Genomic DNA, 57,671 nt, shown 5'->3' with positions numbered 1-57,671 from the left:
GGCAATGTTTGAAAAACACTCGTAATGGCTAATACGATTTTTGCTAAACGTGTCGTTTTGGAGAGTACTACACCAAGTGGAATCGCAACAATCGCTCCTAAAAATAAGGCGATAATTGAAATATAAAAATGCTCCCATGTTTTTAGTACAATGTCACCCGTATTTTGTGTGAAGAAATCAATCATATAGATTCCTCCTCAGTCGTTATCTTATTTACTAGTAGCGCGTTCTCTTCCTTCTCATCACCCCAAATTGTGTCATATATTGTATCAACTATATTGGCACGAGTAATAAGACCAATTAATCGCTTGTCCTCGTCTACTACAGGGATATTTTGGAGATTCCGCTTCAAAATACGGCGTACTGAATCCTGCAGTTTTGTGCCAGTTTTTACATAAGCGACTTCCCGTTGCATTACTTCATCAATGCTTTGGCGATTACGCTGCGGGCTCGTAAAGCTTTCCACATTCAAGTAACCGATGAGGTGCTTATTAGCATCTGTTACAAATAAAGTATCCACCCGCTTTGATACCATTAAACGTAGTGCTTCATCTAAGCTTTTTTCAATTGTAATAGAAATGGGATTAATCATTACCTCATCTACAGTTTTTACACTTGGTTTACTTTGAATGAGACGATGCGAACCTATAAAGTCACGCACAAAATCATTTGCAGGATTAGCTAAAATATTATCTGGGGTATCAAATTGCACAACTTTCCCATCGTGCATAATACAAATACGGTCTGCTAATTTGATTGCTTCATCCATATCATGCGTAACAAAAATCACGGTTTTGCCGAGGCGAATTTGTAGGTCCTTCATTAAATCCTGCAATGTGTCGCGCGTTATTGGGTCGAGTGCACCAAATGGCTCGTCCATTAGAATAATATCTTGATTAGCCGCTAGTGCACGTACAACACCTATTCGTTGCTGCTGCCCACCCGATAACTGCGCAGGATACATGTCTAAATAAGAGGTAGGTAAATTAACAAGCTCAATTAAACGCTCTGCTACATTATCTTTCTTTTCCTTGTCCCATTTCAAAAGTCTTGGAACAAGTGTTATATTATCGCGTATCGTCATGTGGGGCATTAACCCAATTTGTTGAATAACATAACCGATTTGTCTGCGGAGCTGAACAGGATTTATTTTCGATAAGTCCGTCCCATCCAATAAAATTTTTCCGCTTGTCGGCTCCACCATACGATTAATCATTCGTAATGCGGTTGTTTTTCCACTCCCACTTGTTCCGATAAATGCGATAAATTCGCCTTTTTCGATATTGATTGTTAAATTATCAACGGCTTTTTTCCCGCCACGGTACGTTTTGGTCAGATTTTGAATAGAAAGCATCCAATCACACTCCTTCATAAAATAGCTAATTGCATTTATTTATACCCACATTTCATCATAAAAACGCAATCATTTACCGAATTAACTCTATAAAAGTAACAACTTATCTTTTTAAACGAGTTGTTTGTTTAAATATTATAGAGGAAATGCTTTTAATGAGCAAATATCCGTCCCCTAAAAGATGTGGTTTTTAGTTAAATTATTAATATCTTCTCTGATTTAGTGGAAGGAAATCAATAAAGAGGCTGGAGCTTTTCATCAAGACTTAGGTATCTTCGATGCATTAAAAAAATAGTACATATTTCCTGAATATTGATTATTTCAAAAAAAATTGTCTGAAAAGCAGTGCTTCCGCACACTTTTCAGACAATCCTATAGCCCTTTATTTTAATGGAACATTCCCTTATTTTCTTTTCCTGTTAGCTTTTCAATAGAAATTTCAAAAAGTTCAATTTTCGGTAAAATTGGATAACCTTCACGTTCAAATGTCCATTGTGGCTTACCGTATTTCGCCATTAATCGGTCAAAGAACAATGCTTTTTCAGCCTCTTCCTCAATGCGAGTAGCAGTACCAAATAGGACAACACTTGTGTACACTAAAGCAGACTGGCATGCGTACTTTTTACCAGGCTGTAATTCGCCCATTTCACTCACTTCGATGCTCACTTTATTATTGCTCTTTAAATTATTCCAGAAATGGCTTTCATGAATATTGCCAATATGCAAATAGAGCTTACCGCCACCTTCATATACATAAACAAAAGGAATGACATACGGATAGCCTTCCTCATCTACAGTTGCAACGTGAGCAACCTTTCCTTTTTTCAAGAGCTCTTGTGTTTCTTCTGTTGAAATTTCTACGCGCTTGTTTTCAATTGAACCTCGCAATTACTCCACCCCCTAAAAGATATATAAATTATACATCTTTCAACTCCTTTCGTATAGATTTCCTTAATGCGCCTTTATACAAAAGGGAAGGCTTCAAGCGCCGGACATAAGGAGTTGTCCGAAAAGTCCATTTTGTTTTGACATCGTATTGAAATAAATGTTTTCATCGCTTCCCTTTTACTGAAGCATAACGCTGCTAATGCCAATGTTCATCCCATTTTTAAAAGAGGCGTTCTCTGTTTATAGCAATCAACATTTTGCGAAACATCATCGCTACTATCCAAAATGCCGGCTATGCACGGCTTTCTGGACGGCCCCCTTCTACAATTTTGGGCGACACTTAATATAGCAATGAGGGCTGTCCGAAAAAATATATCTTTTCGAGCAGCCCTCTTTAATTATTCATTATTCATTTTTTGTTTGTGTAAATACATTTGACGATCAGCTATGTTTAATAACTGCTTTACTGTCACACCGTCTTGTGGGAAACATGCATAGCCAATACTTGTTGTGATGGAAATAGACTGGTCCTCAATAATAAAGGGCTCTAGTAATAGCTCGTGGATTTTTTCGATTTGCTTATCATGTTGCTCGGCGGATGAAAGGTTTTCGACTAATAGTACGAATTCATCGCCACCAAGGCGCGCAAAAACAGATTGTTCATCCGTTAATTGTTGACATCGCTCTGCCACCATTTGTAATAGTTGGTCCCCTTGCGTATGCCCAAAGCTATCATTGACCGATTTAAAGCCATTCAAATCTAAGAAAAATAATGTGAACCTTGCATCTTCTTGCTTAGTTAAACTTTCGATTCGATCAACAATAAATTTTCGATTTGGCAAATTCGTTAAGCTATCGTAAAAAGCAAAACGTTCCAAGCTCTTTGTAAAGCCAATTGAATTTTGTAATGATTTATTTAGCTTACGAATGCGCTCATAATGATTTGTCACATCATGAATTTCTAGCATTACATATACTTGATTGTCCAATTCAATATGCCTTACTAACATATTTTGACGCAGCTTTTTTGTATTTTCATGCTCACAATCAACAAAATACTCATGCATTGCGGCTGAGCAAAAGTTTTTTTGCTTATTCAGAAGCGCTTTTTCGAACATTGAAATATATAAACTTTTATTTAATCGTGGAATAACCTGTGTCACCTTTAATCCTTTGACATCTCGCTCATCTTGACCTGTAAACTTTTCTAACCAGTTATTCCATAGTTGAATATTCAATTGCTCATCTAGCAAAATTATCCCGTTGTCCAACTGATTAATAATAGTCAAATATAAATTATTCATCTACGTCCCTACTAATCTCATCCACTTTTTGTATTAAAAACTCTATAGACTCTAATGAGAATTTAATTAAAATGAGGCCGATTACTTCGGATTCGTCTACGCTGAAATTAACATATAGTAATAATATGTTACTTTCCTGTGTGTTGAAGAATGTTTTGCTAAATTCCCCTTGTTCATGCAAAACAACTTGTGGCACATCGTAATCTAACTTCATTTCAAGAAGGCTTCCCATGCCTCCCATTATTGCATTCAATATAATATTGCCAATTTCCTTAACTACATCAAAATCCTCATCGCTAAAAGAGGATTCTTCAGTTTCCATTATATATTCCTCACCTAAACAAAGTGCAGTCACATATTTAATTTGCTCCGTCGGAAAAATAAATTCAGCTCTACCAGAGAAAACGTTACCAAATTTCAATGAAGTAGACAAAATTGTACCATTTAAAATGGGGATTAAATTTTCTCTATCTTCGTCATTTAAGTCGTTAATTACTATCAATTCCACTTCTGGAACAGATAGGTAAATTCTTTTTTGGAGAATTTCTGATAATAAGCTAGCTGCTTCACCGACAAACACATTGTACATTTCTTTTAATACATCTTCTTGTGTAGTTGTAAGCATGGATCTCACCCTTCTATCAATGGCTTGATGTCCACAAGCTTGTCAGCATTTATCGGTTTATTAATAAACGCTAACGCTCCAGCAGCTATCGCTTCTTCACGAACTGTTAATTGCACATCAGCTGAAAGTACAATAATTCTAGCATCTGGGAATTTTCCAATAAGCTGTACAATTGCTTCCTGTCCAGTCATATTCGGCATTAATAAATCCATAAATACCAAATTAGGTAAAAAGGTCCCATATTTTTCTATACATTCAACACCATCATCTGCAGTCTCGTAAACAGCCTCTGGATATATTGATTTTAATGTTTTTATAGTTACTTTTTGAGAAAATGCAGAATCATCAACAACAAGTATTTTCATAAAATTCCCCTTCTCCTCTATACTTATTGTTTAATGATAACACATCTATTAGTCATTTTAAATCATACTAATACAACATTAACAAAAACGCCACCATTTAGTAGGAAAATAACACTACTATGAAAATATTACCAAAGGCCTTATTACTTACTATCGACATTACTCATCGTTTTCAAATCATAAAAAATAAGCTGATAGAAATGCAAATGTCTACTTGCATTTCTATCAGCTTTAATAACCTATGCGTTCGCCTTACTTAATCGACCACTATTCACTACGATAGCTTCTGCCTCTTCTGTTCCTTCAAACTCATTTTCAGATTTTGAAACAGCGACACATGCTACACCATTTCCAATTAAATTTGTTACAGCACGCGCCTCTGACATAAAACGATCGACACCAATTAATAAAGCAATTCCTTCTACTGGAATCATTGGGAATGCCGCTAATGTTGCAGCTAGTGTAATAAAGCCTGAGCCCGTTACGCCTGCCGCCCCTTTAGATGTAATCATTAAAATTCCTAATAAAGTAACCACTTGTACCCAAGTTAAATCAACACCGTAGGCTTGCGCAATAAATAATGCCGCCATTGATAAGTAAATGGATGTACCATCTAAATTGAAAGAATAACCTGTTGGCACAACTAATCCAACTACTTGCTTCGAACAGCCTAAACGCTCTAATTTATTCATCATAGATGGAAGTGCTGATTCGGAAGATGATGTACCGATTACTAAAAAAATCTCTTCTTTTAAATACGCAATAAACTTAAATATGCTAAAGCGGTAATAGTATGCAATTGACCCTAAAACAAATACAACGAATAAGAACATCGTTAAGTACACAGCTACCATTAGTAAACCTAACGATTTTAATGAGCTAATACCGAATGCCCCGATTGTATAAGCCATCGCACCGAACGCACCGACTGGAGAAATACGCATAACGATGCCAACAATTTTGAAAAATATTTCTGACACCTGCTCAAAAAATGTGATAACAGGACGTGATTTTTCACCGAGCGCTGCAGCCGCAACCCCGAATAATATTGCCGCAAATAACGTTGGCAGTAATTGCCCATTGGCAATTGCGCCAATTACGTTCTCAGGAATTATATTATATAAAAACATCATAATCCCTTGGTCCGATTCCTGTGCCGCAGATGTATACTTTGAAATATCTGCATTTGCCGCCTTTGACGTATCGATACCTGCACCCGCATTAATAAAGTAAGCAACAGCAATACCGATTGCAAGGGCAATTGTTGAGACGATTTCGAAGTAAATCAATGCCTTTCCGCCAATGCGTCCCACCTTTTTCATATCTCCCATGCCGCCAATACCAATGACAACAGTCAAGAAAATAATTGGCGCAATTAACATTTTAATTAGCTTGATAAACATGTCTGCTAAAATCTTTAAGCTTGCACCGAACTCTGGCCAAATTGCCCCAACAATAATTCCTAAAATAATTGCAAGAATTACTTGTACCGTTAAATTTTTAAGCCATTTCATTTTATTTCTCCGCTCCCCTTCGCTAAGTAATCGCTTTCTTTTTTCATAATGTTATAGGCAAAGGTTGCGAAAAAAAAGATTTTGAATTTAAAAAACTTAACGTTTATTATGTTCAAATATTCTAAAAATAAGGAAGATTACCGATATATCAGCGTTTTTTCTGTTATATAAACATCCTTGGTAATTCTTTTTTGTTATAATACAAAACAAAAAACTATACTTTTGGTCAAAAAGTACAGTTTTGGTCATTTCGTTCAATTGTTTTCTATGTGCTCAAGCAGTAATTTATAATAGGTTACATCTATTTCTTTCTCGTAATAATAATAAATAGGAGCGAGCCTCTCCTTCCACTCTGTCTTCTCCTCAGCTGTTAAAGAATAGATATTTACTTCTGGAAGGGATTCTAGCTCCCGCAAGCTATCATTATTAATTTCGACACTCACATCAAACTGCCAATTGCGCATCTCGTTTAACGCATCCATAATATGCTGCTGAATTTCCCCGTCTAAGCTATCCCAAAAGGATTCATTCATTAATACAGCATAACCTAAAATACCATGATTAGAGAGCGTAATATTTTTCTCATACGTATGAAAACCTTTCGAATAAATGTTGGAAATCGTATTTTCCTGAGCTTCTACACCCTTTCTTTCAATTTCATAATAAACATTTCCAAAGCTTGTCGTAATTGGTACAGCATCTAGCAATTGAAATTGATGACGCAGTAAATCACTTGCCATTATGCGTATACGTAAACTAGTAAAATCACCCGTCTCACGAATTAATTGCTCATTGGCTGCAATTTGCTTAAAGCCATTATGCCAAAAGTCTAAACCTTTAATTTTCTTCTGCTCTAATTCATCTAGCAACATAGTTTTTAACTCACTTTTTTCATACAAAGACTTAATTTGCTGCTCATCTTCAAAAACAAATGGTAAATCCAGCACTTGCCATCTAGGTAATAAATCTGTCATTTTAGAGAAGGTTGGTGCAATCATTTGCACCTCGTTTTTTTGGAGTGCCTGCAGCTCTGTTTCATCATTGTATAAAATGCCATTGGGATACACTTGTACTAAAACACGCCCATTTGTCTTTTCCTTTACAAGCTCAGCAAATTTAGCCGCAGCAAGCCCTTTCGGTGTATTTTCAGCTACAACATGGCTAAAATGAATAATTATTTGCTCCTGCAAGCCAATCTGCTCATCATCATAAGGAAGCGTTACAATATTAAATATATTTTGTCGATATCCGATAATACTTGCTAGTATAATTAATAGAGCAAGTGCTATTGTAATAAAATATTTCATTCGAACGAATCTCCAATAAGATTTTTTACATAGTATACCTTGTCGCAATGAAGAAAAAAAGGAGGAGAGGCTATGCGCAATTTAACTATGCATCAAAAAATTGTTTTAATGACCTTTTTTATTATTTCCTTCTCCTTTTTAATTGCAGGTATTTTTGTGATTAGCAATTTATTGAATGAGCAAGAAAAGGATTATAATCAGCGTGCGATGCTCATTGCCCGTACAGTTTCAAATATGCCTGATATTGTACAGCAGCTTGAAAAAGGGGGCCCAGATGCAATTAAGCTAATTAATCATACAGTTGAAGAAGTGCGCGTTATTAATATGGCGGAATATATCGTGGTCATGGATATGAATCGTATCAAATACTCCCACCCTGCTTCAAGCGAGCTCGGGAAAAAGAGTGAATCTGAGGACTTAAATCCTGCCTTTAGCGAGCATTACTATATTTCGAAAGCAAAGGGCGACATTGGTATTATGATTCGCGCCTTCGTGCCCATTTTAAATGAGCATAAAAAGCAAGTAGGGGTAGTCATTGTCGCTTATGCAATGCCTACACTATATAAAATTTTCTCGGACAACGCTACGGAAATCATCATTACTATTTTATTGTCGATGTTATTTAGCATGTGGGGCGCGTCTATTTTAGCAGGTCATATTAAAAAGCGTATGTTTAATCTCGAGCCCGAGGAAATTGCTAAATTATATGTTGAACGCCAAGAAACATTTAATGCCATACAAGATGGTATTATCGCGGTTGATAACGAGATGACGATTACAATATTTAACGCCAAAGCAGGCAGTATTCTAGGTAAATACGACGACCCTAATGAATATATCGGAAAAAAAATATATGATGTATTACCAGATACTCGCCTACCGGAAATCGTTCAAATGGGGCAGCCTATTTATAATCAGGAGCTTTATATTAATAAGCATAGTATTTTAAGCAACCGTATTCCTATCCAAGTGGAGGGGAAAATTGTTGGTGCTGTTGCTATTTTCAAGGATTTAACAGAGGTACGGAAGCTTGCTGAGGAGCTAACAGGTGTTAAAGCATTTGTACAAGCCTTGCGTGTTCAAACACATGAGCATAAAAATAAACTACATACAATTGCTGGTCTGTTACAGCTCGGTAATACGAGCCAAGCGCTTGAATATTTAAAGGTCACACAGGAAAATGAAACTTCGATGACGCAATTTTTACAGGAACGCTTTTTACACGAGCATATTTCTGGTCTGCTTTTAAGTAAAATTAGCCGTGGTAAAGAACTAGATATCGTTGTCGAAATTGATGAGGAAAGTAGTTTAACACGTTTCCCACCATTTTTAGACCATCATGATTTTGTTGTATTAATTGGAAACTTAATCGAAAATGCCTTCGACGCTTTACAGCAAGTAGAGCGCGCAGAAAAGCATATTTTGCTATCAATTGCTGAGCATGATGGTTTATTAGCTATTATGGTAAGTGACAATGGCATTGGAATGTCAGAAGAGGTGCGGCAGCGCATATTTGAAAATGGTTTTTCTACAAAAAAGACCGATAATCATGGCATCGGGCTGCACCTTATTGCAGAAATTATTAAAAAGGGGCATGGTTCTATTGAGGTGACGAGTACACCTAATATAGCAACAAGCTTTATTATTTCGTTTGAAATGGAAGGTGAACAATAAATGGATATAATCAATGTTTTACTTATAGAGGATGACCCAATGGTACGAGAGGTAAATCGGCAATTTATCGAGCGAGTCGAGAATTTCCAAGTTATCGGCATGGCTGCAAATGGTATCGAAGGGTTAGAAAAAATAAGGGAACTAAAGCCCGCGCTCGTCTTTATGGATATTTTTATGCCAAGCTTAGATGGCATCGAAACATTGCGACAAATACGACAGCAAAATATTAAAGTCGATGTCATATCCGTCACAGCAGCAAATGATGTACCGACTATTCAGTCAATATTACATCTCGGTGTGTTCGATTATATTATGAAGCCGTTTACCTTTGAACGCATGGAACAAACATTAAAAAACTACCGCCAATTCAAACGTGCTGCCAACTCCTCTGAAGGGCTGACACAGCAGCAACTAGATTCCTTCATGCGCAATGAGTCAGCTACGGTGGCAGAGCCTGCTAGCAAGCTAGACAATTTAGAAAGTTTACCTAAGGGCTTAAACAAGGCAACATTGTTTAAGGTGTTGCAATATTTAAAAACAGAGCCAGAAGGAGCTTCTGCTGATAAAGTCGCCTCCGCTATCGGCGTTGCTCGCGTAACCGCCAGACGCTATCTCGATTTTATGGAGAAGCAGCAGCTTATCCAAGTCGAAATCCGTTATGGCAGCGTCGGTCGACCGACAAATCATTACTATATTGATTAACAAATAATCCACGCCTATTAAAGAAGCGGTTTTTTACAACCTCTATAGGCGTGGATTTTTATTATACATTCGATGATTTTCAATCAAATGAGACACGCAGCCCCATGAATCAGCTTTTTACAGACTATTATTTCTTCATTCGTTTCAAGTATTGAAGTAAAGGTCTAGCAGTTAATTAAGACGTAATAAAATCATTGAAATCCGGCTGTGCCCCTTCTCTAGTTACGACATATGCCGCTACCTTTGTTGCAAACTCAATAGCCTCTCTTAAAGCATACTTTCTGTGAAGCGCTACTGTGATTGCTCCTACAAATGAATCACCAGCTCCCGTTGTATCAACGGCTTGCACTTTATCTGCATAGACAAAGCCCTTTTCATCGTCACTACAGTAATAGCAACCTTCTTCACCTAGTGTAACAATCACACATTTAGCTCCCCTTGCTTTAAGCTTTTCTACTGCTTTTTCAACCGCATCTAAACTATCTATATCCATATCAGCCAAAGTCGCTAGTTCATTTTCATTCGGTATTAATATATCTATATTTGCAATTAGATTATCACTTAATTGCTGTGCTGGAGCAGGATTCAAAATAATTCTTTTCCCTAAGCTTCGACCGATTTCCGCAACATGCTCAATGACCTCTAGAGGGATTTCTAACTGCATTACAATCATTTCACAATCATTAAAAATATCCTTAGTCATTTGCTCAGGAATTAAATGATAATTAGCTCCGGCATATAGTACAATGCTATTTTCACTACTGGCAGCCACTTGTATTAATGCTTGGCCTGTTACACCATTTTGAGTAATGTATTGTGTATTTACTTTAGCAGTCTCTAAGTTTTGAATCGCTTGTTTACCATAATCATCTTGCCCGACATTTCCTATCATTAGCACTTCTTCACCAAGCTTGCTTATTGTTGTAGCTTGATTAGCTCCTTTTCCTCCAAAATACACTGCCACATCTGTACTATGAATCGTTTGTCCCGGCTTTACGATATGAGGTACTTTGTATACTAAATCAATATTAATGCTACCTACTACTGCTATACTCATATTATCACCGCTCATTCTGTAAATTCCACACGCTTCTGCATTTCATTCAATATTTTCGTTTGTTCATAAACCATTTTATAGCATTCAAAATACTTCATATATAATTCATGATTTTCTATATTGGGATTATACACTTTTGTCTTTTTCACATAGTTAGAAGCCGCCTCATTATACGAGGCTACCCACTTTATCCCCACTGAGGCTAGCATAGCCGCACCCAATGCTGGCCCTTGCTCCTTAGCTAAAGTATAGATAGGCATACCAAATATATCAGCTATTATTTGTAGCCAAAGCTCGTTTTTTGCTGCACCACCAATACATACAATATGCTGGATTTCCGTCCTATGCTGCATGACTAAATCAAAACATTGCTTTAATGAAAAAGTAACCCCTTCCACCACCGCTCGGGTGAAATGTGCTTTCATATGCGTATTTTTCATTCCGATAAAGCTTGCTCTTACTGTAGAATCTCCATAGGGTGTACGCTCACCAAATAAATAGGGTGTAAATAATAAACCACTAGACCCTATAGGTACTTGCTTCATTTCATCAAGCAATTCATCGAAACTTTGCTGTGCAGCAAAGTTTTCACGATACCATCTTAAACTTTCCCCCGCAGCAAGCGTTACACCCATCATATAATGCGCATCTTTTTTCACATGTGCAAACGAGTGTATAAAATTCCCTGCATAACTCAATTTAGTCCCCAATGTTAACACAACACCTGATGTACCGATACTAATTAATGCCGCTGACGAATCTACAATTCCAGCACCTAAAGCACCACACGCATTATCCGCACCTCCTGCATAAACAGGAATCTCCTTATCCTGTCTAAATATTTCTCGATATTGTGGTAATAAGAATCCTGCTAAGGCATTGGATTCTATTAATGGTGGACAAATCGTTATAGAAAGCCCTATACGCTCACATATTTCCTTACTCCACTCCAGTGTATCCATATTAAGCAAAAGTGTCCCTGCCGCATCGGAGTATTCCATATGTAAGCTCCCAGTTAATTGTAAGCGCAAGTAATCTTTTGGTAATACAAATACATGTAGTTGTTCATAATTTAGAGGCTCATGCTCTTTAATCCATAATAATTTTGGGAGAGTAAACCCTTCTAGTGCGTCATTTTTAGTAATACTATATAAGCTTTCTCCTAACAATTCTTCTAACTCTCTACATTGCTTTGTCGTGCGCGTATCATTCCATAAAATCGCATTTCGAATAGGCTTTAAGCGCTTATCAAGCATGACTAGCCCATGCATTTGACCTGAAAATGAAATACCCTCTACTTTTATGTTTTCATCTTTCTGTAAAAGCTCATGCAAGCCCTCTATCGTCTGCTTTACCCAATCATCAGGATTTTGCTCTACATAGCCATCCTGCAATTCTATAAGTTCATATGCTTTTATTGTTTGCCCAACAATATCTCCATTCTTATTCATCATGATGATTTTTACAGCACTTGTACCTAAATCAATTCCGATTACTACCTCTTTCATGAAAAGTCACCTCTAGGATAAAAAAGTGCCAGCTAGTTTACTAAAAACTTTACTGACACTTTGATGAATTATTTTGAATCTGACATATAAACATCTACTAGTATTTCTGGTTCAGGCTTTGTTCCATCCTTTAAGAAAGCATCTACATAATTAACAGCTTCTTTACCGATAAATGTAAAGTCTTGTACGGCTGTTACAGACATTTTTCCTTCCTCGATTAAATCATATGCTTCTTGTGCGCCATCAAACCCGATAACGATAATGCCATCCTTATCTCGACCAGCCGTTTCAATTGCACGCACTACACCTACAGCCATCGTATCATTTTGGGCAAATACCGCATCAATATCATCATGCTTTGCTAATAAATCTGACATTGCCGCTTCTGCTGGAGCCATTGAAAAATCACCAACTACCGTATCTAAAATAGTAAACTTACTATCTGAGTTTTGAGCTGGATCAATAACGCTTAAAAAACCACCGCCACGTTCGCGTTGAGGAGCTGTTCCCATCACCCCTTCAATATGCACTACATTTCCACCTTCAGGTAGTTTATTAGCTAACCATTCACCCGTTAATTCGCCGCCCTTCGTATTATCCGTTACTAAATACGATAAAATTCCATCTATATTTACTTTACGATCAACTGTAACAACTGGAATCCCTTGTGCAATGGCTTCTTTTAAAGCATTTGCCGTAGAGTCCTCATCACCAGGATTAATGACAATCGCTGAGACACCTTTTTGTAAAGCATCCTCTACTTGAGATGGTTGCTTCGATGCATCATTTTGACCATCATAGACAATTACTTCATAGCCTAATGACTCAGCCTGTTCTTTTACGGCATCACGTAAAACATGGAAAAATGGATTCCCTAAATCAGCCATTAACAAAGCAAGCTTTTTATCTCCTTCTCCAGAAGAGCCTTCACTGTTACACGCTACTAAAAAGACCATTAATACTGCTACCATGAATAAAGAGTACAATTTTTTCATAAACATTTCCCCCTAAAGTTTAATTTATCTAGAACTTTTGCGGTCTAAAATAACCGCAATAAGTATAACTAGCCCCTTTATAACTTGCTGATAGAATGATGAAACGCCAATAATATTTAAACCATTATTTAGCACACCAATAATGAGTACCCCAATTAATGTTCCAAAAATTCTACCTCTACCACCTGCTAAGCTTGTGCCACCAATTACAACAGCTGCAATTGCATCTAATTCATACCCAGCACCCGCAGTTGGTTGTGCAGAGCTTAAGCGCGATGTTAAAATAACCCCTGCTAAAGCTGCCATCGCACCGCTAATCACATATACTAGCGTTTTTGTCTTAATTGTGGAAATCGAGGATAGCCTCGCTACCTCCTCATTCCCCCCAACTGCATAAACACCGCGTCCATATACTGTTTTTTCAATTAAAATATATAAAACGATAAATGCAACTAGAAAAATAATCATCGGCAAGGGTAGCCCAAGAAGCTTTCCTTGACTAATAAAGTCTAAAAATTTTGCATTTGTCGTTACACCCATTGCTGGAATTCCATCTGAAATAATAAGAGTAATCCCTTGGAACATCGTCATCGTAGCTAACGTAACAATGAAGGCTTGAAGCTTTATTTTTGCTACAAGAAAACCATTGAATAGCCCCAATCCCGCACCTAAAAGGATAACAATGATAATCGCTATAACATCAGGTGTTCCACCTAAAATTAATAAACCTAATACCATGCCAGATAAACCTAAAATAGCACCGACTGATAAATCAATTCCCCCTGTCAAAATAACAAAGGTCATACCTAATGCAATCAAACCATTGATTGAAACTTGTCTAAATATATTCAAAATGTTATATGTAGTTAAAAATTTAGGATTCATTACTGAAATAATTATTACTAGCAGTAGTAAAACAATTACCGTCCCGTATTTATCATAAATCGCTCTAGCTTTAGCCATTCTTCCTCACCCTCTCGTTGCAAAATCCATAATATTTTCTTGATTTGCTTCATCCCGTTCAAAAATTTTTACTAATCTCTTTTCTCTCATTACAGCAATACGGTCACACATACCTAAAACCTCGGGTAGCTCACTTGACACTAAAATAATGGCAACACCAGCGGCTTTTAAATCGTTGATAATTTCATAAATCTCCTTTTTAGCACCAATATCTACACCTCGTGTCGGCTCATCTAAAATAAGAATGGAAGGATTCGTATGCAACCACTTTGCAATAACTACCTTTTGTTGATTTCCTCCTGATAAATTAGCAATTTTACTATTCGAAGAAGCCATTTTTATATTGAGCTTCTTTTTGTACTTCTCCATTTCGGATAACCTTTTCTTATCGCTAATAAAATTTGATGTCGTAAAATCCTTTAATGCAGATAACATTAAATTTTCACTCACGCTGAAATCCAATATAATTCCTTCATTTTTTCGATCCTCAGTAATAAAGCCTATCCCCAAGCTTTTTGCTGTTTTGGGTGAATTAATTTTTTCCTCTTTACCCCTAATATAAATTTTCCCTTTGGCAGCAGGGCAGCTTCCAAAAATGGCGTGCATTACATCTGTACGTCCAGCACCCATTAGCCCAGAAAAACCTAATATTTCACCTGCCCGCACTTGGAAGCTAACATTTTCAAATCTCCCCTCCAACGTTAAATCTTTTGTTTCTAACAAAACTTCTCCCGGCTCGCGCTCAAGTCGTGGGAAACGTTCGCTTAAGTCATAGCCGACCATCATTTTAACGATTTCATCAAAGCTTGTATCCGCTTTCTTTTTTTCCCCTATAAATGTGCCATCTCGCATTACTGTGATGGCATCACATATTTCAAAAATCTCTTCCATGCGATGCGATATATAAATAAAGGACTTCCCTTGTGATTTAAGCTGTCTGATTACTTGGAAAAGCAATCGAATTTCTTTCTCTGTTAAAGCTGCTGTCGGCTCGTCCATAATAATCAGCTCTGCATCTAATAATAATGCTTTAGCAATTTCTACTAACTGACGTTTGCCGACAGAGATAGATTTGATACTTATACTCGGGTTTACTTCTAACCCAAGCATTTGCAATTTTTCAGTTGCAAGCTTCTCCATTTTTTTCTTATCAACAAAGCCCCAACGATTGGTAATTTCTCTACCTAAAAACATATTGTCCACAATGCTCATTTCATTCAGCACATTTAATTCTTGATGTATAAAGGCAATTTTAGATTTCTCGCTGTCTTTAATCGAATGAATTTGAGCCACCTCGCCATTAATTCGAATTTCTCCTTCATCCTTTGTATAGACACCTGTTAAAATTTTCATTAATGTCGATTTTCCAGCCCCATTTTCCCCCATAAGCGCATGTACCTCTGACGGTCTTACATGAATTTGAGCATGTTTTAATACTTTCACTTCATCAAAAGATTTTTTAATATTCGACATGACTAATTCCAATACTGCCACCCCCAAAATATCGCTATTTGCAATAAATCATTCCATTCCTATTGTTGATTTTCTAAAAATTAATTTTGTATCAACCATTACTTTTATACTCATTTCTTCTTCACGAATTAAAGAGTTGAGCCTTCTTACAGCCATCGCTGCCATTTGTTGCTTATCCACATGAATAGTTGTCAGTTCTGGCGTAATAACAACAGATTCATTGATATTATCGAAGCCAATCACCGAAACTTGCTCCGGTACACGTATACCCATATCTATCAATGACTTTATAGTACTAATAGCTAAATAATCATTTTCACAAAGCAAAGCAGTTGGTGCATTACCTTCTTGTTGAATTTCCTCTATCCACTTTTGAAAGGAGCGGTTTATACCGATATGATTTGAAGTCAATTGATATTTGACAAAGCTATTATCCAAACCATAACGTTCAACTGCTTGTTTGAAGCTTTCTTGTCGTTCATCTAAATTTGGAATGCGCTCCTCAGATTTGATATAACCCACGTTTTTATGCCCTAAATCAACTAAATGTTGCACTGCTTGGAAAATCCCCATGCGATTATTCATAACAACAAAATCAACCTCTAATTCAGGTACCAATGTATCTAACACTACTAATTTACTAAACTGATTTTTAATTAATAAAATCTGCTCTTTTGTAAGATTTGTACCTAGTAAAATAACTCCATCTTGGTCTGCTGCTGTGTATTCAAATTTATTTTCTAATAAACTTTTCAAATCCATTGTTGAAAGAGTAAGTTCACACCCAAATTGAGCACATTGCTCCTGCACACTTTGAATTAATTCACTAAAAAAAGGTTTTTTCTCATACTGTTCTTGCATAAATGATGTATCTGTTACAACTAAAAATCGTACTGTTAGTTTACTAAATTTCATCTTTTCACTAGTACTACTTTTATGCATATAACCATTTTCATCTGCAATTCGTAAAATTTTATCTCTCGTCTTTTCACTAATACCTTTTTTACCATTCAAAGCTAAAGAAACAGCTGATTTTGATACATTCGCTAATTTTGCAATATCTTCTATTTTCATCATTTTATCACCCAATTATTTATTCTCTTTAATAAATTAACATAATAATCTGAATTTTAAAAGTGTTTTTTACTAATTATTTTAGTTTTATTTTAGTTATTTTTTAGTTAATAGCTAAACTATTTTTATTGTCTAATTATTCCGATAATGATAGAATCAAAATTAACTTGGTTCAACACACCCAATTTCACAGTGTTGAACCATTAAATTATGTCGAGGGGGTTGACATGTATGGAGAAAGTAGTTCTAGGTTATGCACCTACACGTAGAAATGTCTTTAGTGCTGAAGACGCTCAAAGGTATAAGGAGTTAATTTTAAATAAAATTCATTCCTTTAATTTAAACATTGAAATAGTTGATTTAGAAGGAATAAATAAAGAGGGGCTTTTATATGGCGATTTAGATTGCGAAGAAAAGATTGTTGAACGCTTTACAGAGAAGAAGGTTGATGCACTATTTTTCCCTCATTGTAATTTTGGAACAGAGGATAGCGTTGCACGGGTTGCAAAAAAGCTGAATAAACCTGTATTACTCTGGGGACCGCGCGACGAAGCACCATTAGAAAACGGCATGCGCCTACGCGATACACAATGCGGACTTTTTGCAACAGGTAAAATACTTCGTCGCTTCAATGTCCCATTCTCTTATATTGTCAATAGCTCTGTCGAGGATATTGTTTTTGAACGTGGCTTCCGTACTTTTATCGGTGCGGCTAATGTGGTGAAGCAATTCCGTTCGTTACGCATTTTACAAATTGGACCACGTCCTACAGATTTCTGGTCTGTTATTTGTAATGAAGGTGAATTATTAGAAAAATTCGGCGTTGAATTACATCCTATTACCCTAGAAGAAATCAAACGCCAAACAAATAAAGTTGAAGCTCAAAATCCTCCAGAATTATTAGACGCTATCGCCTATGTTCAGAAGCACCTTACTGCTATCGATGTCGAGGAGGAGCATATCCGAAAAATTGGCGCTTTAAAAGTAGCTATGAAAAATTTAGCGGAGAAAAATAAATGTTCTGCAATCGCTATACAATGCTGGTCATCTTTACAAGATGCAATCGGTATTATGCCTTGCTTGGCAAATGCCATTTTGACAGATGAACAAATTCCTGTAACTTGTGAAACGGATATTCATGGCGCAATTTCTTCAGTTATGCTTCAAGCAGCAGCGCTTAATGAACGTCCTACCTTCTTTGCAGATTTAACAATACGCCATCCTGAAAATGATAATGGTGAATTACTATTCCACTGTGGAAACTTCCCCGTTTCTTTAAGTGTAGAGGAAGAACCTAGATTGCAAAAACATTTCTTATTTGATTCACATGCACCGGGCACACATGAAGGTGAAATTAAAGGTGGCGAAATGACATTAGCTCGTTTTGATGGCGATCACGGGGAATACTCTTTATTCTTTGGTAATGCCCGTGGCATTTCAGGTCCTTATACGCGAGGCTCTTGGGTATGGGTTGAAGTTGATAATTGGCCATTATGGGAGGAAAAACTTGTAACCGGACCATATATTCATCATATCGTTGGTATACATGCAAGCGTTGGGGCAGCTCTTTATGAAGCGTGTAAATATATTGATGGATTAACTCCAGATCCAGCAACACCTAGTGAAGATTATATTAAAGCATGGTTGAGAGGAGAATTTTAAGCATGGATATTATTAATTTAAAAATAAAAGCTGCTCAAATTCGAATAGACCTTATGCAAATGATTACGAGAGCGCAAGCAGGTCATACTGGGGGCTCTTTAAGCAATACGGATATTTTAACTGCACTCTATTATAAAATAATGAAGCATTCACCAGAAAATAGTAAGCTAGAAAACCGTGACCGTTTTATTGCAAGTAAAGGGCATTCTGTCGAATCACTTTGGTGCATTTTAGCTGATTTGGGTTATTTTCCGAAAGAAGAATTGGAAACATTTTCCCAATTTGGTTCTAGATTAATAGGTCATCCAAACAATAAAGTACCAGGAATCGAAATGAACACAGGTGCTTTAGGGCATGGGCTATCCATCAGTGTAGGTATGGCATTAGCAAGCAGACGTGAGCAAATAGGCTACAAAGTTTACTGTTTAATGGGTGACGGTGAACAGGCTGAGGGCTCTATATGGGAAGCTGCCATGGCTGGGGCGCATTATAAGCTAGGGAATTTAGTTGGCATAGTAGATATGAATGGGCTGCAAATTTCAGGCAGTACATCAGATGTCCTTTCCTCTGATCCCCTTAACGAGAAATGGGCAGCCTTTGGTTGGAATGTGATAGAAATTGACGGAAACTGCATGGAGCAGCTCGTCGCAACTTTTGAAGCCATTGATTCAACAAGCGATAAACCAACATTAATTTTAGCGAAAACTGTTAAAGGTAAAGGAGTTAGCTTCGCTGAAAATCAAGTGGGCTGGCATCATAAAGTACCAACAGAGGAGCAGCTACAGTCAGCCGTAGCAGAACTGCAACAACAAATCGACAGCTATCGAAAGGAGCTAGTAGCTAATGAATACAATTCCTAATAGACAAGTTGTATGTGACACACTTTTAGAATTGGCTAAAAAAGATTCTTCTATTTATGTATTAGCAAGTGATTCCAGAGGCTCTGCTGCAATGGGACCCTTTGCCGAAACTTATCCCCAGCAGTTTGTTGAGGTTGGCATCGCAGAGCAGAATATTGTTGGTATTGCGGCTGGTCTAGCGCACAGCGGTAAAAAGCCTTTCGTTACTTCCCCCGCCTGTTTTTTAAGTATGCGGAGCATTGAACAAATTAAAGTCGATGTTGCCTACTCTCAAACAAATGTAAAGCTAATCGGTATTAGCGGTGGTATTAGTTACGGTGCACTAGGTATGTCACACCACTCTGTACAGGATTTTGCAGTGACTCGAGCGATTCCCGATTTAACGGTAGTCGTACCTGCTGACCGTCACGAAACAAAGAAAATGATTGAAGCTTTAACAAACTATGAGCAGGGGGCCTATATGCGAATTGGACGTAATCCGGTAGCCGATGTGTACGACTCTGATAATTTCGATTTTGAAATAGGTAAGTCTATTCAACTTGCAGAAGGTAACGATGTAACAATCATCGCTTGTGGTGAAACCGTCAAAATTGCACTTGATACGAGCAAAAAGCTAGCGAAGTCTAATACTCACTGTAGAGTAATTAATATGCATACAATCAAGCCATTAGATACAGCAGCGATTATCAAGGCTGCTCAAGAAACAAAATATATCGTAACGCTTGAGGAGCATTCAATTTACGGCGGCTTAGGCTCCGCTGTTGCAGAAGTTGTTGTACAATCACAGTCCGTTCCAATGAAAATATATGGTATCCCTGACGAGCCTGCTATTGCAGGTAAAACGAAGGAAGTATTCAATCACTATGGGCTAAATGCCGAGCAACTAGCAGAGGATATTACAGCATTTTTAAAGAAGGCTGATTAAAATGGGTAAATTTATTTTAACTATCGACCAAAGCACTTCCTCAACAAAAGTATTTCTTGTTGATAAGAAAGGAAATATTGTTGATAAATTGGGGCTTGATCATCGGCAAATATATCCACAGCCTGGATGGCTTGAGCATAATCCTGTGGAAATCTATCAGAACCTCTTGCAGCTTTTCCATGAATTAGTGGAGAAACAGCAATTAAAAAATGGAGATGTCGAGGCAATTTCAATAACGAATCAGCGCGAAACCTGCTTACTATGGGATCAAGAGGGGCAGCCAGTGCAAAATGCAATTGTTTGGCAATGCAATCGTACAGCTCCTCTTTGTCAGCAATTAATTGAAGCTGGACATCATGATATGATTGCAGAAAAAACGGGCTTATTGATTAATCCTTATTTCTCTGCTACAAAACTCCAATGGCTACTACAAGCATATCCCAGCATGCAGCAGCCTTATTTTGGAACAATGGACAGTTGGATTATTTATAATTTAACAAATAAAAAAGTACATGCTACAGATTATACGAATGCAAGCCGTACCCTACTATTTAATATTCATACACTCGATTGGGATTCGGAATTAATCGCATTATTTAATGCGGATAATGCAAAGTTGCCTAAAATTTTAGAATCAGATGCTGCATTCGGCAGTACGAATGATTTACGTTTGCCCGAAGCACTGCTTGCTATTCCTATTTACGGTGTAATTGGTGATTCACAGGGGGCTTTATTTGCTCAAGGCTGCTTTAAAGTCGGTATGGCAAAAGCTACATTAGGCACGGGTACATCTGTCTTGATGAACATTGGCAACAGCCCCATCCCTGTTCAAAATGGACTAGTAACAACCGTAGCCTGGAAGCTTAAATCAGAAATTAATTATGCTTTAGAAGGTATTATTTATAGCACTGGTGATACCATTTCATGGGCAAAAAATAATTTAGGTTTATTTAAAAATTACAAGGAATTGATGGAGATTCTAGAAAATACACCTTCGAGTGAGGGGGTTGTTATTATTCCAGCTTTTCACGGTATGGGCGCACCGTACTGGAATAGTGAAGCGAAAGCCGCTATCTATGGGCTAAGTCGCAGCTCTTCAAGTGCCCATATTATAAGAGCATGTATTGAAAGTATCGCACACCAAATTCGAGATGTAACACAATTAATTACAAAAGAATCAGCATTAACGATTCAGGCACTACGCTGTGACGGTGGTGCGACTTCAAATCATTTTCTTATTCAGGATTTAGCAAATTTCCTACAACTAAACATTAAAACAACAGATAAAATGGACCTTTCCCCTCTCGGAGCAGCATTTATTTGTGGTCTTGCTTTAGGCTGGTGGGATTTACGAACGATTGAGAATCAACTTATAACTTATCGCAGTTTTAATCCAACTTGGGATTCTCAAAGAGCTATTCAAAAGAAAAAGCAATGGGACAGTATTGCTCAAAATTTAAACTTATTTTATTAATTGCGACCGCATTTTCCCATCTTTTTGTTATCATATAACGAGAGGATAATTGCAGGGGGATTGTTTATGAATATTTTTGAATACCAGCAGTGGATTACTGCATTTTATAAGGAACGCAATTGGTATCAGCTAAGTCCATTTATTCGCGTAAACTTTTTAACGGAGGAAGTTGGCGAAGTTTCAAGAGCTATTCGCACAATTGAAATTGGGCGTGACCGTCCAGATGAAGCGGCATTAACTAAAACAGAACAAATTGACAATTTAAAAGAGGAGCTTGGCGACGTGCTCGATAATCTTTTTATCTTGGCAGATAAGTATGATATTGATTTAACCGAAATTATGATTAGCCATAAAGAAAAGCTCATGAATCGATATAAAGAAACCGTCTGAAAAGCTTTTTTGAGAAGAAGATTGTGACAGCTCTCTCCTATCGCAAAGAGGTCGTCTCAAAATGATTTTTCAGACGACCTCTTTATTGTACCGAAAGTATACAGATTTATTCCATATTTTTATGTGAGCCATCGCATGTAGGCATACGCTTGGAATAGCCGCAGACGCAATCGCGCAAACCTTTGCCGTTTAAAATACGCGGCATATTTTTTTCGATGCGTGCTATCTTCGTTTTAGATTGCTTCGCTTGGGCAAAATGATAAATGTATTCTCTTTGCCTACCTGGCGTTAGTGCCTCAAAAGCCTTTTGGAAGATGGCATCTTCCTCAAATTTGCTTTGTAGCTCCTCAGGCATTTCGATTTCCGCTTCTTTTTTCACTTCTACTTTTAAGCCTGCCTCTTCAATTTTAATGGCTTCGTTAATATATTCCTTTATAGTCTGCTCAAGTGCCTGTATTTCCTGTAAATTTTTAAAGCGAATTTGGCGTGCTGCTTGTACCTTTTCTGTTTGCTGCACTAAAATACCTGCTGGGTCTGGCAATAATGCCCCTTTATGTAGCAATAGCGCACAATATTCTTTAAAGCCATGGATGAGTACGACATTTTTATTGCGCTGCGTATAGCACGGATGCATCCATTTGAAATCCTCGGTTAGCCCGCAATCTAACAGCATTCCCCTCAATGCTTCAAATTCCTCTTTCCATGTGGTCACATTGCTTAAAAATTCATCTACCTTTGGATTTAGCTTGCTTTTATTCATTCATTAACACCTCACAAAAATATTATTTAAACCTCAATATGTTTTCTTTAAATAAGTATTTCCAAAAATAGGGAATTACAATTCTTTATAATTGATTTACAATTTCGTTAGGAATAAAGATAGTATTCTTATTATATTATAGATAAAATTAAACTAGTTAGCACATGATGCATAAGATTATTTGACCATATTTTACAGTAAAGGGGGATATTTCATGAATCAGCTATTCAAAAATCTTAAAATTCGTTCTAAAGTAAGTGTTATCATCTTTATTACTGTTGTGTTTCTTTTAATCATAGCAGCCCTTAATTATATGAATAGCTCTGCTAATATGGAGCGTGCTGTTCATAATGAAATGTCATTAACACTTGATAAAACAGCCGAGTCAGTATTAACGAAGCTGAACCTGCACTCGCAAATGATGCTAAGCACCAAATCTTCCTTTGAAGCTAAAAGTGAATTCATGACAAGAGAAGAAGCAAAAAAGTATTTTGAAAAAGTGCTACCAATTAATCAGGAAACATTTGGAATGGGCATCTGGTTTAATACAAATATTTTAAATGAGTATTTCGGGCCGTATGCTTATAAAGAAGGAAATGAAATCGTCTATACAACTGTTTATGAAGATGCCGATTACGATTATCCTTCAACAGACTGGTATCAACTAGGGCTTGATTCTAGCGATGTTGTTTGGACAACTCCTTATTTTGACGAAGCACTTCAGCAAACATTTATTACAGCGGCTGTGCAAATAACAAGAAATTCAGTGCCTATTGGTGTTATATCAGGCGACTACGTACTAAACTCTATTCAAGAAATTGTTTCTGACGTCAAAATAGGCGATAGTGGCTATGCATTTTTGGTAGACTCAGACGGCTTATTTTTAACGCATCCTGATATAAACAAAGTAAACTCAACAACTATAGAGGAATATTTATCCATATCAGTAGAACAAATCACTCAGGAGGACGGTTCCTTTACCGCTGAAATAGACGGAGAGTCCTATATAGTTTACTATCAAAAAATTGCTGGTATGCCATGGAAAGTAGTGTTAATAGCATCAGTAGCAGAAATGTACGCCCCATTACAAAAATCTTTAACGCAACAAATATTAATTAGTGGCCTTTTATTATTATTAATTGTCGCAACTATGACTATAATTAATAAATATATTACAAAAGGAATTGACAGAATAAACAATCAACTAGGTGTCTTATCTACTGGAGACTTAACAAAACATGTAGTTGTTGATTCTAAAGATGAATTTGGGGAAATGGCCACTTCCTATAATACAACAATAGATTCTCTTAATCATATTATGAACAATATTCACTACAGCTCCGAAACTGTTGCGGCTACTTCAGAGCAGCTAACCGCTAGCGTCAGCGAAGTACATACTTCTATAACGAGTGTAGCAACATCAATGACAGAAATGACGGAAAATAGTGCAAATCAGTATGAAATGAACGAGTTATTGAATAAGCTAACAGTGAATATTACAGAAAATATGGAGAAGTTTTCAGAAACTTTACAAACGGTTGTAGAGAGCTCCTTATCAACAGTAAAAGCCGCAACAAATGGCGCTTCACAAGTACATGATTTTATTTCTGAAATAACCCATCTTCATGGGCAAGTCGAAGCAAGTGCTGAGCTAATTGTCAATTTAAAAGACGAGTCTCAAAAAATCGAAATGATGAGCACACTTATTTCATCAATTGCTGACCAAACGAATTTATTGTCCTTAAATGCCGCGATAGAAGCTGCAAGAGCTGGAGAATCAGGCAAAGGCTTTGCCGTAGTTGCAGGGGAAGTAAAAAAACTAGCTGAACAAACTGGTGATACATCTAATGAAATTGCGGCAATGGTGCGAAAAATTCAAACAGAAATAGCAACAGCCGTTGCTATGATGGGGAAAAGCAAAGAAATTGCTGAATCAGGCATTGTGTCTGTACAACAAACAGGCATAATTTTCGAAGACATTGAAGCGTCTATCAATAACTTAAAACAAATGATTGATGTAACGAATAAACATACTGCACAAGTATTTTCTGAACTACAGGCTATTGCCTCCATCGTTAACGATTTACGAGCGCAATCAGCTACTACAAATGAGCATACACTCAGTATATCAGCTATCACCGAAGAGCAATCAGCAACAATGGCTGAGATGGCCGATGCATCTGAGCAATTAGCGCAGCTAGCCCAAACACTACAGCTAGAAGTAGCTCGTTTTCAAACCGCAAAATAGAAGGGGACTTCCCCTATGAATTAATCTTTGAAGCTTCCTCAACAATATTAAAAACATACTAACATTAGTAGTAGAAGTGAAGGAAAGTTGAACAAGCTCCTAGGATCATTTTAGAATCCGTATTAAAAACCGGCTGACTTCACACCCTTATTTGAATCAGTTTAGTATGTGGGATTTGATATTATGCGTTATCAATCGGGTAACACACAGTATCGTGATCGTATCAATAAAAGAGGAAATAAGAAGCTACGAAAGATTTTATTTTTTATGATTTGTACGATGATTACGTTACGGAAAAAGACTAACAATCATCTGGTAGATTATTACGATAAATTAAAAACGCAACCTCAGAGAAAGCCTCATAAGGTTGCGATTGTCGCCTGTATCAATAAGTTTCTGAAAATGACGTTTCAGTTAATGACACAAGGCATTCTGTACGATTATGAGTCCGCACTACCAGCTCAGAAATCGTAACCAAAGTAAATTAACTATAGCACAATGACCTTTCGAAAAAAAGAAAATTCGTGAGGTCTCTTTGGTATGCGCAATTTTTTTGTGAGGGTCGGGATACCCCCACCCTCACAAAAAAATCTTTTCAAAACTTTAATTATTTTCTTAAAAGCTATTGACTGGAGGTAAGAAGGGAGTTGTCCGAAAAGTCCATTTTGTTTTGACCTCCGCATGGAAATAAATGTTTTCATCGCTTCCCTTTTACTGAAGGATAACGCTGCTAAAGTCAATGTTCATCACCTTTTTAAAAGAGGCGTTCTCTGTTTATAGGAATCAACATTTTGCGAAACATCATCGCTACTGTCCAAAATGCCGGCTATGCACGGCTTTTTGGACAGCCTCTTTTCAATGAATACTTCATCTTCTTACACTTTAAATCTTTGAATTTGTGCTTGCAAATCCTGCGCATTATCACTTAAGTTCACTGCTACACCACTTACTTCTTCCATAGTAGCAGCCTGCTCCTGCATAGCTGCTACTACCATATCAATATCAGTAGCGGACTCTATCGCATTCGTGGCAATCTCATTTACAGATGCCGACACCTGCTCTGCACTTGCTGATAATTGCTCGGAAGTAGCCGAAATATCTTCAATCTGCTCTGTCATATTCGTTACTGCTTCCTCAATTGCGTGGAATGCTTGTCCCGCCTGATTGATAATTTCAACCCCATCCTTAACAGATAGAAGAGAATGATTTACGGCAGCTTCAACACTGCCTGTATCAGATTGAATTTCTGTTGTTAATGTAACAATTGTATTGGCAGAGCTTTTTGACTCCTCTGCAAGCTTACGCACTTCATCTGCTACAACTGCAAAGCCTTTCCCATGCTCCCCTGCGCGCGCAGCTTCAATTGCGGCATTTAATGCAAGTAAATTTGTTTGCTCTGTAATATCTGTAATGACCTTTGTCATTTGGCTAATTTCTTCTGTTTGCTTCGATAGCTTTTGTACAAGCTCATTTACTTCTGTTGTAGAACTATTAATCATTTCCATTTGCTGCTTCGCTTTATTAATAATGACGCTACCATTTGTAGCTGTTGCACTTGCATCTACAGAGCTTGTCTGCAAGTCCTGCGCGGCTTCAGCGATGCGTTGTACACCAACAGCCGTCTCTTCCATTGCTTTTGCGCTTTCATTTGCAGCATTAGAAGCTGTTCGTGTGATTTCAGCGGTATTTGATGCACGATTTGTCACATCTGTAGTTGTTGCGGTCACTTCCTCTGTACTCGCCGAGAGTTGCTCTGCTGCTGCACTTAATTGCTCCGAGTTGGATTGTACATTGCCAAGCAGACCTTTCAAATTATCCTTCATTAAATTGAAGGCTGTGGCAAGCTGACCAATCTCATCCTTCGTTTGTACTGGAATATCTGGCTCCGTTAAATCCCCTTGTGCAATTACATTTGTCGATTCAACTATTCTTACTAACGGTTTTGTTATAGCTCGCTTAACGAAAATAACAAGACCGATAGCAATTAATACTGCTACAATGACTAAAATAATCGAAGTAGTTTTAGCAATGGTAATTGCTGTTGCCGACTGCTTTGAGATTTCATTCAACTTCCCATCTTGATATACCACCATTTGATCTGCAATGTTTAAAATTTCTGTGTTAATTGTCTGTAACTCATTATTTACAATATCTTGAGCTTTACTAATATGACGAGCTTTAATAGTAGCTAAAAATGTTTCAGCAGTAGCATTAAATTGCTCAACTTTTTCCTGCATATTTTTATGATGATTTATCATCGTGTCGGTTTTGAATAAACCTGATAGCTCATCCATTTTATCTTGTAATAATTGCTGATTCGCAAAAAATTTCTCTTCATTTTCCTTTGTAGCTTTTAATGCGATAGCACGTACATAAGCCCCTTGCGCAGCTATGCCGAAACGTATATCATCAACAATGCGAATTTGGACAACTCGATTTTCAAGCGCCTCTTCCATCTTCTTATCAACATTACTAATATTTATTAACCCTGATATTACTATAATAAAAAGTAAAAAAATAATTGAGAAAAATACGATATTTAACTTCTTACCAACACTCATTTTCTTCCTCCTTCACAGTATTAACCTTCTATATTATGCCAACCATTTATATGTTGTGCAATAATGCATTCGTATGAGAAGATTTAGCTCACATTACACCTCTCATTATTACGGACCTATATAATAGATAAAATTTTCCTAATATAAGGTTTTTAAGACCTCTACTGCAACTTCTAAAACACATTCATTTTCTCCAATAAGCCTATCTTAATTCGATACTTTATATAAAATCAGAATTCAGTTTTCACCTATACTTCGCGTATGCTTTATGCTATAATACACTCCGTCACTTCAACGCGTTGCAGTGAAAGAGTAAACATCTTAGAGGAGGCTTCTTATATTGCGTACAGAAACGAAAGTAGCTCCCTCATTTTGGGAAGCGGTTATAATCGTTTTAGCAATTATCGGTATTATGAGTGCGAGTATTATTCAATTTGGCGCACCACCACATATCCCGATTCTTATCATTATCACTTTATTAATTATATATGGCTTATTAAAAAAGGTGCGGTTCCAACAGCTTCAGCAAGGAATGGTAAACAGCGCTCAATCTGGTCTAGCTGCCGTTTTTATTTTCTTTTTAATCGGTGTACTCATTAGTAGCTGGATAATTAGCGGGACGATTCCTACATTGATTTATTACGGTTTTTCTACTGTAACACCTAGCTTTTTCTTTGCTATTGTCTTTGTTATTACATGTATTGTTGGCATCACAATTGGTAGCTCATTAACGACTGTTGCTACAGTCGGTGTTGCGTTTATTAGCATGGCGAGTACGATGGATTTATCACTTGCGCTAACAGCAGGCGCTATCGTATCAGGTGCATTTTTCGGTGATAAAATGTCACCCCTTTCCGATACGACGAATTTAGCATCTAGCATTGTTGGCATCGATTTATTTGAACATATTAAAAACATGGCATGGACAACTGTGCCAGCATTTATTATTTCTATCATTGCTTACGCACTTCTATCACCAAAGCGTACAACGGCATCTCTTGAAAGTATCGAAGCTTTTCAAACGACACTATTCGCAACAAACTTAGTGCATTGGTATGCATTATTACCGCTTGTACTACTAGTTATTTTGTCTATAAAAAAGATACCCGCATTGCTAACATTAGCGATAGGCTCTATATTTGGTATCGCGCTATCTTTTCTACACGACACACTTTCAATGGCTGCGATATTAGATATTCTATTTAACGGCTACACATCCAATACATTAAATGAGGATGTTAATACGTTGCTCAGTCGTGGCGGTATTGCGAGCATGTTTTTCACTATTACATTAGTATTGCTAGCATTAAGTATGGGTGGTTTATTATTTACGCTTGGTATTATCCAAAGTATTTTCGCTAAAATTGAATCCACACTCACAACAGCACGCTCCGTTATTACAGGTACTGCAATTACAGGTGTTGGCATCAACACTTTAGTCGGTGAGCAATATTTAGCTATTTTACTGACCGGAGAAACTTTCCGGGACCAATATAAAAAAGTCGGTCTTGCACCAAAAAACTTAGCTCGCGCAATAGAGGATGCAGGCACAGTCGTCAACCCGCTCATACCATGGAGTGTTTGTGGCATCTTTATTACAGATGTGCTGGGCGTCTCAACCGTTGATTATTTCCCATTTGCCTTCTTCTGCTTGCTTGGACCAATTCTAACGATTTTCTTCGCTTGGAGCGGGAGAACATTGTCAAAGATTTAATTGAATCGTTTTCAATGCTACTTTAAGTCCCATTGTTTCTATTGCTGAAGCAAATAGCTCAATTTATCGTAAAAGTACAGTTATCCAGAAAATGTCGCACTTTCTGAACAACTGTACTTTTAATTATTTTTAGGTTGTCTGAAAAGCCCATTTTATTTTGACACCGCATTGAAATAAAGGGTTGCATCGCTCCACCTTTACAGCAGGGTAACACTGCTAAAGCTAGTGTTCATCGCATTTCTAAAAGACTCCCTCTCTATTTAGTTTAATCAACAGGATAATAGAGCTCTTTTCGTAAGCATACATCTTTATGACGTAATTCCTCTCCCTTAAATCGAATCCAAATCTCATCATCAGCCATGACACCATGCGTTTTACGCACAATGCCCCAGCGATTGTACGCTTGCATACCTAGACTTTCAAGTAGTTCAGCAGCATTCGCACGTGTTGGTGGGAACGTTCGCCATTTGAGCCACTTTTCAAGCTCTTCTAATGTGATATGTCCCTCCATATTCGGTGAAAATTGCTTGTTGAAATCACTTATATAGTTCACAACATAAGGCGTTCCGCCATTTAAAGGCTTCAAATCGACGGTTGCAATCACGTCATCCATCCACATGATATCAAACTTCATATAATCAATCATGTGTGCCACTTCCTTCCACAAATAAATGTTTGAAGCTAGGATCTTTGAGTTGTGAGAGAAGTACTTGCTTCGCACGTCCAAAATCCATAGTGTTTGATTCGACAGCTTCTAAAAGTGTCTGCTTATTGATAAATGCTGGTCCTGTATAAAGGCTAAGCTGCTTTGAAAAACTTGAATTGAACGGCTTTGCTTTTACTTTACGTTTTAAAATCGTTAATGGCTTACTAGGCGTGTAGTCCTTTTCATCAGATAATAAGCTTAATCCATTATCAAAAATCGGTGCAAGCTGCCATGTTTTTTCGATAGGATTATAAAGAAATAGAATGTTATTTGTATGACGATCTTCATTTAAAATGAGTGCATCAAATGCCAGTAACTGGGCGATTTGGTCACGTACGTCTAACCCCGTAAATGCCTGTACTTGCTGCATAATTTGCTCGAATTTTTCACTAGTCGATAATGATTTATCATTTAAAATTGGGTCTGTTGACGTGAAGTTTGCTTCAAATAATCGTTCCAATGTTACTTCTTGCAATTTACCTCTGAAATCATGTGAGTAGCAGCCCTGTGATTTTTCGCCATCTGGGAGAATGATTTCACAAGGATGATACATCACATAATCCATTTGTTGTAACGTAGAGTGAGCCAGTACAAGTGAAGCCAGTACTTCTGCTTGCCCTTCGTATCCTCGTGTATTTTGTTTGACCCATTTGTCACCGACACGCCATTTCGATTGGTCGCCTTTACTAGATGTACCAATAATGCGTACAGCATCAGCAGGGATATAAATGGTTTCCATAATTCTCACGTCCATTTTAGTTTGGGTTTCCTCTATTATATAAGTAGTGGATAGTCTTTTCATTAGAAAGCTACTGAGACGAATCGAGAAGGCTATTTTATGACCTATCATTATTCGAAAAGCCTGAGCATGAGGCTGTCCCAAATGCAGGCTATACACGGCTTTTAGATAGTCTCTTTAGACAAATAATGATTCCAAAACAATCTTTACAAAAGCTTCACATAGTAATAATAAATAACAGGTACACTAAAGCTATTAATAATTAAAGAGGTGCCTTTTTTTGAATTTATTTTCCATGCAACAAGTACTATTTTCATATATACGAAGCACACATACGAAACGTGAAGAGGAACTACTATATTATAAAAAATTATTTGCACTAACAAAAATAATGGAGGAAAATCAGATTAATACTTTTTTCCAACCAATTATGGATTTACAAACAACAGAAACTTTCGCCTTTGAAGCGCTAAACCGTCCAAGCTCTACGAACGTATTCCCTTCCGCAGATGCTTTCTTTGAATTTATCGGACAAACAGATAGAGTATTTGATTTTGAATGCTTTTGCCGCAATTTAACATTAAAAAGGTTCAAAAGTCGTTTGCCTGATAATGAAGATTACACTTTATTTATAAATATTCATCCATCTGTTTTACTTGATAAAACCTATCAAAGCGGAGAAACGCTTAAGCTCGTGACATCATTAGGTATTTCACCAAATCAAGTTGTCTTTGAATTGACAGAAAGAAGTGCGGTAACGGATTTCGTTGAATTCGAACGTGTGCTTTCGAATTACCGAGCACAAGGATTTCGCATCGCTATTGATGATGTCGGCTCTGGCTATAATAGCTTAAAGACGCTTGTTTACTTGAAGCCCGAATTTATTAAAGTGGATGGTTCACTTGTACGGTTTATTGACCATCATAAAGAGCAGCAGCAATTATTTAAAATGCTTATGATGTATGTGCAGGAGTTAGATACTAAAATTATTGCAGAAGGAGTTGAACGGCTTGAAGAGCTAGAGTTTCTTCAAGAGATTGGCGTACATTATGCACAAGGCTATGCATTAGGTAGGCCAAATCATGAAATTTTACAAGCCAAAAAGCCAATGTGAAAGGAAGTTGTAAATGGTTTATATAGGAGAAATGGCTGAGCAAATTATGAGTGTTGAGCCGACGAATAAAAACAAAATAATCGATCAGCATTTTACAAAAGACCAGACATTGCGCGGATTAGTTGTTACAGATAAACGTGTACCTATTGCATACATTTCAAGGACACATTTTTACGAAAAAATTGGCACTTTATACGGATACAATTTATATATGGGGAGAGAGAGCAAACTGATTGCAAAATCGACCCCATTAATCGTGGATTTTTATAAGCCTATTATGGATGTCAGCACACTCGCTATGGCACGTAGCCCGGAAGACTTATATGATGATATTATCGTTACAAAAGACGGCAATTATTTAGGCGTTGTCAGCATACGAACATTGCTGTTAAAGCTCGTTGATATTCAAGTAGAATTCGCTAGCTTACTTAACCCATTAAGCCATCTTCCTGGCAATCAATTAATAGATGAGAAACTGAATGAAATATTGAATTACGGACAGTATAGCATTCTCTATTTTGACATCGACCATTTTAAAATGTACAACGATGTATATGGTTTTAAAAAAGGAGATGAGGTGTTGTTATTTATGACCGATTTGTTGAAGCAATACGTCTTGCCAACAAACGGTTTTTTAGGGCATATAGGTGGCGATGACTTTGTAGCTATTTGCACAGATTACGATATCGAAGAAATGTGTGCACGCATTATTTCAGATTTCGACCAACAAATTATTCACTTTTATGACCAACATCATTTTACAGATGATGCGTTTTCTATTACAAATCGCTCTGGTGAACGGGTCCCGTTTCAAATAAGCACATTATCCATCGCCGTTGTCAATAATCGCTTCACAAAATATGAATTCGCTGATGCACTGTCCGATGCCGTTGCAAAAGTGAAAAGTGAATGTAAGAAATTTCAAGGTAGTTGCTATATTGTAAATGGACATGTTTTACAAAGCAACTAACCTCCAAAGAAATTTATTCCTAAATGTAGTGGTTGGATTTCTGTTGCAATCTTTAAACATAAGGACACTTCTTTCTGATAAGATATCAATATTTTATGAGAAAGAAGTGTCCTTTTTTAATGGTATAGCCATCTTTCGTAATAACCGCGTATAATTCAAAACCATTTCACTTCTCCTTTTTCGTACCATCCTTCCGCATACTTTTTTCTAAAAACATCGGTAACCTCTCCTCCATACCTTCTGCGAAATGAAGCTGCAGCAAATCATCCCTATGTACCCAAAATACATTGCCCTCATGCGTTTCAGCTAGCAATTCTCCACTAAAATCACATGTTCTATAATTAAAAACTAAATATCTTTCACCTATTTCATCATTATGCCAATGAATGACACCACATGGCTCTAAATTAGTAATTATTAAGCCTGTTTCCTCCTTTATTTCTCTAATCGTTGACTCAATAAGGCTTTCACCTTCCTCTACATGTCCACCTGGAAAGGCAACCCCCTTCCACGATTTAATCCTATTTTGAACTAATACATTATGATTTTTTTTATTATAAATCATACACATATTGGTTAATATTACTTTCCCCATAGCTTATTCCCTCCGTCCTTCTATTAAGAATAACATTGTTAATGTAGCATGGACATTAACTCTATGAAAAACCTTCAATAAACCTTTACAAATAAGAACATTTGTTCTATATTTAGAATAACAGAAAATATCAACAATTTCAATTACTTCTTTCGCACTATTTTGCAAAGCTTTACCAAAACTTATTATTAATCTATAAAGCAGCTTTGTATAATTGAACATAAAGAGGTGGAAAATTGCGAATTTATGCGAAAGTGAAATCGATTGGAAAACGTAAACCTGTGCTAGAGCTACACCCCTTTGATATAACCTCAGTAGATACACTGCGTCAACTAATTACACAAATCGTCAAGCAAAATGTCAAAGCCTTTAACGAGGAAAAAACTTTTACTATGTATTTATTGGAAGAAGATATTGAAACTGCATTTGAACAAGGCAAAGTTGGCTTTAACTATAAATATAGCGATGCTAAACAGGCTGAGCAGGCTGCTATTGATGAGGCATTATCGGCATTTGAGGACGGTATTTACAAAGTACTTCATGGTGATGTGGAGCTGACAAAGTTAGACGCACCATTGCATGTGCAAGATGGAAGTATTTTCACATTCATTAAATTAACGATGCTGTCAGGTCGTCTATGGTAAAGGAGATGGTTGAATGAAGGAACAACTGCTTCAATTTTTACAATCAATGGAACAACAAGCTGAAAAGGAAGACAATGAATATCAATACGAGCATGTGGATACATTCGAAAATGTTATTAAGGAACATAAACTAACTACAATAGAACAATTATTTGATGCTGGGCTTTTCGAGGCGTTAACAGAGCTATATGATGAGGACTTTGCTAAAGAGTTGCAAATTTATTGCTTCAAGCAAACTACACATGCCTTTCAGCAAGGTATTTATCGTCGCTCTGTCCATAGCGATTCTTTAGAGCAGCATGCCAGCCACATCCTATCAATTATTGCTGCTGCCTTGCTGAATAAAAAAGCTAATGTGGTTGATATTTTAAGAAATTGTCAAACTAGCTATTACCGTGGATTTTTAAATTTTTATATTGATCAAAAGGATAAGCCCCTTGCCTCACAAAGCTTTGTCGACGTGAAATTTGCTCATTTATTAGCAATGAACGACGCAGAAGCCGTGCAATATGTATATGAGGCCATTTTTGGTGAAAACAATGTCGCTATTTTAACACATCAATTAATTCGCAACATTATAAGCAGTAATAATATGAAAATTATTGAATGGCTTGGACAGCTGCTAATCGCCGCGCAACGTCAAGAAGGAACACGTCAAGCGATATTAGAAAATGCCGACAGAGGCACACCTCAAACGCTTATATATTTTATGAAGCTTGTAAAAGAAAACGATTTATTACGCTTTTCGTCTGTGCAACGAGCAGTTGAAACATGGATTGGACTGCAATATTATGTAGACGATAAAAAGGTTATTCAAAAGCTGTTGGATATTGCCTATGACATACTTGCTAATGGTGCTAATATGGAAGCATTCGCCAAATCGCAGGATGCTATTGAAAACTATGCAGCACTCTGGTCCACTGCAACTCTCAATGTGAACAATATCCAACCAGTTCTACAGCATTTATTACAAGGTAAAAAACATCAAATATTAACAGCACTCTGCTTCGCCCAAACAACGAATCTCGAAATCCTTTTACGCTACCAAATTTTAGATGTCATTATGAAGCACGATGATTTAGATATTTTGACACTTGCTATGCAAGATATCTTCCCATATTATACCAAATCGAAATATCATTTTTATGACCATTTTATTCACCCAGATTATTTTGAGCATTATCCGAAAGCGTTAATTCCGCGTCTTGAGCAAATTGTTGAATTGTTAGAAAAACAGGAGTATACAGTGCATGGTAAGCCATTCCCTTGGGCCAGCTATACGCTAACGAAGGAATATATTATTAATGGCCTGATGCTTTTAGCAATCGCTTGGGATGACCACGACTATGTAATGAAAATTTACAACAATCGTAAGACACTGTCGCCTAATCAACGTGAAAACTTATTAGGCTTTATCGTAGAAAAATTAAAATTGCCTATTGCTGATGAATTTCTAATCGAATGCTTACAGGAGCGCGGCACTCGTGACTTAGCATTACAACTAATTGCAAAGAAAAAAGAGCCTTTAGCCAATGCACAAATCGAGGCAATTGAGCAGCTCTTTTACTTAAAATCAGGCGCTACGAAACAAGCAATTTTAAAAGTTCTTGTAGCACAGCCATCAGCACAAATAATAGAAAGTGCTCAACGTTTAGTGAAAAATACGAAACAAGATTTGCGTTTAGGTGGCTTAGAGTTATTAGTAGAATTAAAAAAAGTAGGTAGTGTAGGGATTGAGAAAATATCTACTATTACGAGTAATATCGCTAAACCTACTGTAAAAGAGCTGGAAATAATTACAACATTAGTTGAAGATACAAGCCATAAAACTTTAGCTGCTGGCTATGGTATTTTTAATCCGAGCTACTCGAAAGATGCTATTCCACCGCTTAAAATAACTGTTAAAAACGCAGCACAAACGCTAACATCATTCGACTTAGAAAAACTCCAAGCGAAATTGCAGCGCTTATCAGATTTATTTGAAGATTACGCCTCCTATGAATATAAGGCACGTGCATGGGATGGCGGCTCTTATGATGCGCTACTTAGCAGAGAAATAAGCCCCCTTTTCGATACAGAGGGAGAGCATATTCACAGCTATCCTTTAGCAGATGTATGGTTAAAGTGGAAGGACGATGTGAGGCTAACAGTCTTAGATTGTGTAGTAGTTGAACTTTTTGTAAAACAAAGCTATTACGGCAAAGAACCTTGGGATAGAGGTTTAACGGACGAAGCGAAAATGTTATTAGGGAAATGGATTAATTTCGACAACATTAACGGTCTCAATTATTGGTTAAACACCTTACCACATGGCGGTAAAGTGCGTAATATTGTTGGTTTACTGTACAATACAGAATACAGTCATATCGAGTCGTTCAATTTTGTATATAGTACGGCTGTTGATATTTTCCAAAACCTATCAATGATACCAAAATGGTTTGAACGAATTAATTTAGAATCTGATTGGTCGGCTTATAATTATGAAACATATCCGCTTTATCAAGCATTTATGAGGATTTGTGAGCGTCACCTTGATACAGATGAGCAATTTACGCAGCTATTCTCCCTTTATGCAGCAATCACTTCACTGCGTGAGCAGCATAATAAGCAATCTGGCGAAGGTGCCGCTTACTTACCGATTTTATATGCAAATGATGAAGTAATTGCTCGCGCACATTGTTTAGGGCTGGTCCCCATCGATGCTTGTTATTTAAAAATGTTTAATCCACTTGCTGACCGCTATCATGCGGCCGATTTATACAATCAGAAGCGGCGTGAGCAACTTATTACGAGCTATCCATTTTTAAAGGAAGTATATAAAAAATCCACTGAGCGTATTATTGATATTGAATTAAGTCGTGGTGATATGCGAACTGAAGTAAGCCATATCGCTAATTATTCATTAAAGCCTATCGTCGGTGTGACTTATTTTGCCCGAATTATCAATGCTTTAAAGGGACTAACACTAGTGCGAGGTTATATTTGGTCAAATGACTACACAAAGCGTGAAGTCTTTTCTAGTATGCTAGAGAATTGTAAGCCAGATTCTAGTGAAACTGTAGAAGATTTAATAGCTGCATTACAACCGTATGAGTTTACTGAAGCTGAGCTTTTAAATGCGATGATGTATACACCTGCCTATATTTCACTTGTGAGTGAGTATTTAGGTTGGAAGGGGCTGGAAAGTGCCGCCTGGTATTTCCGCGCACATACGACTGATACATTGAGCGACGAAAGTATGAGTCAAATTCAGCTTTATACAAGCATTACGGCAAATGAGCTTCGTGATGGCGCATTCGCAAAAGAGTGGCTGCTCGAATGCTATCACGAGCTTGGGAAAGAGCGCTTCAATAAACTGTACGATAGCGCTAAATATGCCTCTGAAGGCGCTACGCATCGTAGGGCACAGCTTTTTGCCGATGCCGCTTTAGGACATTTGAAGCTAAAGTCTTTAATGGATGAGGTAGCTGACAAACGAAATAAAGATAAGCTACGCTGTATTGGTCTTGTACCATTGAACAAAAAGCTTCCACTGAAGGACGCCTATAAACGCTATCAATTCATTCAAGCATTTTTAAAGGAAAGCAAGCAATTTGGTGCACAGCGTAGAGAAAGTGAAAGCCTTGCGTGCCGCATTGCTATTGAAAACTTAGCGCGCAACCTAGGCAATGATGTTACACGCTTTGTATGGCGTATGGAAATTTATGAGCTAGATGCGATTCAAAAATATTTCGAGCCGACTGAAGTGGAGGACATTACACTATACTTACAGGCAAATGAAGAAGGACTTGTAGATTTTGTCGTTCGAAAAGCTGGAAAACAGTTAAAATCAGTGCCAGCTCGTTTGAAAAAGAATAGCATCATTCAAGAAATGACAAATGTCCGAACACAATTACGTGAACAGCAAAGTAGGTCTCGTAAAGCTTTTGAAGAGGCGATGGAGAAAGGAACAGTCTTTACTTTTGGCGAAATAAAAGGGCTACTAGCCCATCCAGTTTTAGCACCTATGCTAGAAAAGCTTTATATTGTTAGCGGTGCAACTGTTGGCTTAATTAAGAACTTAGAGCTAGCAGATGATGCAGAGGCTCGCATTGCACACCCATATGATTTATATGCATCAAAAAGATGGTCTGAAATTCAGCATGAAGTATTTGCAAACGAAATCATCCAGCCATTTAAGCAAGTTTTTCGCGAGCTCTATGTTATCAATGCAGACGAGCAGGATAAAAATGTGTCAGGACGCTATGCAGGGCATCAAATTCAGCCACAAAAAACGCTTGCACTGTTGAAATCGCGTGGTTGGACAGCTAACTATGATGAAGGCTTACGCAAAATTTATTATGACCAAGACATTATTGTAACAATTTATGCAATGGCAGACTGGTTCTCACCAGCTGATATTGAAGCACCAACAATTGAATATGTAGCATTTTATCACCGCCGTACAGGCAAACCGCTATTGCTACAAGATGTGCCACCTTTAATTTTCTCTGAGACAATGCGCGATGTTGACTTAGTCGTAAGTGTTGCACATATCGGTGGTGTAGACCCAGAGGCTAGCTTCTCAACAATCGAAACGCGTGCAGCCATTGTCCGTGAGCTAACACAAATGTTAAAACTAACAAAGGTTTCTGTTGAAAAACAGCATGTTATTATCGAAGGCTCGCTTGCCCATTATAGCGTTCATCTAGGTAGCGGTACTGTGCATAAAATTGGTGGTACAATGATGCCAATTTTAGCAATCCAATCACAGCATCGTGGACGAATTTTCCTCCCTTTTGCTGATGAAGACCCGCGCACAGCAGAAATTATGTCAAAAATTATTCTGCTTAGCGAAGACAATAAAATTAAAGACCCTTCTATTTTGCAATGGTTAAAATAGAAAAAAGAGAAGCGTCTCAAAAGCAGTGCATGACCTGCTTCTGAGACGCTTTGTAAACCAAGATAAATTAGCATATTTGCAATTACAATACTGAGTAATGGAAATCGCATTTTTCACTGCAATTCTTTTTTCATTATATCCCCTAATCTATTCCTCAAAGGATAAATTTGTTGGCATGCTTAATATATCGGCTTGTATTTCTAAATTCGTTGATGCTACATTTTCATCTACTTCCTCAAATGCTAATTGATCAACCCATACTTGACCACGCCCTGATAAAATAATACCAAATGATATAATCGAGCTGTCCTTTGGTACATCTAATACAATGGAATACCTACTCCAATTTGTCGTTCCTTTTATTGGACGATTACTCATATTATCGAACTGAACAACATCTCCACTAGCATTGTCAACTCTCATCCACATACTAGCAAATAACCCCACATCTTTCGTTTTTAAAAAGCCCGAAAGTCGAATACGCTTATTCAAATAGTTATCAGCTTTAAATTGTTGCATCATCGTGGCAAAGCTATCTCCTTCTAGGACCGTTTTCGATTTTAAATATCCAGATGCTTTCCCTTGATGCACAACCTCCCGGTCAACCCCCATCTCATAATTAAATGGGTCTGCCCCACTTAAAATCCAACCTTTTATTGGTTTATTCATATAAGATTCCTCCTTATTTTTCAGCGCTATAGACATTAGCTTTCGGTATTGACCAGGTGGCAAATGATAATGCTTTTTGAATGCTCTCGTAAAAGCCTCCTGTGATTCAAAATCATGTGCAAAGGCAATATCAATAATTTTCTCATTTGTATATAGCAGCATAGCCGATGCTGCTGCTAACCGTCGCATTCTTATATAATCACTTATGGACATACCGATAACCATTTTAAAAATCCGATGAAGATGAAATTTAGAAAAACCAACATGTCTTGCGATTTGCTCAATTTCCAATGATTCATGCAAATGCTCCTCTATATAATCAATCACCATATTTAAGGAGAATTCATAATTCACGATGATTTCCCCTCCTTTCATCAATAGCATAACAAAGTGTATAAAATGATTTTTGATTTTTATTGCTAAATTTTGAAATAAAAAGAGGTAGTAAGAAAGTAGAAATCATCTACCTTTCCTAACAGCTCCAAAAATATTACTTACTTTTAAAATAAAACAGCAAAATTAAATGATACATTATGTTCACCTCTGTTTATTTACGAGCCCTTTATAATATAAGTTTCATATATTAGTCCATCCAATAAAAAATTGCATCCCATACTAAATAATCTTTTGGCTCTCTAAAAGTTGTTGCTATATTTGCTTTAAAGGGGAGCTGTTTTTCTACATCCTCCCTGTACAAAATCCCATAATTGTATTTCATAAAAAGGCGTTGTAAGTTTTCATATAACTCCTTTAAATGTGGCGAAATCAGCAATTGTTGCGGTTCTGCCAAACTTGTCATCGCACCACTATGCCATTCTCCCCTTACATAGCAGGTCGATTTCTCCCCTTTGCCAATTAATACAACAGGGGCAAGCATACTAATATTGACAATCAACCCTTCCCTTTCCTCCTCCATTACATCTTTTTCTCGCTCTTTACGTGTCAACATATCAGTTTTATAAACAAACCATTGCATATATGATGCATACCCACTACCAAAGTGTAACGGCTCTACTTCGCAGCGCACTGGCAATGATTTTTCCAGCTCGGCTTTAATTCTCTTTAAATAACTAATTATCAAATGTTCATCCCCTGTGTCATATGGGAACATTTCACCAAGCACCTTACCTTTAATAAACTGCTTTAATTGTTCGTTTGTAAACATCAGGTAACCTCCCTTTTTCTTAATCATATCAAACGATTATTTCCGTTTATAAAATATCGAGTGGGAAAAGGCTTTTTTCGTTATGATAAATATATAAAGGAGGGATATAAATGCTACAAAAATTTAATCAATTAATGGATTATATAGAGGCTCATTTGACGGAAAGTATTTCGGGAGAAACTATTTCTCAAATTGTTGGGCTATCCGACTATCATTTTAGAAGAATGCTTTCTTATATGGCAGGCATGTCATTAACTGAGTATATCAAGAATAGACGATTATCCTGTGCGAATGCCGAACTCGTCAACGGTGAAAAGGTGACAGACCTTGCCTTTAAATATGGTTATCAATCCGTTGATGGATTTTCAAGAGCATTTCGCGACTGGAGTGGCTTTTTGCCCTCTGAAGTAGTGAAAAATAAAATTCAAAAAACATTTCCGAAGTTTTCATTTTTTATTGATATTAAAGGAGGTATTTCAATGGAATTTAAAATAGAAAAGAAAGAAAAGTTCAATTTAGTTGGCGTAACAAAAAGAGTACCAATCCAATTTGAAGGAGAAAACAATGCCATTATTGAATTAGCCCAAACAATTACGGAGCAGCAACGAACAGAAATGTATGAATTAGGCGATTTATATCCGCATCAAGTATTAAATGCTTCCTACCATTTCGATGAAGGTCATTTGGAGGAAAAGGGAGATTTAACACATATGATTTGCTTTGCAACAACAAAGGAAAATCCATATTACGACTTAGAGCAGCTCACGATAACAGAAAATACATGGGCTATTTTCCCAAATCGCGGACCATTTCCCTCCACTTTGCAGCAAACATATGCCAATATTTATGCGGTGTGGCTCCCGTCTTCAAATTATAAGCTATTAGATGAGCCAATCATTTCCTTTACACGCTATGATGATTCAACTGATAATGTTTATAGTGAAGTTTGGGTTGCAGTGAAGGAAATATAGCGTTATTAAAAAAAGGGCGTCCCACAGTAAGTAGTGGTCGCCCCCTTTTCCCATTATTTCGGCTCGAGGTCCTCAATTGAATCAATGTCCACATATGCTGGCACAACCAAGCCAGAGCGCGCGCCTGCCATATTTTCACCTAAATCAATAAAATTATCTTTATGACTTTCATAAAAAGATTGGTGTGTTGTAGGTAGCCAAGGTGCTACCGTCACGTCAGCAGCATTGGTAGCAACCGCTTGGAACATAACTGCTGGGTCAACTTCCGTTAATGTAACATTGTAGCCTCGCTGTGTTAAAACTGTTTTTACGACATTAGCTGAAGCCATTTCTGATTCCCAAGGAACAGAGACGAGCCGAACTTCTTCCCCATTCCCTTGCTCAGTCCCCTCTAACCAGCCATTTACTTTTTCTTCATTGCTCATTACCCAATTTTCGGCTGCCTCCTCAAAGGATGATTTTTCACCTTCAGCTATGACCGCCTGCATATCATCTAATTCCCAATGGAAGGCATCTAAAATTTTATAGACATTTGGCATATCCCTATCAAAATTCAATCTTGCGAGTGTATGGATGCTCTCAGTGCCCCCATAAACGTTTTTCGGGTCATCTAAAAACTTCAAGTCATAGTCCTCGAATTTCCAATGTGGGGCCCAACCTGTTACGACAATTGGCTTTTCATTTTTAATTGCCTCATCTAAAAGAGCAAGCATCCCTGCCGTTGAGCTTTCTTCGATATCCCAACCTGTTAAATTTTCATACTCATTAAGCACATTATGCGTGGACTCAGATATGCCAGCCCCCGGCTCAATGCCTGTAATTGTATAGTTCACAGCTTCACTTACACTATCAAAATTCTGTGTTTCTTCTTTGTCACTACAGCCTACTAACAAGAAAGAAAGTGACAATGCTGAAAAAATACTAGCTTTTTTAAAACTCATAAAATCCCCCTCAAACAATTTATTTTTCAAGGATAACATATAACGCTAAATGTAACAACTCATAAAATAAAACAAGTTGTTACTTAGGGCGCAAATAAAGCTCAAAAAAATATAAGCTCCGTTTAATGCTATATTGCTGTAAATCCTCGAAACACCTTATCTTTCAATGAATCTTTTGCCTTTCCAAATGCGTATTATAGAGTAAGGGCACTATAGACAGAGGGAGGTAACACATGAGCTTTTTAATTTCTCTAATTATTTTTTTAGCTATTTTATTTGTTTTCGGTGGCATCTTAAAAATATCATTTACTATTTTAAAATATATTGCATTCATCGTTATGTTAATTTATATTATAAGATTTGTTATAGCATTACTCTAAATTAAAAAGGTGGGAAATGTACAATAATCACATTTCCCACCTTTTTCAAATTCCCCTATTCCTTCACCCAGTAAGATGAACCGTCTGTATTGCGGTCCATAAATCCATATTCAATCAAATAACGTCTTAAAGTAACAAAATCCTCATGGACGGTTTTTAAAATCATATTCACTTCTTTTTCTGTATAAACTTTGCCAATCGTAAACCGCTGTAAAATATGCTGTAAAATAATAAGCTTTCTCTTTTCCTTACTAGGAATCGTTTCAATACTACCATCTAAACCTTGTTTAAAATAAGTTTGTAGCACTTTTTCACGCTCTTTATCCTCGATACTATAACGCTCATCCACCTGTGTCGCCCCCCTATGAATTTTATAATGATTCGGTTCTGAGAGTAACTGCATTAGGGCTAGGAAGATTTTAGCCTGTCTTTCCTTTTCGCGTAGCTTAAAACGATGTTGTCGCACTGTTGAAATATTGTTAACGCTACTTTCTACAGTAATTTCTTTATCCGATAAGCCTTCATAAAACAGCTTCAGCATCTCCTGCTGCACCTCTGACAAACCACTTGTTTTTTTATCCATTTGCAAAAGGGCGTGAAATGCCGTACCATGCTCTTGCTGTATATGTACCTGTACCATCCCCTCAGCCGTTAAAAACTTATGATGAAACGGATACACCTCATGTAAACAAAACACTAGGTCACAATGAAGACAGCGATATTGCAATCCATCTAATTGATAGCCTTTCATCAATTCCCCAACCGATATATTTTGAAAATCCACCATTACCACCTCGATAAATATATTATAATATATTTACTCATTTGTAAACAAAACTATATATTGTTTATAAATATATTAATTAGCTCGTTTTATATAAATTCATCTTTCAAGAATTAAATCAAAATTGGCTGTTGACATCGTTGAAATTTTAAGATAAATTAAGAGCTAATTTAAAAGGCAAAGAAAAGGATATGAGTCATTTTTGAGAAGATCATTAGAGAGGGGAATCACCGGCTGAAAATTTCCTGATTGGACAAAATGATTTACTCCCTTGGAGCCGCGTTAGGAAACTAGCGACGTTTACAGGCGTTATCTGTATCAATGAGCTACTGATGTAATGCATGAGTAGGAATTTGGGTGGAACCACGGGTATACAGCACATATTCGTCCCTTTCGAGGGCGAGTATGTGCTTTTTGTTTACCAAAAAACGAAAAGGAGATAACTGCAATGATAATTAGACCAATTACAATAACTGATGCAGAAAAGTTTATAGAGTTAAGTAAAAAAATTGATGAGTCTGGATTTATGTTGTATGAGCCTGGAGAACGAGAGATAACTGTTGAACAGCAAAGAAAATCAATTGAAAGAATCCTATCTGAAAAAAAATCAATCTTCTTTGTAGCTGAAGCCGAAAGTAAAATTGTTGGTTTTATCGCAGCGTTAGGTGGCAACCTAAAAAGAAACCAGCATTCTGCGTATCTAGTCTTAGGTATTCTCGAAGAATATCAAGGGCAAGGGATTGCAACTAAACTATTCAACCGAATTTTCGAGTGGTCACAAGAAGTTGAAATTTCCAGATTAGAGCTTACTGTTATAAAAGATAATATAAAAGCATTCAACTTATATAGAAAAATGGGCTTTATATTGGAAGGTGAAAAAGTGCATTCATTAATAATAAATGGAATGCCTGTTAATGAATATTATTTGTATAAGTTATTATAAATCTAATAAAGACAACAATTAAAATGTCTGAAATAGTTGCTATTTTAGACACTAAAAAACTGTTATTTCAATGTATTTTTAACACCAATTTTATTTTTCTACTCTAAAACTGAACTACCTTTTTTCAATGCATTGAAATAAATGTTTTTATCGTTTCCCTTTTACTGAAGGATAACACTGCTAAAGCCAATGTTCCTCCCATTTTTAAAAGAGGCATTTTCTGTTTATATGAATCAACATTTTGTGAAACATCATCGCTACTGTCCAAAATGCCGGCTATGCACGGCTTTTGGGACAGCCCTTTACCTCTTGAAAACACTAGATTTAACATCTTCTTACATTAAATTTAATGTATGTTCCTCAATCAGCTCAATATTTCTCCTATTCAACGTGTAATCCTGTATATACTTCCCTATATCCGCATAAAGTCGAACATTTTGTAGCTCTGTTACCTTAAGCCATTTTACACCTATTTGATTAGGGTCAGCTTTTGTTGGAAGTCTTGGAACAGAACCGTCCTTTAATTCACATTCGAACATCATTACTAATGTATGCGTAGTACCGAATTTTTCTAAGTTAAGATGCGGGACGTATTCATAGACAAAAGCTAACGGACCGACCTCTACTTCAATACAAGCTTCTTCTCTAGCTTCGCGTCTTACTGCCTCTATAATAGATTCATTCGGTTCAACACCACCAGCAGGTAAATCGTAAACAAGCCCTCTATTAGGGTCATTATATTCTGTTAATAATATTTGACTATTTTTAATAATGACTGCCCCTGCACGAACTCTTATATGAAAATGCATTTCCGTTCACTTCCTATGTTGTGATATACTTCAATTCTATTGTTTATTTAATCATTTTAAAAGGGGGCTTCGCAATGGAGAAATGGGATTTATATGATTATCATCGCAATAAAATAGGAAAACAAATAATGCGCGGAGATGCGATGGCAGTGAATGAGCTGCACTTAGTCGTGCATGTTTGCATTTTTAATTCGAACGGAGAAATGCTTATCCAGCAGCGTCAGCCCTTTAAGCAAGGTTGGTCTAATCTTTGGGATATTACATGTGGTGGCAGTGCCGTTGCAGGTGATACAAGTCAACAGGCAGCTGCACGCGAATTATTTGAAGAACTTGGCATTCATTATGACTTTGAAAACATCCGTCCACAATTGACGATTAATTTTGAACGCGGCTTTGATGATTATTATTTAATTGAGTACGATGTTGATTTAAGCACATTGACGCTACAACCCGAGGAAGTACAAGCTGTTAAATGGGCTTCACAGGAGGAGATTTTTAAGCTAATCGAGGATGGGGTATTTATTCCATACTATAAAGGCATTATTAATTTCCTTTTTGAGAGCAGACGACAATATGGTTCGATTCGTCTCTAACAAAGAAGGCAGGCGGCGAGCAAGTTAGCACTTGTTTTTTCCGTCTGCCTTCTGCGTTTTTTATTTCTCAATAAAACGTTCAAAAGCCTCTACCTTCAATGGCTTACTATAGTAATAGCCTTGACCTAAAAACGTAGCCCCCTTGCTCAGCTCCTTTAGCTCAACCCCTTCTGCTATAACATTCAAGCCTATCGAGTTGGCTCAATGGATAATTGCTTGAGCAATGGTCTTACTCTCACCATTCAAATAAATATCCTTCACAAACGACTGGTCGACATTTAATGCATCAATCGGAAGGGGCTGTCCAAAAAGCCGTGCATAGCCGGCATTTTGGATAGTAGCGATGATGTTTCATAAGATGTTGATTCATATAAACAAAGAACGCCTCTTTTAAAAATGGGATGAACATTGACTTTAGCAGCGTTATCCTTCAGTAAAATTGGAGCGATGAAAACATTGATTTCAATGCAGTGTCAAAACAAAATGGACTTTTCGGACAACTCCTATAGCCTGTTCCAAAATCAGCTACTTAAATTTGAATGCCGCGTTTGCGAATTTCCTTTAAAATGTCTACTGTATTTTTAATATCCGCTAAAATGCTTTCAGTTCCTTCTAATTCAAGCAACTTTGGAGCTAACTCCTTAACTCCTTTACACCAAAAGAGAAGCGAAAGGGCTGTCCTAAAAGATATTCCCTGATTTCATTCTAATCAAGCGGGCGCACTTCAATGGGGATTAATTTATTTTCTAAACGCTCGCGATATTGCTCATATTGTGCGGGTAACTTTAAATTACTGCCCATTGTTTCAGCAGTTTCATCATGTGTAAAGCCTGGCGGGTCTGTCGCAATTTCAAATAATATTTCGCCAGATTCTCGGAAATAAATAGCGTTAAAATAGTTACGGTCTTTCACTTCGGTTACGTGCTGCCCTTTACTTATCGCATATTTCTGCCATTCAATATGGTCTTTATCGTCATTAGCACGCCAAGCTATATGATGCACGGTTCCAACTCCCATTGTTCCTCGAACATCCGTTGTCATCTTTAAGTCAATAATATTGCCGATTTCAGCAGTTGCTTTAAAGCGTGTATAATCTCCTTCTTGTGCAACCATTTCTAGCCCCATTACATCCGTCAAAGTTGTAGCTGTTTCCTTTGGCTTGCTTGAATAGAGTATCGCTCCACCAAAGCCTTTAATTGCAACGTCCTTTGTTACACCACCGAATGACCAACTATTTTTCTCACTACTTTCGCGTTCAACGATTTCAAGATGTAAACCATGTGGGTCATCAAATTGTATAAATGCTTCCCCGAATCGAGTAGCATCTTTATAAGCTATATTAAATTTCGTTAATCTTGTTTTCCAAAAATCTAGTGCTCCTACAGGCACAATATATGTTGTGACTCCAACTTGACCGTCACCAATTCGCCCTTTATATGCGTCTGCCCACGGGAAAAATGTAATAATTGTGCCGGGCTTTCCACCCTCGTCACCAAAATATAAGTGGTATGTTCCCGGGTCATCAAAATTTACTGTTTGTTTAACAAGACGCAGACCAAGAATGCCTGCATAAAAATCAATATTTTCCTGTGGATGTCCTACAATTGCTGTAATATGATGTATACCTGTCGTTTGTTTTTTCATAACTAGCTCCTCCTAAATGGACATTAGTAAAACTTATCTATGATAAAACGTAAATCTATCTTAATTCAGCAGAATTTGCTGACCTAAAATAGAGCTACGGTGCTGAGGTTAAGACCCATCGCTTTTGATACAACGTTTATTTACTTTAGCTTTAAAACAAGCTACTTGCCTTTTTGAACAGTCATTATTTTAAGATTCATCCGAAAAGCAGTGCTTTACACTGCTTTTCGGACGCCTCCATTATCGAATCGTTTTTAATGCAGTAGCCCAAGGAATTACTTGGTCTAACATTTCATTTACAGAATTCCCTTGGTGTGCACCCGGTTTGAAATCTGTACCATTTTCAAAATCTGTAAACAGAGATAATGCAGGGTGCACTCGCACATCCGCCACTAACAATTCCCCTAAAATACCTCGTAAATGCTCTGCTGCACGAGCCCCACCGACAGACCCATAGGATACAATACCCGCTGCTTTGTTATTCCATTCTTCTCGTAAATAATCTAATGCATTTTTTAGAGCGCCTGTAATTGAATGGTTATATTCTTGCACGATAAATACGAAACCGTCCTGCTGCGCAATAGCCTTAGACCAAGCTGCCGCGCCTGATGCATCGCCACCTGCTTCACCTAATAACGGTAATTTATAATCTGCAATATCAATAATAGTGTAGTTTGCATCTCCACGTTTTTCTGCAATTTCTTTCACCCAAGCACCTACTTGCGGGCTTACACGACCTTCACGAGTCGATCCTAAAATAATACCAATATTTAATTTTTCCATGATTTGTTCCTCCTGCTTTTCAGTTCCAAATAATTTATTTAAAAAACCCATTTTTTTATTTCTCTCCTCTATGCTAAAACTTTTTAAATTTCCCCAACAATTATCTCGAAACCGAGGTAATTGTTTAAAAAAATTTATAAGTTGCTTGCTTTATAACCTATTCGCTTTAACAAAGCAATTGTTTCATCAATCTCTATAGCTTCTAAATCCGCAAATATCGTACTAATTTTTAATTTATGTTTCGGAAAAATCTCATCCATTAATGCTTTTCCTTCAGTTGTTAATGCTGCATATATCACACGTCGGTCTTCTGGGCAGCCTTTGCGACTAACATATTTTTTTTGTTCTAGCTTATCTACTACGTACGTAATACTACTGCTAGAAATCAGAACGCTTTTTCCAATTATTTGAATGGGCTGGTCACCTTTATGATACAGCAGCTCTAGCACAGAAAACTCTGTTGGATTTAAGCAATACGTAGCAACGTCTTGCCTAATTACTTCCTGTATAGCTTGGGAGGCACGAAGTATAACGGTAACTGCTTTCAGTTCTTTTGCTGCTAGTTCCATTCGTATCACTCCTATATTGTGACTAAATATGATGAATTTATACTTTCAAATCTATTCATCATATTTAGTTCATTTCATTTTATATTTATGCGCCTGGATTTAATTCAAGCTCCACTTTAATTTTTATATCCTTACCAACAAGTACGCCACCTGTTTCTAACGCCGCGTTCCATGTTAAGCCAAATTCTTCACGGTTAATTTTTGCTTCCGCTTCAAATCCATAAACTTCTACACCCCAAGGGTTCGTGCCTTTACCACCATATTCTACTTCAAATGTTACCGGTTTTGTTACGTCCTTGATTGTTAAATCACCAGTCACTTTATAATCTTCGCCGTCTTTCGTAATGCTTGTAGAATTGAATTGAATCGCTGCATACGCTTCTACATCAAAGAAATCAGCAGATTTTAAATGATTGTCACGGTCTTCATTATTTGTATCAATGCTTGCTGTATCTAGCGAAAACGCAATCTTTGCTGTTGTTAAATCAGCTAAATCTGAAGCCTCTACATCTGCTGTATAAGAAGCAAATTGCCCTTTCACTTTTGATACCATCATATGCTTTACTTCAAATCCAATTGCTGAATGAGATTGGTCTACTGTCCACTTTGCCATTATAAAATTCCTCCTGTTTTTTATCTCGAATTCGAGATATATAATTAAAATTTTATCATCCCGTTATTTTCCACGTCTGAAGTGAAATAGTAGGATGATTCGAATAAACTTAACTATCTCGAAATCATTTATCTCGATTTCAAAATAAATTTAACACATATTCATTTGCCTTGTCAACACATTTCAAAAAACTTTTTTTAAAAATAAATACCTAAGTAATTCAGCCAAATGTCCAGTATTTCATTTATAGGCAATATAGTACTATTTTATAAAAGTGATATGGGGAGGAGGATAACCATGAATATTTTACATGTAGTATTAAAAACCAATAAACTGAATGACATGAAATATTTTTATAAAGAAGAATTAGGATTTTCATTAGTAGATGAAACAACGCATAGCTTTAAAGTTAAATTTGGGCATAGCACAATCGAATTTAATAATAAAGATGTAGAAGGAAATCCATACTATCACTTTGCCTTTGATATTCCTTCAAATCAATTTAAAGAGGCAAAAGAATGGGTGAAACAGCGTACAACTCTTTTAACTGAAGAAGGTAAAGATGAAATCGACTTTAGTCATTTATTTGCAAAATCACTTTATTTTGAAGACCCGGCAGGCAATATTGTGGAATTTATAGCGAGATTAAATACGAATCCATCTAGCAACCAGCCCTTTTCTTTCGAAAGTCTACAAAAGCTCTCTGAAATGAGCCTTGTCGTAAAAAATAAAATTGCAGTTGCCGAAAGATTAATAGCGGCTAATATTGTAGAACGTGATGATTCAGAAATAACTCCTGATTTCTTATCTTTTATGGGGGATAAAAAAACAAAAGTTTATTTATTGCTTACTAATCCCGGAAGAAGATGGCTTTTTTCCGATAAGAAATCTGTTCCTTTTCCATTGGACATCTTTTTAGATTCGGGAATTAAATTGGGCGTAAATGATGAACACGAATTTTATATTGGTTGAGCGTCCGAAAAGCATGCTGTAGCGCTACGTTTCAGTCGTATTTCTTTGAAAATGTGATAATCATTAAATTTAGCAGCTTTCCTCCGTGGAGAAGTGAAAATCAAATTTCCGTTGCATTGAGAGAAGCTAAAAAAGCCGAAATCCCTTGTTATTATATAAAAGAAAGGATTTCGGTTCATCTTTTGGTAAGGTAAATTATTTCGATAAAGCAATTTTGATATGAGCCAAGTGATGCTCCTCATGCCAAGCTAATTTTGCGATTTTTGTGGCAACTGCTATTTGTCCGTTTACTTGATGTGTGAAAACTCTAGTTAATTGCTCCTCAGTTAGTTTTTGCCCTAAAGAAACGATTCGCGCATTAATACCTTCCAACATTTTAATAGAACTTTCTATAGGTAGCTCTGTATCTGGTTGAATAGCCCATTTCTCCTCATTAAAAGCTGGAACTGTCGGATTCTCATCTGTTAAAGCAAGCTTTAAACGTTGATACATATTTAACTGTGAGTCTGCAATATGATGAACAAGCTGGCGAACTGTCCATGCACCTTCACGATAAGTTTTACTTAATTCCTCAGCACTTAATGTATCGACAGTTTCTCTTAGTCTAGTGGTATAAGTCTCAATTTCCTTTAACCATTCTGCTACATTTTCAAATGTTACTTTTTCAGGAACTTGCAATTGTCCAATTGGGAATTTTACGTCCATTTTCAAGCCTCATTTCCTCAAATAATGTTCATTCACTTGCCTTGATTATAAGTGAATGGATATCAGTTTTTCAAATATTCCGATTTTAATAGTTAACTTATAATGTAAAAAATCGAGCTACATCGAATTTTTAGTTAGCCTCCTTGTGCGATAGATTGTCTTGCCTATTTCAAAATTATTTCTACCCTAAGCTCGTTAGCAAAACCATAATTCCATTCGTTACACCGTGAATAATAACGGATGGCCAAATCGAGCCTGTTCGTTCATATGCTAAAGCAAAAATGATACCGCTAAAGAAGTTTACGGGCATTGCGTTATATGTTGGTAGATGAACAATTGTAAATATTAGTGAGCTTATTAAAATAGCTCCTTTTAATCCTATACGTGTACGTAGCCAGCGATATAAAAAACCGCGATAAAAAATTTCCTCATAAATTGGTGAAATAACTGCCGCAGAAAGTAAGGCAATTAAAACTGTAAAGAAAGTTGCATTTTGCTGTAACGCTTCTGTTTTACTGTTTTCCCATGTGTTTCCTATAAAGCTAGTAAGCACTACGATTATTACAGCACCAGCCATTAAAAGAACAGAAAATATAATGATAATTTTCCAATCCTTTATAGCAAATGATTTTACCCCTACTTCATTCCAAGAGAGCTTTTTAGGACGAAGAGCAATAAAATAAATACCTAAAATTAGAGTAACTGCAATTGTTGCCCCCGTTAACGTTCCTGCATATAGCTCATTGCTGTCAAACCAGTAAACATAGACGGGTTTAACAACGAATTTAATGCATCCTATTACAAACACAAATTCTAGTAATATTAATAATATAAATTCTTTTACCCCCCAAAAGTCCTGTTCCTTCCAGTCTATTTGATTAATTTCCATTTACTATTCCCCTTTCATTATATGGTATAATTCAAGTGTATTAGATGACGTTACGTCACCTGCAAGCTTTTTTAGGAGGAAATGAAATGAAACTTTGGACTATTGGTGAGGTATGTAAGCAAAAAAATATCTCCATCCGCACTCTCCGTTATTATGACCAAATTAATCTCCTCACACCAAGCTTTAAGGATGATAATGGTCGACGCTACTACTCGGAAAAAGATTTGTTTGAATTAGAGAAAATTATTATTCTAAAATCACTTTCACTTCCGCTCGAAAATATACGTGATTTATTAGATAAACTAACATATAAACAAATTTTAATTTCGCATCATAATTATCTACAAGATCAACTAACGAAGCTTCAAACAAGCATTTCTCATACGGCATCATTAATTAATATGATTGATTTAGAAGAATCTTTATCTTGGGAGCAAGTCACTAAACTTGTTCAAAATTCGCAGAATACCCCCAAAAAATGGATTGACTATTTTCAAGATAATGAAAAAGCTTTTTTACAAGAAACAATTCCAAATATCAGTAACAACGATAAGACAACACAGCAATATATTTCATTGCTACGCCGAATCGATTGGTGTATCCAAAATAATATTAAGGCTGAATCACAAGAAGGCTTGCGGCTTGCGTCCAAGTTAATGGAAATATCAAAGGATACTTTTCAAGGAGATACGAAGCTAATGGAGCAATTTTGGGAAGTAAGAAAGCTACCTACTTCAGAAACGGGACTATACCCGATTTCAGAAGAAATACTGGAGTATGTAGAGCGTTGCATTGCCTATGCAGCAACACAAGAATAGATGAAGTCTATATTTTATAGTAAACAAGAAACTGCCCTTGCGGCATTTTGAGACAGTAAGAAAACACCTCCACGTTGATTTGATAAGGTACAATACCCATTTTTCAGCGAAAGGTGTTTTTTATTTGTTTCATTTTTTTAGGTCAGGTGCACTACACCTCTGTATCTATAGGGAGCTTCGAGGTTGTGAATATCATCGAACACTTGCACCAGTTTAATATGCCAATCATCTGTTTCTTATCTAGAAATCTTTAAAAATCTAGCGTAACCTGTTTAAAACATTACCAATCTCTATTATGTTCCCTTTGTATATGAACTTAGCACAAAATAGTACCCCTACGATTTCTCATCGCAAAATCAAAATAAAATTGATTACGCTTAATATTTAATCGTAAAATTCCATATGCGTCTTTTCTTGTCTGTAATAATTCAGTCTGTCCTGCAAGGTTCCCGTATGAAATTCAAACTTATGACCATCTAAATCAGTAAAGTAGATGGACATTTTATCTCTATCGTCTCTAGGACGGCTTGATAAAATGTTTACACCCATTTTCTTTAGTTTTTCGTACACCCTATCAAATTCTGTTTCTTCTATTGAAAAGGCTATATGTGTGTACGATTGATTTATTTCATTGCGAGCAATATTTCTTTCCTCATTTAGAGCAAGCCATATACCGTTTAAGTCGAAGTAGGCAGTGCTTCTTCCTCTAACTAATAATTTCGCACCAAAAGCATTTTGATAAAACTGTATAGAATTCTCTAAATTAGACACTGAAAATAAAAGATGATTTAAACCTTTTATAAGCACTATACCACCCCAAACACGAATATTAATTCAACAAAGTGAATAAACATTCAACCTTTATAATAAACTACGATACTTCCTTTCATATCAAAAATCTTTAGCAGCTCTATGTTCATTTTTTTACACAATGAAAAATAAATGATTTTGTTTTGTCAGTTGCTTGTTTAAATTCCCAATCTCCATATGCTTGAATTTGAGAAAAACCTGCTTGTTGCAATGATTCATGTATTTCCTCTTGCGTTCGAAATTTCAATTGCATCTTTTTATGAATAAGTACCTCATTTGTACGTGCATTTTTCACCGTTTCATAAAATGTAAAAACATTTTCTATGAACCCTTCGTATTCCGTCCAAATTTCAAGCGACTCACCATTCAGCGGATTCGTTGCAACATCAGGTGTAACATCCTTTTCCCACTGTTCCCATGCTTTTGCTAATGGATTACGCGTATCAAAAATAAAATGCCCTCCAGATTTTAATGCTCGATATGCGTCTGAAATAACATTTCGCCAACTTTCCTCTGTAAGAAATACTTGCGCTACATTTGCTGTCATAGTAATAGCATCAAACGAATTGGTTGGTAAATTTGTGCTATCGCCAACAATCCAAGTGACTTCACCTAAATACTCTTTACTTTTCGCATATTCAATTGCCTCTTCATTCGGGTCAATTGCCGTAATATGATAGCCGGCTTCCGCAAAATGCGTTGTCAATCTTCCTGTTCCACAACCTAAATCAGCTATTTTTTTAGCGTTTGTTTTCTTCAACAGCGCTAAAAAGAATTCATCATCTTTCCCCCAGCCGTTAATCTGGTCATATACTAATGGAATCATTTATTTACCTACTTCCTAAATTTCACTTTTATATCAAGTTATTTTTAATTTGATAAAAGTCTTGCTTCACTCAAAGCTTCGTCTAATGATTTAAAAGGTTCTAATCCATAATATTTCATTACTTCAGCATCAGATAGATAATTCAAAATTCTATTTTTATCTATTTAATATAAAATCATCCAAATACCAAGTCGGGACAGGATTATTCATGCCATCAAACCAAGTTAAAACATCCTTTGCCTGATTTTTCATAACGGTTACTTCATGTTCGCCGAAAGGGATTGCCCAAGGTAAGGATGATAGCGTATTGCTACTTATGTACAAAGCGAGCAACAAGAAAAATTCCATAGGTGGTTTTCCGTTAAAATAACCGTTAAGCTGCCCAGTAGCAAAGTGGGGACTGACATCGGCACTCCAAACAATACGATTAAACTCTTCCCATGGATCCCCATAATCATTGCGGTTAAAATCGATTATTCTCAGTTCTCCTTCTGGTGAAATAATCATATTCCCGACATGATAATCACCGTGCTGAAAGCATTGCTCCCTATCTTTCAGAAGATGTCTGTTCTTCTCAATATAAGAGATGATTTTATCATCATCTTCTATTTTAATTTCACAATCTTGGTACATTTTGATTTTGTTATCTATTTTACGGTTAAAACGGACTCCCCACTCTTCTTGCTCATTTGGCGCAGGTATACTGTGAATTTCCTTTAATATTTGCCCGGACTTTACACCTAATAAATACTGCTCAGCTTCTGGCAACTTAGGTAATACAATCTCGGCATCTTCGCCGTCACACCATTTGAAAAGTGAATAAACGCTTTTCCCTTTATCACAAATACCCAATTCAACAGGCTGCGAAATAGGTACATCATTTTCAGCTAACCATTTCATTAATTCATATTCATTTATCTTTTTATCGTATTCTGCAATATCGGCTATACGAAGCAAAAGTTTTTCGTTCGTCAAAGTTTCAACGTAATATTTTTTATCGCTCGACCAACCCTTTTTTATTGGTTTGATTAGTTCAAATGTGCTGTAGTTTTTTATATCTAGCATGGTTTTCCCTCCTTTAGAGCGTATCTTCCTCTTTTATCTGTTCTCAAAGTCTGCTATATACCTTGTTATTTTCTAAACTTACCTTCGAAAACGAGAGCAAATTCCTTTAAGTTCAAGTATACTCTTTAATTTGTCTCTGCATTTTATTCCATTGCAGACGTAGGAGTCGCTTCCTTTACAATGATAATCCCATCATATGCTTTTTGAGGAACCAGCTTAATTAAGATTATTTCCATAAATAAGTATACATTATTCTCATCATCCATGTGCATGATTAATAACAATTCCCAAATGCAGATTTCATAATTTTAACATAATCACTATATCTGACATATCTAAATAATGTATTGGGGTATCTGAGCTTTTACAGATTCGGAAGCTAATTGAATCAATTTCATAAATCGATTTTTTCAAGAGCTTAGACTGCTCCTATATTAAAACTTCCGTTTTTAAAAAATTATGCAGCTTCTTGTTGCGCTTGTAATTGTAAATTGATGCGATCGACTGCTAATTTGCAGGCATTATAAATAAACGTCACCAGGTTGAAATGCAGTTTTGCTTTTTTCCCTGTTCTGTGACGGACATTTTTTAACTGAAAGAATTGCTTTAAATAGGCATTTACTCGTTCTACTGAAGTACGTTCTTTATAGAGTTTTTTCCATTGTTCTGAACCTCTTGCTGGATACGTGTATTTGCGAATATCCGTTTCGCACTTGATTTTGAATACCTTTTGACAGAGTGAATCTTCACGTAATGGACATGTTTCACATTCTTTAGGACGCGTAAATTTTAGGGTCTGGTATTTTTCATCTTAGCTGTCGTAACAGTAGCTATGTTCTCGCACACAGGTCGGACGGAAATGAGCATCGAAGCCAACCATTTCAGATTCACGTTGCATGACATAAGGAATCACGGCTTTCATATCTTGATTCAAGATTTGGCGGTAAATGGCTTCATAATCATACCCTGCATCCAAAATGGCTGTTGTAAAATGGTCCGGTACTAATTCCGCTACCTTTTTCAGTAAAGGAATCGCTGCTTTACTATCACTTAAATTACCGGATGACATTAAGCGTGCCACAATATATTGGCTTTTTGTGGAGACAGCTAAATGTCCCTTGAAGCCATACCAGAACGTGTTTTTACCGTCACTATTTTTCTTGATTCCCCACCTCGGTTCAATGGGGATATCTCGCCAAAGCGTACTTGCTGGAATCGTTAACTGCGCCTCGATTTTCTTTTCATAAGTCGTTTGATTCGCTTCGATTTCTGCTTGTTCAGCGAGCCAGGCAGCGCGTTCTTTTTTGGATTTACGTCCACGTTTTTTCGGTGGTGCTGCTTCCTTTTTTTCAGAAGGCTTTGAGGCATCACGAGACTCGAAATGCGTGGCGTCAAAACTAAGGTGTTCATCACAAAGAAACCCTTCAATAAAGGCTGTTTGAATGAGTTCGTCTTGCATCCTATCCATTACATCTGACTCACTAATCACGTGAATCATCCGTGAATAAGACGCTTCAGATGGCACTGAATCTGAAACGAGAAACCCGCAATCCAGACGGAATAAAGGATCGTTGACTAAACGTTTGACTAAGTCTTTTATTGTAGGAATGCGTTCGATGATCCGAATAATCAGTGATTGAATCATCGCACCATAGTTCCATTCACGTGGAGCGCC

General features: G+C 36.8%; 52 protein-coding genes and 2 pseudogenes (2 of these 54 only partly in view). 19 read left to right on the top strand and 35 right to left on the bottom strand.

Annotation, left to right across the window (positions count from 1 at the left end; genetic code table 11):
- The 8 genes from MHB51_RS13405 to MHB51_RS13370 form a co-directional block, all read right to left on the bottom strand.
- On the bottom strand, positions 1 to 185 hold the 5' end (the start) of the coding sequence (locus MHB51_RS13405) for an ABC transporter permease (protein WP_066165406.1). 451 nt of this gene lie to the left of the window's left edge; only the first 185 of its 636 coding nucleotides appear in the window; it begins with the start codon at positions 183 to 185; its stop codon lies beyond the left edge, outside the window.
- Entirely contained in the window at positions 182 to 1,354 is a 1,173-nt protein-coding gene (locus tag MHB51_RS13400; protein ID WP_342471707.1) for an ABC transporter ATP-binding protein, read from the bottom strand. The genes MHB51_RS13405 and MHB51_RS13400 overlap by 4 nt, the downstream gene beginning before the upstream one ends.
- Positions 1,355 to 1,741: 387 nt before the next feature.
- The gene (locus MHB51_RS13395; RefSeq protein ID WP_342558353.1) at positions 1,742 to 2,242 is read right to left on the bottom strand and encodes a pyridoxamine 5'-phosphate oxidase family protein; all 501 of its coding nucleotides are present in this window, start codon (positions 2,240 to 2,242) and stop codon (positions 1,742 to 1,744) included.
- 398 nt (positions 2,243 to 2,640) lie between these two features.
- Positions 2,641 to 3,546: a sensor domain-containing diguanylate cyclase gene (locus MHB51_RS13390; protein ID WP_107943430.1), complete on the bottom strand. Its 906-nt coding sequence runs from the start codon at positions 3,544 to 3,546 to the stop codon at positions 2,641 to 2,643.
- Positions 3,539 to 4,171 (bottom strand): hypothetical protein, encoded by a 633-nt coding sequence (locus MHB51_RS13385; RefSeq protein ID WP_066165392.1) that lies wholly within the window; start codon positions 4,169 to 4,171, stop codon positions 3,539 to 3,541. Before MHB51_RS13385 ends, MHB51_RS13390 begins: the two co-directional genes overlap by 8 nt.
- 5 nt (positions 4,172 to 4,176) lie before the next feature.
- Positions 4,177 to 4,536 carry a response regulator gene (locus MHB51_RS13380; RefSeq protein WP_342471705.1) on the bottom strand — a complete coding sequence of 120 codons (360 nt, stop codon included), beginning with the start codon at positions 4,534 to 4,536 and terminating at the stop codon, positions 4,177 to 4,179.
- Positions 4,537 to 4,775: 239 nt separating this feature from the next.
- Positions 4,776 to 6,050: a dicarboxylate/amino acid:cation symporter gene (locus MHB51_RS13375; protein ID WP_066165386.1), complete on the bottom strand. Its 1,275-nt coding sequence runs from the start codon at positions 6,048 to 6,050 to the stop codon at positions 4,776 to 4,778.
- Between the two features lie 254 nt (positions 6,051 to 6,304).
- The gene (locus tag MHB51_RS13370) at positions 6,305 to 7,357 is read right to left on the bottom strand and encodes a DctP family TRAP transporter solute-binding subunit (RefSeq protein WP_342558352.1); all 1,053 of its coding nucleotides are present in this window, start codon (positions 7,355 to 7,357) and stop codon (positions 6,305 to 6,307) included.
- A gap of 72 nt (positions 7,358 to 7,429) precedes the next feature.
- Here MHB51_RS13370 and MHB51_RS13365 point away from each other — a divergent pair, with 72 nt between their 5' ends.
- Complete coding sequence (locus tag MHB51_RS13365; protein WP_342471704.1) at positions 7,430 to 9,031, top strand: sensor histidine kinase; 1,602 nt, start codon at positions 7,430 to 7,432, stop codon at positions 9,029 to 9,031.
- On the top strand, positions 9,032 to 9,733 hold the full coding sequence (locus MHB51_RS13360) for a response regulator (RefSeq protein ID WP_342558351.1): 702 nt from the start codon (positions 9,032 to 9,034) through the stop codon (positions 9,731 to 9,733).
- Positions 9,734 to 9,908: 175 nt separating this feature from the next.
- Here MHB51_RS13360 and rbsK read toward each other — a convergent pair whose 3' ends face one another.
- From rbsK to MHB51_RS13330, 6 genes are all read right to left on the bottom strand, one after another.
- A complete protein-coding gene (rbsK, locus tag MHB51_RS13355) occupies positions 9,909 to 10,790 on the bottom strand; it encodes a ribokinase (RefSeq protein ID WP_342558350.1) in 882 nt (293 codons plus the stop codon).
- An 11-nt stretch (positions 10,791 to 10,801) separates the two neighbouring features.
- Complete coding sequence (gene xylB, locus MHB51_RS13350; protein ID WP_342558349.1) at positions 10,802 to 12,298, bottom strand: xylulokinase; 1,497 nt, start codon at positions 12,296 to 12,298, stop codon at positions 10,802 to 10,804.
- A 68-nt stretch (positions 12,299 to 12,366) separates the two neighbouring features.
- Complete coding sequence (locus MHB51_RS13345) at positions 12,367 to 13,293, bottom strand: sugar ABC transporter substrate-binding protein (protein ID WP_342558348.1); 927 nt, start codon at positions 13,291 to 13,293, stop codon at positions 12,367 to 12,369.
- A 24-nt stretch (positions 13,294 to 13,317) separates the two neighbouring features.
- Positions 13,318 to 14,256 carry a ribose ABC transporter permease gene (gene rbsC, locus MHB51_RS13340; RefSeq protein WP_066165370.1) on the bottom strand — a complete coding sequence of 313 codons (939 nt, stop codon included), beginning with the start codon at positions 14,254 to 14,256 and terminating at the stop codon, positions 13,318 to 13,320.
- Between the two features lie 6 nt (positions 14,257 to 14,262).
- Positions 14,263 to 15,741 (bottom strand): sugar ABC transporter ATP-binding protein, encoded by a 1,479-nt coding sequence (locus MHB51_RS13335; protein WP_107943436.1) that lies wholly within the window; start codon positions 15,739 to 15,741, stop codon positions 14,263 to 14,265.
- 36 nt (positions 15,742 to 15,777) lie between these two features.
- Complete coding sequence (locus MHB51_RS13330; protein WP_342558347.1) at positions 15,778 to 16,806, bottom strand: LacI family DNA-binding transcriptional regulator; 1,029 nt, start codon at positions 16,804 to 16,806, stop codon at positions 15,778 to 15,780.
- A 228-nt stretch (positions 16,807 to 17,034) separates the two neighbouring features.
- Here MHB51_RS13330 and MHB51_RS13325 point away from each other — a divergent pair, with 228 nt between their 5' ends.
- The 5 genes from MHB51_RS13325 (at position 17,035) to MHB51_RS13305 (ending at position 22,114) form a co-directional block, all read left to right on the top strand.
- Positions 17,035 to 18,465: an L-fucose/L-arabinose isomerase family protein gene (locus tag MHB51_RS13325; RefSeq protein ID WP_066165366.1), complete on the top strand. Its 1,431-nt coding sequence runs from the start codon at positions 17,035 to 17,037 to the stop codon at positions 18,463 to 18,465.
- 2 nt (positions 18,466 to 18,467) lie between these two features.
- A complete protein-coding gene (locus tag MHB51_RS13320) occupies positions 18,468 to 19,325 on the top strand; it encodes a transketolase (protein ID WP_342558346.1) in 858 nt (285 codons plus the stop codon).
- Positions 19,309 to 20,250, top strand: a complete 942-nt coding sequence (locus MHB51_RS13315) for a transketolase C-terminal domain-containing protein (RefSeq protein WP_066165360.1) — start codon at positions 19,309 to 19,311, stop codon at positions 20,248 to 20,250. Before MHB51_RS13320 ends, MHB51_RS13315 begins: the two co-directional genes overlap by 17 nt.
- 1 nt (position 20,251) lies before the next feature.
- A complete protein-coding gene (gene glpK, locus MHB51_RS13310; protein WP_342558345.1) occupies positions 20,252 to 21,724 on the top strand; it encodes a glycerol kinase GlpK in 1,473 nt (490 codons plus the stop codon).
- Between the two features lie 66 nt (positions 21,725 to 21,790).
- The gene (locus MHB51_RS13305; protein WP_066165354.1) at positions 21,791 to 22,114 is read left to right on the top strand and encodes a MazG-like family protein; all 324 of its coding nucleotides are present in this window, start codon (positions 21,791 to 21,793) and stop codon (positions 22,112 to 22,114) included.
- A 106-nt stretch (positions 22,115 to 22,220) separates the two neighbouring features.
- Here the strand turns inward: MHB51_RS13305 and MHB51_RS13300 are convergent, their stop codons facing one another.
- Entirely contained in the window at positions 22,221 to 22,874 is a 654-nt protein-coding gene (locus MHB51_RS13300; protein WP_066165350.1) for a DUF1801 domain-containing protein, read from the bottom strand.
- Positions 22,875 to 23,088: 214 nt separating this feature from the next.
- Between MHB51_RS13300 and MHB51_RS13295 the strand changes: the two genes are divergently transcribed.
- Both MHB51_RS13295 and MHB51_RS13290 read left to right on the top strand, forming a co-directional pair.
- A complete protein-coding gene (locus MHB51_RS13295; protein WP_342558344.1) occupies positions 23,089 to 25,122 on the top strand; it encodes a methyl-accepting chemotaxis protein in 2,034 nt (677 codons plus the stop codon).
- Positions 25,123 to 25,290: 168 nt separating this feature from the next.
- Positions 25,291 to 25,596 (top strand): annotated as a pseudogene (locus MHB51_RS13290) (transposase); the annotation flags it as partial.
- 401 nt (positions 25,597 to 25,997) lie between these two features.
- On the opposite strand, the gene MHB51_RS13285 reads toward MHB51_RS13290, so the two are convergent.
- Complete coding sequence (locus tag MHB51_RS13285) at positions 25,998 to 27,683, bottom strand: methyl-accepting chemotaxis protein (RefSeq protein WP_107943441.1); 1,686 nt, start codon at positions 27,681 to 27,683, stop codon at positions 25,998 to 26,000.
- 337 nt (positions 27,684 to 28,020) lie between these two features.
- Between MHB51_RS13285 and nhaC the strand changes: the two genes are divergently transcribed.
- Positions 28,021 to 29,397, top strand: coding sequence for a Na+/H+ antiporter NhaC (nhaC, locus tag MHB51_RS13280; RefSeq protein WP_342559487.1), 1,377 nt, complete (start codon positions 28,021 to 28,023; stop codon positions 29,395 to 29,397).
- Positions 29,398 to 29,662: 265 nt separating this feature from the next.
- Here nhaC and MHB51_RS13275 read toward each other — a convergent pair whose 3' ends face one another.
- Together MHB51_RS13275 and MHB51_RS13270 are read right to left on the bottom strand one after the other, a co-directional pair.
- Positions 29,663 to 30,043, bottom strand: a complete 381-nt coding sequence (locus MHB51_RS13275) for a hypothetical protein (protein ID WP_066165334.1) — start codon at positions 30,041 to 30,043, stop codon at positions 29,663 to 29,665.
- Positions 30,036 to 30,857 (bottom strand): hypothetical protein, encoded by an 822-nt coding sequence (locus tag MHB51_RS13270; protein ID WP_342558343.1) that lies wholly within the window; start codon positions 30,855 to 30,857, stop codon positions 30,036 to 30,038. Before MHB51_RS13270 ends, MHB51_RS13275 begins: the two co-directional genes overlap by 8 nt.
- 280 nt (positions 30,858 to 31,137) lie before the next feature.
- On the opposite strand from MHB51_RS13270, the gene MHB51_RS13265 reads away from it, so the two are divergent.
- Together MHB51_RS13265 and MHB51_RS13260 are read left to right on the top strand one after the other, a co-directional pair.
- Positions 31,138 to 31,956: an EAL domain-containing protein gene (locus MHB51_RS13265; RefSeq protein WP_107943476.1), complete on the top strand. Its 819-nt coding sequence runs from the start codon at positions 31,138 to 31,140 to the stop codon at positions 31,954 to 31,956.
- Between the two features lie 13 nt (positions 31,957 to 31,969).
- Complete coding sequence (locus MHB51_RS13260) at positions 31,970 to 32,926, top strand: GGDEF domain-containing protein (protein ID WP_342558342.1); 957 nt, start codon at positions 31,970 to 31,972, stop codon at positions 32,924 to 32,926.
- Between the two features lie 166 nt (positions 32,927 to 33,092).
- Here the strand turns inward: MHB51_RS13260 and MHB51_RS13255 are convergent, their stop codons facing one another.
- Positions 33,093 to 33,521 carry an 8-oxo-dGTP diphosphatase gene (locus MHB51_RS13255; protein WP_342558341.1) on the bottom strand — a complete coding sequence of 143 codons (429 nt, stop codon included), beginning with the start codon at positions 33,519 to 33,521 and terminating at the stop codon, positions 33,093 to 33,095.
- A gap of 236 nt (positions 33,522 to 33,757) precedes the next feature.
- Here MHB51_RS13255 and MHB51_RS13250 point away from each other — a divergent pair, with 236 nt between their 5' ends.
- The gene (locus MHB51_RS13250; protein ID WP_107943445.1) at positions 33,758 to 34,165 is read left to right on the top strand and encodes a hypothetical protein; all 408 of its coding nucleotides are present in this window, start codon (positions 33,758 to 33,760) and stop codon (positions 34,163 to 34,165) included.
- 13 nt (positions 34,166 to 34,178) lie between these two features.
- Entirely contained in the window at positions 34,179 to 39,047 is a 4,869-nt protein-coding gene (locus MHB51_RS13245; RefSeq protein ID WP_342558340.1) for a DUF4132 domain-containing protein, read from the top strand.
- Between the two features lie 147 nt (positions 39,048 to 39,194).
- Here the strand turns inward: MHB51_RS13245 and MHB51_RS13240 are convergent, their stop codons facing one another.
- Together MHB51_RS13240 and MHB51_RS13235 are read right to left on the bottom strand one after the other, a co-directional pair.
- Positions 39,195 to 40,070 (bottom strand): AraC family transcriptional regulator, encoded by an 876-nt coding sequence (locus tag MHB51_RS13240; RefSeq protein WP_066165319.1) that lies wholly within the window; start codon positions 40,068 to 40,070, stop codon positions 39,195 to 39,197.
- A gap of 229 nt (positions 40,071 to 40,299) precedes the next feature.
- Entirely contained in the window at positions 40,300 to 40,881 is a 582-nt protein-coding gene (locus MHB51_RS13235; protein WP_342558339.1) for a hypothetical protein, read from the bottom strand.
- A gap of 110 nt (positions 40,882 to 40,991) precedes the next feature.
- Here MHB51_RS13235 and MHB51_RS13230 point away from each other — a divergent pair, with 110 nt between their 5' ends.
- The gene (locus MHB51_RS13230; RefSeq protein ID WP_342558338.1) at positions 40,992 to 41,852 is read left to right on the top strand and encodes an AraC family transcriptional regulator; all 861 of its coding nucleotides are present in this window, start codon (positions 40,992 to 40,994) and stop codon (positions 41,850 to 41,852) included.
- A gap of 53 nt (positions 41,853 to 41,905) precedes the next feature.
- On the opposite strand, the gene MHB51_RS13225 is transcribed toward MHB51_RS13230, so the two are convergent.
- Together MHB51_RS13225 and MHB51_RS13220 are read right to left on the bottom strand one after the other, a co-directional pair.
- Positions 41,906 to 42,793: a glycine betaine ABC transporter substrate-binding protein gene (locus MHB51_RS13225; RefSeq protein WP_342558337.1), complete on the bottom strand. Its 888-nt coding sequence runs from the start codon at positions 42,791 to 42,793 to the stop codon at positions 41,906 to 41,908.
- A 435-nt stretch (positions 42,794 to 43,228) separates the two neighbouring features.
- Positions 43,229 to 43,960, bottom strand: a complete 732-nt coding sequence (locus MHB51_RS13220) for a DUF2087 domain-containing protein (RefSeq protein WP_342558336.1) — start codon at positions 43,958 to 43,960, stop codon at positions 43,229 to 43,231.
- 445 nt (positions 43,961 to 44,405) lie between these two features.
- Here MHB51_RS13220 and MHB51_RS13215 point away from each other — a divergent pair, with 445 nt between their 5' ends.
- Complete coding sequence (locus MHB51_RS13215; protein ID WP_107943451.1) at positions 44,406 to 44,900, top strand: GNAT family N-acetyltransferase; 495 nt, start codon at positions 44,406 to 44,408, stop codon at positions 44,898 to 44,900.
- Between the two features lie 335 nt (positions 44,901 to 45,235).
- Here the strand turns inward: MHB51_RS13215 and MHB51_RS13210 are convergent, their stop codons facing one another.
- The gene (locus MHB51_RS13210; protein WP_107943452.1) at positions 45,236 to 45,709 is read right to left on the bottom strand and encodes an NUDIX domain-containing protein; all 474 of its coding nucleotides are present in this window, start codon (positions 45,707 to 45,709) and stop codon (positions 45,236 to 45,238) included.
- A 74-nt stretch (positions 45,710 to 45,783) separates the two neighbouring features.
- On the opposite strand from MHB51_RS13210, the gene MHB51_RS13205 reads away from it, so the two are divergent.
- Positions 45,784 to 46,302: an NUDIX domain-containing protein gene (locus MHB51_RS13205; RefSeq protein ID WP_066165297.1), complete on the top strand. Its 519-nt coding sequence runs from the start codon at positions 45,784 to 45,786 to the stop codon at positions 46,300 to 46,302.
- A 60-nt stretch (positions 46,303 to 46,362) separates the two neighbouring features.
- Here the strand turns inward: MHB51_RS13205 and MHB51_RS13200 are convergent, their stop codons facing one another.
- The 5 genes from MHB51_RS13200 to MHB51_RS13180 form a co-directional block, all read right to left on the bottom strand.
- Complete coding sequence (locus tag MHB51_RS13200; RefSeq protein ID WP_342558335.1) at positions 46,363 to 46,488, bottom strand: hypothetical protein; 126 nt, start codon at positions 46,486 to 46,488, stop codon at positions 46,363 to 46,365.
- Between the two features lie 519 nt (positions 46,489 to 47,007).
- Positions 47,008 to 47,946, bottom strand: coding sequence for a ring-cleaving dioxygenase (locus tag MHB51_RS13195; protein WP_342558334.1), 939 nt, complete (start codon positions 47,944 to 47,946; stop codon positions 47,008 to 47,010).
- A 240-nt stretch (positions 47,947 to 48,186) separates the two neighbouring features.
- Positions 48,187 to 48,780, bottom strand: coding sequence for an NADPH-dependent FMN reductase (locus MHB51_RS13190; RefSeq protein WP_066165292.1), 594 nt, complete (start codon positions 48,778 to 48,780; stop codon positions 48,187 to 48,189).
- Between the two features lie 83 nt (positions 48,781 to 48,863).
- Positions 48,864 to 49,298, bottom strand: a complete 435-nt coding sequence (locus MHB51_RS13185; RefSeq protein ID WP_066165289.1) for a MarR family transcriptional regulator — start codon at positions 49,296 to 49,298, stop codon at positions 48,864 to 48,866.
- Positions 49,299 to 49,383: 85 nt separating this feature from the next.
- The gene (locus MHB51_RS13180) at positions 49,384 to 49,911 is read right to left on the bottom strand and encodes a YceI family protein (RefSeq protein ID WP_066165287.1); all 528 of its coding nucleotides are present in this window, start codon (positions 49,909 to 49,911) and stop codon (positions 49,384 to 49,386) included.
- A gap of 297 nt (positions 49,912 to 50,208) precedes the next feature.
- On the opposite strand from MHB51_RS13180, the gene MHB51_RS13175 reads away from it, so the two are divergent.
- The gene (locus MHB51_RS13175) at positions 50,209 to 50,883 is read left to right on the top strand and encodes a VOC family protein (RefSeq protein ID WP_107943457.1); all 675 of its coding nucleotides are present in this window, start codon (positions 50,209 to 50,211) and stop codon (positions 50,881 to 50,883) included.
- A 195-nt stretch (positions 50,884 to 51,078) separates the two neighbouring features.
- On the opposite strand, the gene MHB51_RS13170 is transcribed toward MHB51_RS13175, so the two are convergent.
- Together MHB51_RS13170 and MHB51_RS13165 are read right to left on the bottom strand one after the other, a co-directional pair.
- Complete coding sequence (locus MHB51_RS13170; protein ID WP_107943458.1) at positions 51,079 to 51,588, bottom strand: YfiT family bacillithiol transferase; 510 nt, start codon at positions 51,586 to 51,588, stop codon at positions 51,079 to 51,081.
- A 181-nt stretch (positions 51,589 to 51,769) separates the two neighbouring features.
- A complete protein-coding gene (locus tag MHB51_RS13165; protein WP_342558333.1) occupies positions 51,770 to 52,477 on the bottom strand; it encodes a type II CAAX endopeptidase family protein in 708 nt (235 codons plus the stop codon).
- 86 nt (positions 52,478 to 52,563) lie between these two features.
- Here MHB51_RS13165 and MHB51_RS13160 point away from each other — a divergent pair, with 86 nt between their 5' ends.
- Positions 52,564 to 53,295 (top strand): MerR family transcriptional regulator, encoded by a 732-nt coding sequence (locus MHB51_RS13160; protein ID WP_342558332.1) that lies wholly within the window; start codon positions 52,564 to 52,566, stop codon positions 53,293 to 53,295.
- A gap of 384 nt (positions 53,296 to 53,679) precedes the next feature.
- Here MHB51_RS13160 and fosM read toward each other — a convergent pair whose 3' ends face one another.
- The 4 genes and pseudogenes from fosM to MHB51_RS13140 form a co-directional block, all read right to left on the bottom strand.
- Positions 53,680 to 54,102 (bottom strand): FosM family fosfomycin resistance protein, encoded by a 423-nt coding sequence (fosM, locus tag MHB51_RS13155; protein WP_342558331.1) that lies wholly within the window; start codon positions 54,100 to 54,102, stop codon positions 53,680 to 53,682.
- A gap of 109 nt (positions 54,103 to 54,211) precedes the next feature.
- On the bottom strand, positions 54,212 to 54,931 hold the full coding sequence (locus MHB51_RS13150) for a class I SAM-dependent methyltransferase (protein ID WP_342558330.1): 720 nt from the start codon (positions 54,929 to 54,931) through the stop codon (positions 54,212 to 54,214).
- 156 nt (positions 54,932 to 55,087) lie between these two features.
- Complete coding sequence (locus MHB51_RS13145; protein ID WP_342558329.1) at positions 55,088 to 55,996, bottom strand: phosphotransferase family protein; 909 nt, start codon at positions 55,994 to 55,996, stop codon at positions 55,088 to 55,090.
- Positions 55,997 to 56,453: 457 nt separating this feature from the next.
- Positions 56,454 to 57,671 (bottom strand): annotated as a pseudogene (locus MHB51_RS13140) (transposase); it runs 138 nt beyond the window's last position.

It is taken from the genome of Metasolibacillus sp. FSL K6-0083 (genome assembly GCF_038630865.1).
GTDB classification, from domain to species: Bacteria; Bacillota; Bacilli; order Bacillales_A; family Planococcaceae; genus Metasolibacillus; species Metasolibacillus fluoroglycofenilyticus.
The sequence above is the reverse complement of the archived record's forward strand: the minus strand, read 5'-3'. Positions and strand labels throughout refer to the sequence as shown.

Coding starts and splice junctions, on each gene's coding strand:
- MHB51_RS13325 (WP_066165366.1), top strand. CDS start 17,035: ATGGAGAAAGTAGTTCTAGGTTATGCACCTACACGTAGAAATGTCTTT.
- MHB51_RS13400 (WP_342471707.1), bottom strand. CDS start 1,354: ATGCTTTCTATTCAAAATCTGACCAAAACGTACCGTGGCGGGAAAAAA.
- MHB51_RS13315 (WP_066165360.1), top strand. CDS start 19,309: ATGAATACAATTCCTAATAGACAAGTTGTATGTGACACACTTTTAGAA.
- MHB51_RS13150 (WP_342558330.1), bottom strand. CDS start 54,931: ATGATTCCATTAGTATATGACCAGATTAACGGCTGGGGGAAAGATGAT.
- rbsC (WP_066165370.1), bottom strand. CDS start 14,256: ATGGCTAAAGCTAGAGCGATTTATGATAAATACGGGACGGTAATTGTT.
- MHB51_RS13390 (WP_107943430.1), bottom strand. CDS start 3,546: ATGAATAATTTATATTTGACTATTATTAATCAGTTGGACAACGGGATA.
- MHB51_RS13275 (WP_066165334.1), bottom strand. CDS start 30,043: ATGATTGATTATATGAAGTTTGATATCATGTGGATGGATGACGTGATT.
- MHB51_RS13270 (WP_342558343.1), bottom strand. CDS start 30,857: ATGGACGTGAGAATTATGGAAACCATTTATATCCCTGCTGATGCTGTA.
- MHB51_RS13195 (WP_342558334.1), bottom strand. CDS start 47,946: ATGAAAAAACAAACGACAGGTATACATCATATTACAGCAATTGTAGGA.
- MHB51_RS13345 (WP_342558348.1), bottom strand. CDS start 13,293: ATGAAAAAATTGTACTCTTTATTCATGGTAGCAGTATTAATGGTCTTT.
- MHB51_RS13220 (WP_342558336.1), bottom strand. CDS start 43,960: ATGGTGGATTTTCAAAATATATCGGTTGGGGAATTGATGAAAGGCTAT.
- MHB51_RS13380 (WP_342471705.1), bottom strand. CDS start 4,536: ATGAAAATACTTGTTGTTGATGATTCTGCATTTTCTCAAAAAGTAACT.
- MHB51_RS13160 (WP_342558332.1), top strand. CDS start 52,564: ATGAAACTTTGGACTATTGGTGAGGTATGTAAGCAAAAAAATATCTCC.
- MHB51_RS13210 (WP_107943452.1), bottom strand. CDS start 45,709: ATGCATTTTCATATAAGAGTTCGTGCAGGGGCAGTCATTATTAAAAAT.
- MHB51_RS13360 (WP_342558351.1), top strand. CDS start 9,032: ATGGATATAATCAATGTTTTACTTATAGAGGATGACCCAATGGTACGA.
- MHB51_RS13170 (WP_107943458.1), bottom strand. CDS start 51,588: ATGGACGTAAAATTCCCAATTGGACAATTGCAAGTTCCTGAAAAAGTA.
- MHB51_RS13205 (WP_066165297.1), top strand. CDS start 45,784: ATGGAGAAATGGGATTTATATGATTATCATCGCAATAAAATAGGAAAA.
- MHB51_RS13260 (WP_342558342.1), top strand. CDS start 31,970: ATGGTTTATATAGGAGAAATGGCTGAGCAAATTATGAGTGTTGAGCCG.
- MHB51_RS13180 (WP_066165287.1), bottom strand. CDS start 49,911: ATGGCAAAGTGGACAGTAGACCAATCTCATTCAGCAATTGGATTTGAA.
- MHB51_RS13225 (WP_342558337.1), bottom strand. CDS start 42,793: ATGAGTTTTAAAAAAGCTAGTATTTTTTCAGCATTGTCACTTTCTTTC.
- MHB51_RS13330 (WP_342558347.1), bottom strand. CDS start 16,806: ATGATGAAAATAGAAGATATTGCAAAATTAGCGAATGTATCAAAATCA.
- MHB51_RS13385 (WP_066165392.1), bottom strand. CDS start 4,171: ATGCTTACAACTACACAAGAAGATGTATTAAAAGAAATGTACAATGTG.
- MHB51_RS13370 (WP_342558352.1), bottom strand. CDS start 7,357: ATGAAATATTTTATTACAATAGCACTTGCTCTATTAATTATACTAGCA.
- MHB51_RS13365 (WP_342471704.1), top strand. CDS start 7,430: ATGCGCAATTTAACTATGCATCAAAAAATTGTTTTAATGACCTTTTTT.
- MHB51_RS13185 (WP_066165289.1), bottom strand. CDS start 49,298: ATGGAACTAGCAGCAAAAGAACTGAAAGCAGTTACCGTTATACTTCGT.
- xylB (WP_342558349.1), bottom strand. CDS start 12,298: ATGAAAGAGGTAGTAATCGGAATTGATTTAGGTACAAGTGCTGTAAAA.
- MHB51_RS13235 (WP_342558339.1), bottom strand. CDS start 40,881: ATGTTTACAAACGAACAATTAAAGCAGTTTATTAAAGGTAAGGTGCTT.
- MHB51_RS13245 (WP_342558340.1), top strand. CDS start 34,179: ATGAAGGAACAACTGCTTCAATTTTTACAATCAATGGAACAACAAGCT.
- MHB51_RS13190 (WP_066165292.1), bottom strand. CDS start 48,780: ATGGGTTTTTTAAATAAATTATTTGGAACTGAAAAGCAGGAGGAACAA.
- MHB51_RS13295 (WP_342558344.1), top strand. CDS start 23,089: ATGAATCAGCTATTCAAAAATCTTAAAATTCGTTCTAAAGTAAGTGTT.
- MHB51_RS13375 (WP_066165386.1), bottom strand. CDS start 6,050: ATGAAATGGCTTAAAAATTTAACGGTACAAGTAATTCTTGCAATTATT.
- MHB51_RS13215 (WP_107943451.1), top strand. CDS start 44,406: ATGATAATTAGACCAATTACAATAACTGATGCAGAAAAGTTTATAGAG.
- MHB51_RS13305 (WP_066165354.1), top strand. CDS start 21,791: ATGAATATTTTTGAATACCAGCAGTGGATTACTGCATTTTATAAGGAA.
- MHB51_RS13320 (WP_342558346.1), top strand. CDS start 18,468: ATGGATATTATTAATTTAAAAATAAAAGCTGCTCAAATTCGAATAGAC.
- MHB51_RS13230 (WP_342558338.1), top strand. CDS start 40,992: ATGCTACAAAAATTTAATCAATTAATGGATTATATAGAGGCTCATTTG.
- MHB51_RS13165 (WP_342558333.1), bottom strand. CDS start 52,477: ATGGAAATTAATCAAATAGACTGGAAGGAACAGGACTTTTGGGGGGTA.
- MHB51_RS13300 (WP_066165350.1), bottom strand. CDS start 22,874: ATGAATAAAAGCAAGCTAAATCCAAAGGTAGATGAATTTTTAAGCAAT.
- MHB51_RS13175 (WP_107943457.1), top strand. CDS start 50,209: ATGAATATTTTACATGTAGTATTAAAAACCAATAAACTGAATGACATG.
- MHB51_RS13255 (WP_342558341.1), bottom strand. CDS start 33,521: ATGGGGAAAGTAATATTAACCAATATGTGTATGATTTATAATAAAAAA.
- MHB51_RS13145 (WP_342558329.1), bottom strand. CDS start 55,996: ATGCTAGATATAAAAAACTACAGCACATTTGAACTAATCAAACCAATA.
- MHB51_RS13285 (WP_107943441.1), bottom strand. CDS start 27,683: ATGAGTGTTGGTAAGAAGTTAAATATCGTATTTTTCTCAATTATTTTT.
- MHB51_RS13265 (WP_107943476.1), top strand. CDS start 31,138: ATGCAACAAGTACTATTTTCATATATACGAAGCACACATACGAAACGT.
- rbsK (WP_342558350.1), bottom strand. CDS start 10,790: ATGAGTATAGCAGTAGTAGGTAGCATTAATATTGATTTAGTATACAAA.
- glpK (WP_342558345.1), top strand. CDS start 20,252: ATGGGTAAATTTATTTTAACTATCGACCAAAGCACTTCCTCAACAAAA.